The following is a 57,671-nucleotide window of genomic DNA, read 5'->3' as shown; positions in this document are numbered from 1 at the left end:
ACAAGACTAAGAAGATAGCCAGGCATTATGCTGAAAGCTATCCGTCGATTGTAAAGGCTGTAAATAAGGAGAATGGGGGGCATGGGGACGCGGTGAATTCCGGGTTGTCCCATGCCACAGGAAGATATTTCAAAGTGGTGGACAGCGACGACTGGGTAGATGAAGAAGCCCTGATGAAGATACTGGATGCCGTGAAAGGATTTGTTCAGGCTGAGAGTGAGGTGGACATGATTGTGTCCAACTATGTTTACGAGAAGGTGGGAATGGAGCACAAGAAAGTAATCCACTATCGCAATGTACTTCCACAGAATCAGATTTTCCACTGGGATGACATTGGACATTTCCGTCTGGATCAGTACATTCTGATGCATTCAGTCATTTACAGAACTGAAATGCTGAAATTGTGTCAGCTCAGGCTTCCGAAGCATACATTTTATGTGGACAACATTTACGTCTATTATCCCCTTCCCCATGTGAGGAACCTGTATTATCTGGATGTGGATTTTTACCGGTATTTTATAGGCCGTGAGGATCAGTCTGTAAATGAGAAGGTCATGATCAGCAGGATCGATCAGCAGATATTTGTAACACGGGCGATGATAGACATGTACGAGCTCAGAATGATACCCAGTAAAAAGCTTAAAAAATATATGGTGAATTATCTTGCCATTATGATGACGGTGTCCTCTATTCTGTGCATTCGCTCCAAGAAAAAGGAGAACCTTGAGAAAAAGACAGAGCTATGGAGATATCTGAAAAAGAGAGATTATGGTACCTACATGAGGATTCGCCATGGAATTCTTGGACAGACTACCAACCTGCCCGGAAAGTCAGGACAAAAAGTTTCCTCTATGGCCTACAGTGTGGCCAGAAGGCTGATCGGATTTAACTAGGCATTTGTAAAAATCCGCATGGCTGAACTGTTACAACAAGAAGAATAATTCAACGGCCAGGATACATATTAGTATAATAAAGAGTATATATATGGCTGATAATTTTACAGAAAGTAAAATAAAAAATCCGCCGGGAGCGTTAAATGAGTCAGAAAACTGAAAATATGCTGAGTCTTGCATTGGACGCTACAGAAGAGGAAAGGCAGAAATCGCGGGAACTGGATGTGGGATATAATCCTATTGACAGAGAGTGGGACTTGATTATTAAGTATTCCGGGTCTCTGGATGCTGTCCGTGATTTGGCCACGGCTGTGACACAACTGTCAAATGAATATGCAATTATTACAATTAGAGAGTCTGTAATTGAGGAACTGGCGGCCCTTCCTCAGATAGAGTACATTGAAAAACCAAAGATGTTATTCTTTCAGGTAATAAACGGAATACGAGTTTCCTGCGTCAATCAGGTGCGGCAAGCTCCTTTTTCATTATCTGGCAGGGGTGTTTTGGTTGCGGTTCTGGACAGCGGAATCGATTATACCCTTGCGGATTTCAGGAATGATGACGGGACAACGAGAATAAGAGCATTGTGGGACCAGGCCATACCGGGCGCACCTCCCGAGGGGTATTCTATTGGAACAGAATATACTATGGATCAGATTAATGAGGCGCTGAGCCAGGAAAATAGAGCGGCCAGAGAAGAAATCGTGCCAAGCAGGGACACGTCGGGGCACGGGACCTCGGTAGCCGGAATTGCAGCCGGAAACGGAGCAGGGAGTCCAAGCAGACAGAATGCGGGTGTGGCACCGCAAAGTGATCTTTTGATTGTCAAGCTGGGAAACCCGAGGGAGGATAGTTTCCCCAGAACAACAGAGCTGATGCAAGCCGTAGATTATGCTGTGAGGAAGGGAATAGAGTACCAGATGCCGGTATCAATAAATATCAGCTTCGGGAATACATATGGTCCTCATGACGGAACTTCTCTTCTGGAGAGATTTTTGGATGATATATCGAACTACGGAAGAACTACGATAAGTGTAGGCAGTGGAAATGAGGGAACCAGCAGCGGCCACACATCAGGTATTCTTGTACAGGGAACGGAAGAAATTGTCCGGCTGGGGGTACAGATGAATGAACCAACGGTCAGCGTACAGATATGGAAGTCCTATGTGGATGATGTGGACATTTCTATTGAAAGTCCTTCAGGGGTCAGGGTGGGGCCGATTCAGCAGATTCTCGGTCCCCAGCGTTTTGTACTGGGGCAGACAGAAATACTGTTGTATTATGGAGAACCGAGTCCCTATAGTGTGAAGCAGGAAATTTTTATAGATTTTCTTCCCAGGAACTCATATATAAACAGCGGAGAATGGCAGATTATACTGACACCAAGAAGGGTTGTCACGGGGGAATACCAAATGTGGCTGCCGAGCCAGGGAGTATTGAATCAGGGAACCGGGTTTTTATTCCCAAGAAGTGATGCAACTCTCACAATACCATCCACAGCTGTTCGGGTGATTACTGTAGGGGCGTATGATGCACTTACCTTCAGTTATGCAGACTTTTCGGGCCGGGGCATTTTCCCTACAGGAACATTTTCCACCACGGTGAAACCAGATCTGGTTGCCCCGGGAGTGCGGGTTACCACAGTTGTGCCCGGCGGTACATATACGGAAGTTACCGGCACATCCTTCTCGACACCTTTTGTGACAGGAGGGGCAGCGCTTTTGATGGAGTGGGGTATTATAAACGGAAATGATCCCTATTTGTATGGTGAAAAGGTAAAAGCCTATCTGCGCAGAGGGGCCCGGGAGCTTCCTGGATTTGATGCGTGGCCTAATAATCAAATGGGGTATGGAGCGCTCTGTGTGCGGGACAGCATTCCGGAATAACGAAAGATAAAAGGAAGAGGAGAAGTGATAAGGATGCTTAAGTTAAGTACATTGTGTTATATTGAAAAAAACGGCTGCTATCTGATGTTACATCGGACAGTTAAGAAAAATGACGTGAACAAGGATAAATGGATAGGTGTAGGGGGACACTTTGAAGAAAGGGAAAGCCCTGAAGAATGCCTGCTGCGCGAAGTAAAAGAAGAAACGGGGTATACATTGACTTCATATAAATACCGTGGAATTTTGACCTTTGTATATGGGAAAGATGTTGTGGAATATATATCCCTTTACACAGCAGATGATTTTACAGGTGATCTCATAGCCTGTGATGAGGGAGAGCTGGAATGGGTGGATAAAAAAAAGCTTTTTGAACTGAATATCTGGGAAGGTGACAAAATCTTTTTCCGCCTCATTGAGGAAGACAGAGAATTCTTTTCCCTGAAGCTGGTGTATGATAAAAGTGATATTCTGCAGTATGCTGCCCTGGACGGAAAAAAGATGGAAATCTAATTTGCTTTCCCAATAAAACTATAATATACTAATATGATACTAGGGTTCCAATGTCATGCGTTTCATGCTTGCATGAAAAAGCATGACATTGGAACCCGCAAAACATGAGAAAGTAGCCCGAATAGGGCGAATTTCGAATGTTTTTAGGATGGCGGGAGCACAGAGTGCGGAGCAATCCGCAGGTATCATAAAGTTCCAAGGTCATGCTTGCATGAAAAAGCATGACATTGGAACCCGCAAAACATGAGAAAGTAGCCCGAATAGGGCGAATTTCGAATGTTTTTAGGATTGCGGGAGCACAAAGTGCGGAGCAATCCGTACGTATCAAGGGGCAAAATATCTTTTGCCTCCACCTCGCTGATATATATTTAGGAGAAAAATCAGCTTAAGGCTGAGATAGGGGGACCAAGTGATGGTCGACACAGGGGTTATACATGGGAGGTTTCAAATCTTTCACTTAAAGCATATGGAGTATTTACTGGCAGCCAAAATGAGATGCAGGAAGTTATATATCGGGATTACACATTCGGATATTGTCGCCTTTGCCGCAACATCTGCATTGGATTTGCATGGAACAACAAAACGGGACAATCCCCTTACCTATTTTGAACGTCTTGAGATGATACAGGGTGCCCTGACTGATTTTGGCGTGAAAAGAGAAGAATATGAGATGATTCCATTTCCTGTGAGCCAGCCGGACTTAATCACTCAATATGCCCCAAGAGATGCAGTTTATTTTATGAGTATCTGCAGCGAATGGGATGAAGAACGCTGTCAGATCCTGCAGAGGCTAGGCTTAGAGACGGAGGTTCTCTGGAGAAAGATAGAGGAAGAAAGAGGGATTACAGGAACCGAAATAAGACAATTGATTGCGGAAGGTCTGGAATGGCAGCAGCACGTGCCCAAAACCGTGAGCGAATATATCATAGAACATGGAATAGATAAAAGAATACAGGCTTTAAACCATATGTTTGAATAATAGAAAGCAGGAGTAAATGACATCCATTCATTTACTCCTGCTTTCGTATGCATACACTAGTGCATTGTCTCATTGATATTTCGCAAAATAGCTTGTTTGCTGAAAATTAATGAGACAGTACACTAGGGCAGAACAAAAGAGTACATGAGAACAAAGTGGCATACGCTGCCGCCCATAACAAACAGGTGGAATATCTCGTGACTTCCGAAATTTTTATGCCTGTTATTGAAAATAGGCAGTTTCATTGCATAAATGATTCCGCCGATCGTATAAATAATACCACCGGCCAAAAGCCAAAGAAATGCGGTTCTGGACATATTATTTAAAATCTGGGTAAAGGCCAGTACACAGGCCCATCCCATTCCAATATATAATACGGAAGACACCCATTTGGGACAGTACACCCAGAAAGCTTTGATTAGAATACCCACAATTGCGATGGACCATACGATTCCAAGTAAAATTTTACCGGTCCGCCCCCGCAGTACCAAAAGACAGATGGGAGTGTAACTCCCCGCGATTAACACGAAAATCATCATATGATCAATTTTTTTCAAAACGGTATTTTTCTTTTCTGATAAATCAAAAGTATGGTAAGTGGTACTTGCTGCATATAATAAAATCATGCTGACAGCGTAGACAGACAGTGAAATCACGTATATTCTGCTTGGCTCGTGGGCTGCCTTTATCAATAGAGGAATCGCTGCGAATATAGCCATCAGCATTCCTATAAAATGTGTAATTGCACTGCCTGGATCTTTGAAAAAAGTTTTCTTGTTCATAAGTGATACACCTCCTGGAAATTAAAAACGTTACATGTAGTATTGAAAACTATGTTTAGTATATGCATATATTACACCTTGTATAACAAAATTGCAAGAATAAAATGAAGGGAAATTAGTGAAAATATATCGAACCAGACAGCGGGAAAACCGGAGGGTTTTCCTGCTATTGGCTCTCGCCAAATAGATATATTTAGGAATAGGCCTTAGAAAGCGAGCTTTCACGGCCTATTCCTAAATATATCTGCCTGGTTCTGAGGGGTTACAAATTGACATCTAATTGGAATTTTGTTATGATATCACCTGCGACTATTTGACAGCTACAGTTTGGCGCGGGCTTTTTAAGGGAATGTGCGGGAAAAAGTGAAGTGGGATCAATCTTATGGCAAACTGTAACGATAGACATTGAAGGAGATTTATGGAAGAAGTAAGATTTGAAGAAATGGGGCTCCTCCCCGAAATTGTAAAAGCAGTAAAGAATATGGGATTTGAGGAGGCTTCACCGATCCAGGCAAAAGCGATTCCTGTTATGAGGACAGGGAAGGACATGATAGGGCAGGCTCAGACCGGAACAGGAAAGACGGCGGCCTTCGGCATTCCCCTTTTGGAAAAAATAGAGCCAAAAGATAGAAAGCTTCAGGCGATTGTCCTGTGTCCAACGAGGGAACTGGCAATTCAGGTGGCGGAAGAAATCCGCAGCCTTGCAAAATATATGCACGGGATTAAAGTATTGCCAATCTATGGCGGTCAAGAAATTGTTACCCAGATTCGTTCTTTAAAAAGCGGAGCACAGCTGGTTATTGGCACACCAGGACGTGTGATGGACCACATGAGAAGAAAGACCATAAAAATGGAAGAAGTCCACACAGTTGTTCTGGATGAGGCAGATGAGATGCTCAATATGGGATTCCGTGAGGATATTGAGACAATTCTGGAAGGAGTTCCTGTGGAGCGCCAGACAGTTTTGTTTTCTGCAACAATGCCCCAGGCTATATTAGATATTACAAAGAAGTTTCAAAAAAAAGCTGAGCTTATCAAGGTGACGAAAAAAGAGCTGACGGTGCCGAATATCGAGCAATTTTATTATGAAGTAAAGCCTAAGAATAAGGAAGAAGTACTTTCCCGCCTGCTGGATATTTATACACCGAAGTTGTCAGTTGTTTTCTGCAATACGAAAAAACAGGTTGATATCCTGGTAAATGGACTTCTCGGCAGAGGATATTTTGCGGCCGGTCTGCATGGAGATATGAAACAGATACAGAGGGACCGGGTAATGCAGGGATTCCGTTCGGGAAAAACAGATATTCTTGTAGCTACGGATGTAGCGGCAAGAGGAATTGATGTGGAAGAGGTTGAGGCCGTATTTAATTATGACCTGCCCCAGGATGATGAATATTATGTACATCGAATAGGAAGAACCGGGAGAGCAGGACGGGAAGGAAGATCTTTTTCCTTTGTGTCCGGCAAGGAGGCATATAAATTAAAGGAAATCCAGCGTTACTGCAAAACAAAGATTTACGCGCAGAAGGTTCCCTCCTTAAATGATGTAGCAAGTACTAAAATGGAAAATATTCTGGATGAAATTGATCAGATCGTTGAAACAGAAGATTTGACAAGGTACCTTCAGGCTATTGAAAATAAAGTAAATGACTCCGATTATACAGCCATGGATATGGCAGCTGCTTTTCTGAAGCTTACCTCCGGACAAAATGAAATAAGTCCTGAGGAGGCAGAATTTGGAGATACCGGTGCGGAAGAGGCGGGAATGGTACGTCTTTTCATCAATATCGGCAAGAAAAACAAAGCAAAACCCGGCGACATTGTTGGTGCCATTGCAGGAGAAAGTGGTATCCCGGGAAAAGTAATCGGCTCCATCGATATGTATGATAAATACACGTTCGTAGAGGTGCCGAAGGAATATGCAAGAGAGGTATTAAATGCTATGACTCATACCAAGATAAAAGGAAAGTCCATAGCTGTAGAACCTGCCAACCAGAAATAATACGAAAAGGGGTCTGACCCTTTTGAGGCTCAATTTCTGAATTGTTTCAACAATTCAGAAATTGGCGTTCAAAAGGGTCAGACCCCTTTTATTATTCTATAATAGTTCCGGCTCTGCCCTTAATCCCATCCTTTACTTTATCAAAAGAGGTTATAAGAGCACTTCTGCCGTCACGTTGTTCTATGAATTCTACTGCAGCACGGAATTTAGGAAGCATATTATAAATGCCGAAATGTCCTTCTTCCATGTACTTCTTTGCCTGCTCTACAGTAATCTCTCCCAGTTTTTCTTCATCCGGATGCCCCAGGTTGATGCAGACCTGCTCTACGCTCGTCAGGATAATCAGTTTATCTGCATCAATTCCTTCTGCCAGTTTCCCGGCAGCTAAATCCTTTTCTATGACAGCACTGGCACCCTTAAGGTGATTGTCCTGTTCCAAAACGGGTATACCGCCGCCTCCGCATGCGATTACAAGCTGGTCTGCATCCAGAAGAGCCTTTACGGCATCCAATTCGACTATTTGTACTGGGTTGGGTGCAGCTACGACACGGCGGAAACCTTTGCCCGGTTCTTCTACTACATAATTTCCTTTCCTGCGTTCTTCCTCAGCTTCTTCAGCAGTCATGTAACGTCCTAGGACTTTTGTGGGAGTGTAGAATGCTTCATCATAAGGATCCACGATTACCTGGGTGAGAACGGTGCTGACCGTGCGGTAAATACCGCGGTTCAGAAGTTCTTCGCGGATTCCATTCTGCAAATCATATCCGATATACCCCTGACTCATTGCGGAGCATACGGACATGGGAGCGGAGGTGTAATTGTCATGGGTCTTGCCAAATTCGTTCATGGCAGTGTGTATCATGCCTACCTGTGGTGCATTGCTGTGGGTTATGGCGACCTGGTAGCCTTCCTCAATCAGATCTGCAATGGATTTTGCTGTTTTATTTACAGCCACCATCTGTTCGGGAAGGGTGGTTCCCAGTGCCCGGTGTCCCAGTGCAACGACGACTCTTTTTTTCATATGCGTGCCCTCTGTTTTTTCAAAGATTTACATTAGCAAGTATAGTATTTTCTAAATCAAAAATCAACGTTAAAGTGTGACAATAGTGTAGCGGTGGCCGGTATGTTTTAAAAATTTTTTCAGAATATCTTCGGTTTTTATTTTCAGGGTGGATGTGTTCATACAAGGATGGCAGCCTAGATATTCGCTTTCAAGTAATTCTTTATCAATCAGAAGGTCAACGTCCCAGTCCCTGTCATTCATAAGTCCCAGCACGCTGACAGAGCCCGGTGTGAGGTTCAGAAATTCTTCCATAAACTCAGGCTCTGCAAAGGAAAGCCTGGAAATATTCAACTGGCTGGATAAATCCTTTGTTAAAAACTTTTTGTCCCCCGGCATCAAAAGAAGAAAAAATGTGGTTTTCTGACGATTTCTCAGAAACAGATTTTTGCAGGGAAGAATTCCAAGTTCATCCTCTATAGCTCTGCACGCCTCAATTGTGGGGGCAACATCGTGATCTACACCTTCGTATGGAATATGCAGTTTGTCCAGCAGGTCATAAGTTTTTGCCTCCTTGTCTGTGCGGTTCGAGCAGTCCGGTTTACTTGTAAAATGTTCTTTGCTTACGTGTATCTCGTCCATGATAATATCCTTTCTTGGTTCATTTGAAAATTAATATAACGATACCAGGGTCAAAAGGTCATGCGTTTCATGCTTGCATGAAAAAGCATGACTTTGGGACCCGCAAAACATGAGAAAGTAGCCCGAGCAGGGCGGATTTCGAATGTTTTTAGGATTGCGGGAGCACAAAGTGCGTAGCAATCCGTAGGTATCAAGGGGCAAAATACCTTTTGACCCCAACATCATATAACTGTTCTAATTAGACTGATACCAGCCCCAGAGATAGAGAATGGGGAATATCAGATCAATCAGACTGAGCGCGGAAAATGACGCGATTGTAGCTGAATATATAATATTGAAAATATAATATACAGCCAGTAAAATCCCCATAATGAGTACGGATTGTTTGGATTTGTAGACTATCCCCATGATACCCGAAATTAAGAAAATAAAGGAGCCGACAAAAGACAGAATATAGCTAAAGGTAGTTGGTGCCGCTACTCCCAGAGAAGCATAAGTTTCCTCAGGGACCATTCTGCCGGCAGCGACCGCAATGATGCTGGAGATTAGGCTGAAAGCCCCCAGGACAATTAGGATAATCGATAATACTTTTAATAATGTGCTTCGTTTTTTCATGCAAAAACCCTCCTCGATGTTTTGATTTTTAAACTAAGTGTTATTTATAAATAATATCACATTCTACGCAATGCTTCAATCGGACTTAATTTTGCTGCCTTCCTGGCAGGATAGATTCCAAATACAATTCCGACGCTGCATGAGAAGATTGTGGCTACTAAAATAGCCGGGAATGAAAGCTGCGCTTTGATTCCGCCTACACCGAGAGCGGTAATGAGCGCTGTCAGTGCGGCCCCCAGTATGATACCTATAATTCCGCCCATCCCTGAAATGATTGCGGACTCACAGAGAAACTGAGCCACAATAGAACCGGTTTTAGCACCCAGTGCCTTGCGGATACCGATTTCCCGGGTGCGCTCGGTAACGGATACAAGCATAATGTTCATAACACCGATTCCCCCTACAACAAGAGAGATGCCTGCAACCAGAGCGACAAATGCGGTGACTCCGTCCATAATGGAGCCGAACATATCCGAGAAGTCCATGGGTTTCTGTTGTATAAATGGTGAGTCCCCCAGGTTCTGGTGCCTGGAATTTAATATTTGAACCGCATTTTTTGCAACGCTTGCTGCCTGCTCTTTATCATATGCAGTGATAGAAACAGCTGGAAATGCCTCAATAGGATTTCCAAAGGCATTGGAAACTGTGAAAGGCATTTCCAGGCTGATGCTTTTATCCATCCCCATGGCCTGATATTGCTTTTCGGCCTCCATCATTTCCTGTGAAGTTTTGCGAATACCTATAATATTTACATTCTGTATACTGCTGTCAACTTTAAGTTCAACACTCATGCCTATGACATCTGTATTTCCAAATAAATATAAGGCCGTCAGTTCATCAATTACGCACACCATATTTGCGTTAGCTACGTCGTTGTCTGTAAAGTACTTTCCTTTTACCAGGGGCTCAGTATACTGCGCATTTTCATAATCCGGTGTCGCCAGCCAGATATACGCATCAAAGCTCCCTTTGCGGGTGTCAATGGTCCCGGAGGTTTGCGTATAAGCAGATACACTCTGTACCGATTCATCCAGAGAAGTTCTTAAAAAAGCAATATCATCTCCGGTAATGCTGTTTGGATCGGAAACCACATCCGTATTTGCCTGTACGGTGACAGTATTGTTCTGCTCATTTGAAGCATCCACTACGTCCTTTTTCAGGCCGTTTCCGATGGAAACAATAGTGACAACAGAAGTGATGCCGATAATGATGCCCAGCATGGTCAAAAAGGAGCGGCCTTTATTGGAACGGATGTTGTCAAGAGCCATTTTTACATATTCTAAAAACTGTCCCATGTTATATCCTCTTTTCTCAATTTGTCACATTTACCGAAACGGGTGACTCCGTCTCCTTTTGTGCGGTGTCCGTGTTTTTCTTCTCCGAGGCAGTGGCCTTCATCCCGTCCTTAATGTCTACGTTTAGGTCATTTACAACCTGGTCGCCCTTTTTCAAGCCACTCTTCACCTCAATCTTAGTCGTAGATGCGGTTCCAAGCTCGACCGGTTTTTTCTTTACAATCCCATCCTTGATGACGTACACAAAGTCACCTTCGGAGGAGGTGTTGATTACTTCAGTCGGAACGAGAAGAACATCACTGGATTCAGCTACGGTCATGGAAATCTTTGCGGCAGCACCGATGCAGACATTCTCATCAGGATTGTCGATGTGTATTTCGGCGCCGATGACTGGATTGCCCTTTTCGTTGTTAAGTGCAATTTTGTTGACTTTGGTCAGCGTGCCTTGATATTTGTATTGCCCGATAGTAATTTCCGCTTTATTTCCAACTTTTATCTTATCATAATCATCGGGTGACACTTCAATTTTTACCCGCACCTTTTCCGTGCTGGCAACTGTAAACATAGCCATTCCCTGAGTTGCCGTATTGGTCTCCAAAAGACCTACGGAAGCAATAACCCCGTCCATGTCGGCGGCCATCCCCTCCTTACCCTTTGCTACTAGCTCAGCAGGAGACAGCGCTGTCAGCTCAGCCAGATTGTCACTGATGACCAGGCCTTCCAGTTCGGCGGAAGACATACCCGTATCCGCAGAGGGGGCAGATGCCGCATTGTAGGCAGCTTCCCATTGGGCGTAGACAGTCTCCAGCTGGGCATTGAGTTCATTGTAACCGGCATCGTCGACAGGGCCGTCTTTAATTTGGGGGGTGATCTTATTTATTATTTCATTAGCCTTTGCAATCTCAGTTTTGGCCTCGTGATATTGAATTATTGCCAGATCATCATTATTCTTTTCTTCATCGGGCTTTGCCAATGCAGCATCTAAATCCGGAAAGTTATTGCCATAACTATCGGTAATTTTCTGAATAACAGCATCGTTTATCTGTATTATATTCTGTTGTGCTACAATTTCTGCTTTCAATTTAGCCTGATCGGGGGCTGCCGCCTCCGCAGCGGCCAAATTTTCCTGATATTTTGCATATGCCGCATCCACCTGTGCTGCCAATTCATTTACCTTATCAGCCAGTTGATTTGCCTGCTCCGCAGCCTGTGTATTTGCTGCGTTTGCTGCATCGATGGCCTTTGCATTTTGCGCCTTTGCAACAAGGGAACTGTTCAGGCTGGACTTCAGTGTCAGCTGAGCCTGTTGGTTGTCGCGCTCCAGATTGGTTGTGTCAAATGAAACTAAAAGCTCTCCCGATTTCACGGCATTTCCCACGACAGCATTGCATTTTGCAATAGGAGCAGTAACGGGAGAATAATATGTTTTTGTATTTTCGCTTTCAATTTTACCGCTTGCGTTGTATATTTCGCGGACGTCCCCTGTGGTCACCTTTGAAACCTGAAGGGGAGTGCCTTTCCCGCTGTCGTTTCCCTTAGAAAGGAAGGAGACTGCAATAATGATAACAGCCAGGACTGCGATTACTGGAATAATAACCCAGCCGGGCAGCTTTTTTCTGGGTGGGTTGGCTGCTCCACTGTCTTCCAGCTCATAGGAATCTTCATCATGAACTGCATCCTCCTCCAGAGTCTCTGTGATAATGGTGTCTAAATCTTTATCTTGTTCCCTTTTCTTCTTGGAAAACATATTATGCATCCTCCCTTTCTTCATTTAGATAGTCGTTTTCTACGCGGCCGTCAACGATGCGGACAATCCGGTTGACTTGAGCAGCAATATCATCATCGTGTGTGATGATGATAACGGTGCGCCCTCCCCGGTGAAGTCCTTTTAGTATTTCCATAATTTCTTTTGTAGACTTTGTATCCAGGTTGCCTGTAGGCTCATCTGCCAATACGATTGGCGGCTGGGCAGCAATGGCACGTGCAACAGCAACTCTCTGCTGCTGCCCGCCGGACAGTTCATTGGGCTTGTGCTTAAGCCGGGTACCCAGGCCTACTTTTTTTAGAGCTTCCACAGCAATTCTGCGGCGCTTCTGCTTCCCGAGTCCGCGGTAAATGAGGGGGAGCTCTACATTCCCCACAGCATCCAGGTTTGCGACCAGATTGAAGCCTTGAAAAATAAAACCGATTTCTTCATTGCGGATTTCTGATAATTGATTGTCCGTCAATTGCGAAACATCGTGCCCTTTCAGGTAATATTTTCCTGAGGTTGGAACATCCAGGCAGCCCAGCATATTCATAAGCGTAGATTTTCCAGACCCGGAGTGTCCAATGATTGCTACGAATTCACCCTTTTGAATACTCAGGTCAATACCGTCCAATGCGCGGACTTCATTTTCACCGGGGTTATAGATTTTATGTATGTTCTCAATTTTGATGAGCGATTCCATGAAAGATACCTCCGTATTTAATAGTATATCTGTATTACTTAAATAATACAATATTATTTTGTGAATAAAAAGTCAATACTTTTATGATACCAGGATTGCGGGAGCACAAAGTGCGTAGCAATCCGCAGGTATCAGAGCATCAAGCAAGCTGTAACAGTTTAGCTATCAGCTGGAATCCGGCAGGACATTTACAGCAGAAGGATTGTCTGTTACAATTCTATTGTTAATGAAAGTGATATGGAGGAAAAAAATGTGAGGAAATTATTACATTTTCTGCGGGGATATGAAAAAGAAAGCGTTTTTGCACCACTGTTTAAAATGCTTGAAGCTACATTTGAATTGATTGTGCCGCTTGTAATGGCCCGGATTATAGATGTAGGGATAAAAAATCAGGATGTTTCTTATATATGGAAACTGGGAGGCATTCTGGTTATATTCGGCGTGCTGGGACTTGCATCATCCTTAACTGCACAATATTTTGCGGCAAAGGCGGCGGTAGGATTCGGAACAGCACTGCGCCATGCTATGTTTCACCATATTCAGCAACTGTCTTACGGGGAGATTGATAGGGCCGGAAGTTCCACTCTTGTGGTACGTATTACCAGTGATATCAATCAGGTGCAGACAGGGGTGAATATGGTGTTAAGATTATTTCTGAGATCACCATTTATTGTAGTGGGAGCTATGATTATGGCTTTTACCATAGATGTGAAGACTGCAGTTATATTTTTGATAGCGGTACCCCTGCTTGCCTTTGTCATTTATGGAATTATGATGCTGACAATTCCTCTGTATAAAAAGGTACAGAAGAGACTTGACCAGGTGCTGCTTTCCACAAGGGAAAATCTGGCGGGTATCCGTGTGATACGGGCTTTTCGGACACAAAATCAGGAAATGCAGGAGTACGAAGAGAAGAGCAGCAGCTTAATGCAGCTTCAATTGAAGGTCGGCAGGATATCGGCATTATTGAATCCTATCACTTATGTATTTGTAAATTTGGGGATTATTGCGGTTGTCTGGTACGGAGGGGGCGCGGTAAATGTAGGGAGAATTACACAGGGTGAGGTCATTGCCCTTGTGAATTATATGAGCCAGATTCTGCTGGCTTTGGTAATGATTGCAAATCTGATTATTTCTTTTACAAAGGCAATGGCATCTGCCGGCAGAATTAATGAAGTCTTTGATTTAAAACCAGGGATTAAGGACGGAACCGCTGAAGGAAGAGAAGAGGCCAGTGAAGAACAGCAGGAATCGGCCAGGGTAGAAATGCAAAATGTTACTTTTTACTACCAGAACAGCCAGGAGCCGGCTTTGTCAAATATCACTTTTCGGGCATATGCCGGAGAGACTATCGGCATTATAGGGGGAACAGGCAGCGGGAAAAGCACTCTTGTGAATCTGATTCCAAGATTTTACGACACATCAGAGGGCAGTGTACTTGTGAATGGTGTGAATGTAAAAGAATGGAGAATGGATATTTTAAGGGGCAAGGTAGGAATTGTTCCGCAAAAGGCGGTTCTGTTTCATGGAACAATCCGTCAGAATATGCAGATGGGAAAGGCTGACGCCACGGATGGCGAGATTTTTGCTGCATTGAAAACAGCGCAGGCACTTGAAATTGTGGAGTCCAGGCAGTCAGGTCTTGACACGATAATCAGCGAAGGTGGAAAAAACCTTTCCGGAGGGCAGCGGCAGCGTCTGACAATTGCAAGGGCACTGGTAAGGCAGCCACAGGTGTTGATCTTGGACGACAGTGCATCGGCACTGGATTTTGCTACGGACTATAGACTTCGGAAATCTCTTTCTGAGGACACCTCGGGAATGACTGTCTTTATCGTTTCCCAGCGGGCGGCGTCCATCCGGTATACAGACAGGATTATTGTGCTGGATGATGGGGAGATAGCCGGTTATGGAATTCATGAAGAACTTTTGGAGGACTGTCCGGTATATCGGGAAATCTGCTATTCACAGATGTCAAAGGAGGAGGTGCGCTGATATGTCAGGTAAAAAAGACGAAACGACAAAGAAGATTTTACTTTTAATTAAGCCCTATTTGCCCTATATGATACTTTCATTGGTGTTTGCTCTGATTTCAGTTACCCTTACATTGTATGCACCCATTCTTACAGGAGATGCGGTTGATTTTGTGATTGGAAAAGGCAGAGTAGATTTTGAAGCAATATTTTACATTTTAAAAGTGCTGGCTGTGGTGATATTTATTACGAGCCTTGCGCAGTGGCTGATGAATCTGTGCAACAACATTATAACCTACAGGGTAGTAAAGGACATAAGGATTCATGCATTTTCTAAATTGCAGATACTTCCGCTGTGTTATGTTGACAGCCATCAGTATGGTGAGGTAATCAGCCGTATCATTACGGATGTGGAGCAATTTTCAGATGGCCTGCTGATGGGCTTCACTCAACTGTTTACAGGAATAGTGACTATCTTGGGAACACTGATTTTCATGCTCTCCATAAATGTAAAAATTGCTCTGGTTGTCATTGTGATTACACCGCTGTCGCTATTTGTGGCAAGCTCTATTGCCAGGCGGACTTATGTAATGTTCAAGGCACAGTCGGAGACGAGGGCGGAAATGACATCTCTTGTGGATGAGATGGTGGGGAATCAGAAGGTGGTCCAGGCTTTTGGATACGGTGACAGGGCGATGGAACGATTTGACGAAGTGAATAGAAAATTACAGAAGGTGAGTCTGAAGGCAATTTTCTTTTCTTCCGTTACAAATCCTACCACCCGGTTTGTCAATAGTCTTGTTTATGCCGGGGTTGGCATTGTGGGAGCGTTTACCGCCATACACGGAGCAATTTCCGTAGGGCAGCTTTCAGCTTTTTTGAGCTATGCAAATCAGTACACAAAGCCATTCAACGAAATTTCCAGTGTAGTGACGGAGCTGCAGAATGCATTTGCTTGTGCCAGACGTGTTTTTGATTTTATAGAAGAGACTCCAGAGGTTCCGGATGCGGCTGGCGCGGCTGTTTTAAGGAAAGAAGATGGGAATCTTAGTCTAAAAGATGTTTCCTTTTCCTACAACAAGAACGTACCACTTTTGAAGCATCTGAATCTGGAAACTAAGCCGGGACAGAAAATAGCAATTGTGGGACCAACCGGCTGCGGTAAAACCACATTGATTAATCTGCTGATGCGCTTTTATGATGTGGATGCCGGACAGATTATCCTCAGCGGCCATGACATCAGAGAGGTAACCCGGGACAGTCTCCGCGGAAACTACGGCATGGTGCTGCAGGAAACGTGGCTGAAAGCAGGGACGGTAGCAGAAAATATTGCCTATGGACGGCTTCATACGCCCCGGGAGGAAATTGTGGCTGCGGCAAAAGCTGCACATGCTCATAGTTTTATTAGAAGAATGGAAGATGGCTATGATACATTTATTCAGGAGGATGGCGGAAACCTCTCTCAGGGACAGAAACAGCTTCTATGTATTGCAAGGGTTATGCTGAACCTTCCACCTATGCTGATTCTCGACGAAGCAACCTCTTCTATTGATACACGGACAGAAATCAAGATTCAGGAAGCTTTCCAGCATATGATGGAAGGGCGGACCAGCTTTATTGTGGCCCACCGGCTATCTACCATCCGTGAGGCGGATGTCATATTAGTCATGAAAGACGGGAACATCATCGAACAGGGCAGACATGAAGAATTACTGGCCCGGGGAGGGTTCTACAAAAAATTATATGAGAGTCAATTTGCACATTGATGTGGGCGGTCATTAAAGGGGTCAGACCCTTTTGCAGCCGGTTTTCAGAATATTCTGAAAACTGAACGCGAAAGGGGAAGGCTTTTTTCTTTATACCTTTCTAAAATGTAAAATACGCTTGACAAGAAATGTAAAGTAAACTATACTAAAAATGTAAAGTGAACTGTACGCTATAAACATTTTCGAGGAGGGATATTTTTGGAAAACTGTATTCAAGAACTGAGAAAGGAGCGTAAAATCACACAGAATGAACTGGCTGATGCAGTCGAAGTGACACGGCAGACGATTATTTCTCTGGAGAGCGGCAGATACAATGCATCGCTTATTTTGGCACATAAGATTGCGCAGTATTTTGATATGACAATTGAAGATATTTTTATATTTAACTTGGAGGAGGAAAATATATGCTAATACAAACATTGAGTCAGGGCGCAAAGACAGATGAGGAGTACAAGAATAAACTTATTTCTGGGATAAAGCGGGATAGAGTATTATGTATATTTGGTGTGGTTACAATTATAGTTGCCCTGCTCTGGATGATGACGGACAACGGGGTTCAGGGATCCTTTTTGAGCGGGGTGTTCACGGGGACAGGAGCAGTTATATTCTTTTTTGCACTTAAGCACATACTGAAGACGAAAAAAATGTTGAAAAATGAAAAGCTGCTGCATGCGGAACGCCTGAAAGAATCGGATGAAAGAAATCATATGATTGCAGAGAAAGCTATGTACTGGGCCGGGGTGATTATCATGGGAGTATGCTATGTGGTCATGCTGGTGTCTGGCTTTTTCAACATGGCAGTATTTTGGTCAGTGTGGGGAATGGTGATGACATATTGTATTTTGGCGGCAGTCCTTAAAAAATATTTTGAAAAAAAGTTGTAGAGTGGTCAGACTCTTTTACACCCATAATTTTCAGAATATTCTGAAAACCAGCCGCAAAAGGGTCTGACCCCTTTTCTAATTCAAAGCTTCATGTTCTTGTTTGAGTTCGGCAAAGCATTCCTGGGCAGTCCAGAACTGGTTGGTGGGGGTCAGGATTGCTTTGTAGGGAAATGAGCCGGCACCGCTCTTTCTTAGGGCGGCCAGTGCCTGATTCAGGCGGCTGTCGTTGAAGAAAGCAAAGACAATCATGGTGTTTGGAAGCTCTTCACCGGTGTAACTGCCTTCAGCGGGGACGGCATCTTTTATGCCGGCCAGCACGCCGAGGGGCTGGTGGTAATCTTCCTGCTTTATGTACTTTAGCCGCACATGGAGCGGAAACAGTGCCATTTCGATTTTCAGTCGTTTTTCTTTATCTGGAACATAGAATATTAATATGGTTTCTTTCAAAGCTTGGTCCTCCCTATTTTCTGTAAGTATGATACCTGCAGATTGCTCCGCACTTTGTGCTCCCACAATCCTGGTATCTTAGTATTGTAGTATATTTTGGAAAAGAAAAAAAGGGGTGGCTGTGATAAAAATCCTTATTGACAAATATATTTCAAAAAGATATATTTGTATTAACACAATAGTACAATGAGAGGAGGGGCATTATGATAGAGATTAAAAATCTGACTAAAATTTATAAATTAAACAAAAAACAAATGAAGGAATCCAAGACCACAGATACCTTAAAGACTGCTGTGGATAACTTAAGTCTTACTGCAAGGCCAGGGGAGATATATGGGCTTTTGGGACCTAACGGTGCCGGCAAGACCACTACTCTGCGCTGTATTTCCACAATTATCAAGCCTACAAGGGGGGAGATATTTGTGTCTGGGCATGAGGTGAAGAGAGAACCTGAGAAGGTGAGAGAGAAGATTGGCTTTCTGACAGGGGATATTAAGCTGGATCCTCAATTTTCAGTGGATTATATGTTTAACTTTTTTGGCAGGCTCCATCATATTCAGGAAGATAAACTTGCAGCCAGGAAGGAAGAATTGTTTACTTATTTTGGAATTAAGGATTTCTCCCATAAAAAGATAAAGGAACTGTCCACGGGGATGGCCCAGAAGGCCGCTATTGCAGTGTGCCTGGTGCATGATCCGGAAATTATCATTTTCGATGAACCTACGAATGGGCTGGATGTTATTACAGCCAGAAGTGTGACCGACTATTTAAAAAAACTTAAAGCTGAGGGAAAGCTGGTGATTATATCTACCCATGTTATGTCCGAGGCGGAGAAAATCTGCGACAGGATAGGAGTAATTATTGACGGGCAAAAAGTGGCGGAGGGGACACTTGGTCAGATACTTCATGATACAAATGCAGAGGACTTGGAAGATGCTTTCTTTGAACTTTACAGACACCAAAAAGGAGGAAAGTAAAATGAGCGGAATCAAACTTATATGTGGAAAAGAACTGGACAGAGTGTTCCGGGACAGAAAGATGATTTTCTCTGTTTTCTTTCTTCCGGTCATCATTATGGTTGGGATTATGTCACTGGTGGGAAATTTAAGCAACAATGCCCAGAAGGATGTAGAGGCTCACACCTCCATTGTTTATATTCAAAATTCCCCTGTCGGATTTCCTCAGTTTCTAAAAGCAGCAGACAAGGATTGTAAAATTTATGAGATGAGCGACTGGGAAAAAGCAACAGAAATGATTAAGAACGGAGATGCAGATTTACTGATTAAATTTCCGGAAAATTTTGTGGATATGGTATCTGGTTATAAGCAGGGAGATGTCATTCCCCAGATAAAGACATACTATAATCCTTCAGAGGACTATTCCCGCGCCGCATATGACACTATTTCAACAGGAGTACTAGAAGCATATCGCCAGAGTCTTTTGTCTCAAAGAGTAGATAATATGGAAGGACTGACGGTATTTACAGTAAATTCGGATAACCCGGATATGGTGATTCAGGATGAAGAAAAAGCCGGCGGCAAGATTCTGGGCATGATGCTCCCGTATTTCGTGACCATCCTATTATTTGCCGGGGCTATGGGGATCGGAACAGATATGGTAGCGGGAGAAAAAGAGCGGGGAACTATGGCAAGTCTTCTGGTTTCTCCAATAAAGAGAAGCTCCATTGTATTGGGAAAAGTAATTGCCCTGATGATTATTTCCGGTGTTTCCTCAGTTATTTATGTGGGAGCGTTGGTTGCGTTCATGCCGCAGATGATAGGGGGGGCGGATCTGGGGATGAATCTTACATTAAACCCGAAACAGATTGCCATGCTGGCCGTTTTGCTTGTTGCAATCGCCTTTTTGTATTCTGCAATCATTGTTCTGGTTTCCGTGTTTGCCAGGACAACGAAAGAAGCCAGTTCCTATGTAATGCCCGTTTATATGTTGATTCTTGTTCTGGGGATGACCACAATGTTTACAACAAAGACTCCCGGTGAGTGGGTGTATGCGGTGCCGATTTATAATACTTCCCTGGCTCTGCAGGGTATACTGACCCAGGAGGTTACAACGATGCAGTATGGAATAACCCTGGGGATGACACTTGTATTTGGTGCAGTTTTAATTGGAGTCATAGGAAAAGCATTTGAAAGTGAAAAAGTAATGTCAATTTAGGCACAGTTTATCACGTGCCGTGGAATGCCTGCATAGAGTAAAAGTGAGAGAGACTTTTGCTCTGTTGCGGGCATTTTTGGTGCAATAGGAAACCAGGTGAAAATATGAGACTATGTGAATTAAGAGAAAAAGAAGTAATTAATGTGTGCGACTGCAAGCGGCTTGGCTGTGTTGTAGATGTGGCAATAGACATTAAGGATGGCAGGATAGAAGCTATTATTATACCGGGTCCGGCAAAGATATGCGGTTTTCTGGGCACGGACAGCGAATATGTCATTCCCTGGGAATGTATAAAGAAGATCGGACCGGACATCATATTAGTAGAAATCCGGGAGGAAAAGTTTTTGCAAAAGTACTAGATATTGTGTATAATGGGGTGAAAGATTAGAAGAAAGGCGGAATATATTATGAAATGCCCTTATTGTGGACATCCTGATACCAAGGTAATTGATTCCAGGCCGGCGGAGGATAACAGTTCAATCCGCAGGAGGCGTTCTTGTGATGAGTGCGGAAAGCGTTTCACGACTTATGAAAAGATTGAAACTATTCCGCTGATTGTAATCAAGAAGGACAACAACAGGGAGCAGTATGACCGTTCTAAGATTGAATCAGGAATTCTAAGAGCCTGCTATAAGAGACCCGTTCCGGCAGACAAAATTCAGAAGACGATAGATGCGGTGGAACTGGAAATCTTTAACAGGGAAGAAAAAGAGATTCCCAGCAGCCTGATCGGCGAGATTGTCATGGACAAGCTAAAGGAGCTGGATCCGGTTGCTTATGTCAGATTTGCCTCTGTATACAGAGAATTTAAGGATGTGAATACATTTATGTCAGAGCTGAAGAAATTTCTGGCATAAAAAGCTTGTCAAAGAGCCACAAATCCTATAAAATAAAAGTCGACAATTTAATAATGAAGGTTATGTTTGAAGAAGGAGACAATTATGAGAAGAAGAGTAGCACAGACAATTCTGGTACTCACAGTAGCTGCAGCTATTGCACTGGGCGGGTGCTCAGGTGATAAGAAGGCGGCACCGTCAACTACTGAGAATAAGCTTTCAGGAAACCCGGTCGAAGGTGGAAGTATTAAGGTTGGTATTTCCCAGGATTTGGACAGTCTTGACCCACACAAAGCAGTTGCGGCAGGAACGAAAGAGGTTTTATTTAACATTTATGAAGGCTTAGTAAAGCCGGATAAGAGTGGTAATTTAGTCGAAGCCGTAGCGAGTAGTTATGAAATTTCTGATGATGCAAGGGTATATACGTTTACTTTGCGTGATGGAGTAAAGTTTCATAATGGGAATGGTGTGACGGTGGAAGATGTGAAATATTCAATAGACAGATGCGCTGATACGTCAAATGGGGATCCATTGGTATCAGCGTATTCTATTATTGACAGTGTGAATATCCTGGACGATAAAACAGTGGAGATACGTCTGAAAGAACCAAATACAGAGTTCCTCGCCTATATGACGACCGCGATTATCCCGAAAGATTATGATGCCCTTGAGACGGCACCTGTGGGGACTGGCCCCTTTAAGTTTGTCTCACGCAGTCCTCAGGAAAATGTTATTCTAGAAAAGAATGAGGACTATTGGGGAGAAAAGGCACATTTAGATAAGGTTGAATTTAAGATTGTGGCAGATGCGGATATGCTGGTAACTAATTTAAAGGGCGGTTCCATTGATATGGCAATGCGGCTGACATCCGGTCAGGCGGCAGAACTTAAAAGCGGGTTCCATATTGAAGAGGGAACCATGAACCTGGTTCAGGCCCTGTATCTGAACAATGCTGTAAAGCCACTGGATGACGAAAAGGTAAGAAAGGCGCTGAGCTATGCAATCAATCCGAATGAAATCATGGATATCGTGTCAGACGGAAAAGGCGTGCGCATTGGAACCAGTATGTATCCGGGACTTAAGAAGTACTATGATGATGAATACGCAAGTTATTATGAGCAGGACTATGACAAGGCAAAGAAGTTATTAAAGGAGGCGGGATACCCGGATGGCTTCGACTTGGAGATCACAGTGAGCTCAGCAGATCAGCCACATGTGGATACTGCCCAGGTAATTGCAGAAGAATTGAAAAATATCGGTGTTAATGTGAAAATTAAGCCGATTGAATGGGAATCTTGGCTGGAGGATGTTTATGCGAACCACCACTACCAGTCCACTGTAGTCGGTGTGGATGCTGCAAACTTATCCGCCCGGGCAATGCTTGAGAGGTTCACAACAGGTAATTCCGGAAACTTTATCAATTTCAGTGATGCAGAGTATGACAAGATATTTAAAGAGGCAATTTCTGCCACAGATGAAGCAAAGCAGACAGAACTTTATAAACAATTGGAAGAGATACTCATTGACAAGGCTGCTAATGTATATATTCAGGATCTTGCAAATTTGGTTGCAGTCAGCGATAAATATGACGGATATGTATTCTATCCCTTATATGTACAGGACATGTCCACAATATATATGATAGAGTAGAAAAAGGGGTCTGACCCTTTTGCCCGCCATTTTCCGAATTGTTGGAAACAATTCGAAAAACGGGCCTCAAAAGGGTCAGACCCCGTTTTAAAAGGAGGCAGGTATGAAATTTGTTATCAGAAAATTATCAGGTCTTATAATCACATTATTAATTGTCAGCATACTTGCCTTTCTTGCTTTTGAGGTGATTCCGGGAGATCCTGCCAGGAGTATTCTGGGCACAGAGGCTACGGAGAGCAAAGTCCAGGCTTTGCGGGAGGAGATGGGCTTAAACCGTCCCCTGCCGCAGCGCTATGGACGGTGGGTTAAAGATTTTGTTGGGGGAGATATGGGTATTTCTTACTCCTACCAAACTCCTGTGAGGGAGATGATTGGAGATAAGATTCCAATCACTCTTACACTGACGGCGATTGCATTTTTATTTATTCTTTTATTTTCTACACCAATCAGTATACTGTGTGTGAGGTATGAAAACAAATTTATAGACAAGCTATTTACGATTTTGAATCAGATTACTATGTCGGTTCCGCCGTTCTTTATAGGAATTATCTTCACGGTGCTGTTTGGACTGGTGTTCAGACTTTTTACTCCGGGCGGCTATGTGTCTTATGAAGAGAGTGTAAGCGGCTTTTTTAAGTATCTTATATTGCCCGGAATTGCAATTGCACTGCCCAAGGCGGCTATGACGATAAAATTATTTCGCAATTCCCTACTGGCAGAGATGAGACAGGACTATGTGCGTACGGCGCAGAGCAGGGGAAATAATCCTTGGCGGGTGCTGGTGCGGCATGTACTGCGCAACGGTATCTCTCCTGTAGTTACCTTCCTTGGGATGGCAATTGCGGATATGATTGCAAACAGTATCGTTATAGAGCAGGTGTTTGGCATACCGGGACTTGGCCGGACATTGATTTCTTCTATCTCAAAGAGAGACTACCCTGTGGTGGAAGCAATTATTGTTCTAATTGCCGCGGTGATTCTGGTAGTTAATGTGCTGGTAGACTTGCTGTATCAGAAATTGGACAGGCGTATTGAAGTGTAGGGGCATGAAATTGAAGCAGTTGAGAATAAGAAAAAGGAAATTGGGAAAAACTGGTTATAACTTTGTATTTGGTCTGGTCCTTACAGCTGTGATGGTGGGTCTTATTATACTGGGATTCTTCTGGTCCCCCTATGATCCAGAGGCCATGCAGGGGTCTCTCAAACTGAGTGGTCCCGCACTGGCCCATGTTTTTGGTACGGATCAGTTTGGACGGGATGTGTTCAGCCGGATACTGGTGGGTGCCGGCAACACATTGATTGTGGCGCTGGGAACCATTGTAATCGGCGGGGGAGTTGGAATTCTGGCAGGAGCAGTGACCGGATATTTCGGAGGATGGCTGGATGAGATATTGATGCGGGTAAATGACGCCCTGGCAGCATTTCCCAGTGTGCTTCTGGCGTTAGTGATCATCAGTGTATGGGGAACAGGAAAATACAAAGTCATGCTGGCACTGGGCATTGCATTTATCCCCAGCTTTGCCAGAATTGTACGGGGAGAGTTCTTACGCTGCCGGGAAGAGGATTATATAGTCAGCGCCAGGCTCATAGGCGTGTCTGCCCCCAGAATTTTGTTTGTTCATATCCTGCCGAATATTATGCCAGCGCTTTTATCCGCACTGGCTATCGGATTTAACAATGCTGTGGTACAGGAGGCCGGGATGAGCTATCTTGGAATCGGTGTACAGCCGCCGGATGCAAGCTTGGGATTGATGCTGTCGGAGTCCCAGACATATCTGGCAAGCGGGCCCTGGTGTGCAATTTTCCCGGGAATCTTTTTGATACTTTTGATACTTGGGGTAAATATGCTCGGGGAAGGTATTCTGGACAGGTTCGGGGGTGGAAGATAATGCTTAAAGTAGAGAATCTGTCCATTTATTTTGAGGACAACGGAAAAATACAGGAGGCTGTGAGGGACATCTCGTTTCAGATGCAGGACAGAGAAATCCTTGGAATTGTGGGGGAGTCCGGCTCCGGGAAAACGATGACGGCTTTGACTATAGCAGGTCTCACAAAGGAACATGAGATTTTGGAAAGAGGAAGTATTTTGCTGGACGATACTGATTTGCTGAAATTGCCCTCGGCGGAAATGAGGAAAATCCAGGGCAAGGATATCAGTATGATATTCCAGGAGCCTATGACCGCACTGAACCCGACGATGAAAATTGGAAAGCAAGTAGAGGAAGCTTTGATTCTTCACACGGTGCTTTCCAAAACGGAGCGCAGGAAAACAGTTATACGTGCTTTGGAGGATGCAGAGCTGGATCATCCGGATTTGCTGTACGGAAAATATCCACACGAGTTATCCGGCGGAATGCGTCAGAGGGTTATGATTGCGGCGGCGATTGTATGTAAGCCAAAGCTTTTAATTGCAGATGAGCCGACGACTGCGCTGGATGTAGGAACACAGGAGAGTATATTAAAATTGCTGAAAAAGCTGAATAGAAAGTATGACATGGGGATTCTGTTCATTTCACACAATCTGAGAGCTGTAAATGAGCTGTGCAGCCGTGTACTGGTGATGAAAGACGGTGTAATACTGGAGGAAGGTATAACCCGGGAAATATTTGAGAATCCCCGGACAGAGTATACAAAGGAACTGATTGCTGCAATTCCGGGGCACACCAGAAGTACTGCTTTTTATGAACTTTTATGTGCAGAGGCAGGTGAGTAAGATGGCGGAAAAGATTCTGGAAGTAAAGCATCTGAATGCATTTTATAGAGAAGGAAGACAAAGGAAACAAGTACTGGAAGATGTTTCTTTCACATTACATGAAGGAGAAGCTGTGGGTCTGGCAGGACAAAGCGGCAGCGGAAAAACCACTCTGTGTAAATGTGTCCTTGGTCTGCTAAAGGATTATGAAGGAGAAATTGTTCATTATACAAAACGTCCCCAGATGATATTTCAGGACCCCTTTAGGTCTTTAAATCCAAGAAAGACTATCGGATGGATTCTGGAAGAACCCTTGAGAATTCAGGGGGGATATTCAAAGGATGAACGCCGCAGGAAAGCGGAGGAAATGCTGAAACAGGTACATCTTCTGCCGGAAATCTATGCCCGATACCCAAGAGAATTAAGCGGGGGGCAAAGGCAGCGTGCAAGCATTGCGCTGTCACTTATGACGGGAACAAGGCTGATTTTAGCAGATGAGCCTTTGTCTGCACTGGATGTGACCGTACAGGCTCAGATTATTGAGCTCCTTCGCGAACTGCAGGAAAAGGAAAAAATATGTTACCTGTTTGTATCCCATGATTTGGATGTAGTGAGTATGCTGTGCAGCAGGGTACTCTTTTTAAAAGATGGAGAAGTGAAGGAATATGCGGACATATAAGTTGACTGTAGTGTATGACGGAACAAGGTATCAGGGCTGGCAGAGACAAAAGACAACAGAGATGACTATACAGGAGGTATTGGAAACGGCAATCACTCAGGTGGCAGGACGGGAAACAAAAATAGACGGCTCCGGCAGGACAGACGGGGGTGTACATGCAAAGGGCCAGACTGCAAGTGTGACTCTGCCGGGTAAGGTAGCAGAAAATGAATTTCGTCTGAAACTAAATGCGGTGCTGCCCGAGGATGTCAGGGTCAAAGAAATGCTGCTTATGAAAAATGGCTTTCACGCGCGGCAAAATGCCAAAGGCAAGCGATATGAATATTTTGTGGATACCCGGGAGAAACCGGATGTTTTCACAAGAAAATACTGCTATCATTATCCTTATAAATTAAACATTTCTGCCATGAAGGAAGCGGCGGGATATTTGACAGGCACACATGATTTTGCAGGATTTACAGATAAAAAAGATGAAATATCCACAATCCGGACAATTTATGATATAATCATTGAGAAACAGGGCGACAAGGTACGGATGGAATATTGTGGGACAGGCTTTATGTACCATATGGTCCGCATTTTGACAGGGACGCTGCTGGAGATCGGCATCGGTAAGAGAGCACCGAAAGAAGCCGCGAAGGCCCTGGAGGCCGGGCAGCGGGAATATGCCGGGTTTCTTGCGCCTGCCATGGGACTGTTTCTGAAAGAAGTCTATTATGAATAAAGTTGGTACGGCATGAAGTTCGCGTCGACTGACTGATATACTGGTGCACTGTCTCATTGAAGATATTTGGCAAAATGCCGACAAGACAGTGCACCGGGAGATAAGGAGGTAGGTATGAAACTTATATCATGGAATGTAAATGGAATCCGTGCATGTGTGCAGAAAGGCTTCATGGATTTCTTTCTTCAGGCGGATGCGGATATATTTTGCCTGCAGGAAACGAAGATGCAGGAAGGACAGCTGGAGCTGAACCTGGAGGGATATCACCAATATTGGAATTACGCGGTTAAGAAAGGATACTCAGGAACGGCTGTATTTACAAAAAAGGAGCCGCTGTCTGTGTTATATGGCATCGGAATTGAGGAACATGACCAGGAGGGGCGTGTCATTACCTTGGAATTTGAAGATTTTTTCTTTGTGACAGTATATACACCAAACTCCCAGAATGAGCTTGCAAGGCTGGACTACCGCATGAAATGGGAGGATGATTTCAGGGCATATCTTAAAAAGCTGGAAGAAAGCAAACCGGTTATAGTTACAGGAGATATGAATGTGGCCCACAAAGAAATTGATCTGAAAAATCCAAAGACAAACCGGAAGAATGCCGGGTTTACGGACGAGGAACGAGAAAAGTTCACAGAGCTTCTGGACTCCGGGTTCATCGACACTTTCCGGTATTTTTATCCTGACCAGGAGGGAATCTATTCATGGTGGTCTTATCGCTTCCGTGCAAGAGAGAAGAATGCAGGGTGGCGTATTGATTATTTCTGCGTTTCAGAAAGTTTAAAGGAGAGACTGGTTGATGCGAAGATACTGACAGAGGTTATGGGCTCAGACCATTGCCCCGTTGAACTTGATATACGATAAAAGCAAAAACAGGAGGCAGTTATTTTGACTAAAATTGATATTATTTCCGGATTTCTCGGAGCCGGAAAGACAACATTTATTAAGAAAATGTTGAAGGAAGCATTTAAGGGAGAGCAGGTAGTACTTATTGAAAATGAGTTTGGAGAAATCGGGATAGACGGTGGATTCCTCAAAGAATCAGGGATTGAAATCCGTGAGATGAATTCCGGGTGTATCTGTTGTTCTCTGGTGGGTGACTTCGGCGAATCTCTGAAGGAAGTGGTGGATACATACCATCCGGACAGAATCATAATTGAGCCATCGGGAGTGGGGAAGCTTTCAGATGTCATAAAGGCGGTTCAGGACGTACAGGGTGAGCTTGATGCGCAACTCAATAGCTTTACAACAATGGTGGATGCTACAAAATGCCGGATTTATAAGAATAACTTTGGAGAGTTTTTCAGCAATCAGGTGGAATATGCCGGAGCAATTATTTTGAGCCGAACAGATAAGGCAAAACCGGAAAAAATTGAGGAAAGTTATCAGATTCTCAGAGAGCTGAACCAAAAAGCTCCGATTATCACAACGCCGATTGAACAGCTGACAGGGGAAAAGCTTTTGGAAACCATGGAGGGAAGTAAGTCTCTTGAGGAAGAGCTGCTGGCTGAAATCATATGCCCCGAATGCGGAAAACATCACGAACACGGCGGTACATGCGGCTGCGGGCATGACCATGATCACCACTGTGAGGGGCACAGCCATGAGCACCATCATGAAGAACACGAGCATCATCACGGGGAACATGACCATCACCATGAAGAGTATCACCATGCAGATGAGGTCTTTTCAAGCTGGGGCCGTGAAACAATCCGGAAGTATACAAAGGATGAAATCGGGGACATCCTGACAACCCTGGAAAAGGATGAATCATTTGGGGTTATTCTTCGTGCCAAAGGCATAGTTGCAGGCGACGGAGAATGGATTTATTTTGATATGGTTCCGGGAGAACATGAGGTGCGCAGCGGTGCAGCTGAATATACAGGCAGAATCTGTGTAATCGGCTCTAAGTTAAATGAAGCAAAGCTGGCCGAATTATTTAAAGCAGAATAAGCTGACGGCCTGCCAGATCAAAAATCTGCAGGGAGAATTGGAGAGATGAAGAAATGACAGAACCTGATGTAATGGTATATCTGATGACGGGATTTCTGGACAGTGGGAAGACAGAGTTTTTGAACTTTACACTCAAGCAGGATTATTTCCAGATTGAGGGCACAACGCTTTTGATTCTATGCGAGGAAGGCGAAGGTGAGTACAGTCCCCAGGACATGTTAAAATATAACGTGAAGGTAGAATGCGTGAAGGAACAAGGTGATTTGACAGAAGACTGGCTTGAAAAGATGGATAAGAAGTATCATCCGGAGCGTGTTGTTGTAGAGTATAACGGCATGTGGAAGGTCAGCGATTTTGAAAAGCTTAAGCTGCCCAAAGGCTGGGGAATTGAGCAAAAAATAACTACGGTAGATGCCAGTACCTTTCAGATGTATCTGACAAATCTCAAGCCCCTGTTTGTAGAGATGGTTCGGGATTCGGAGATGGTTATTTTTAACCGCTGTGCGGACAGAAAGCCGCTGGCAGGCTACAGACGCAGTGTTAAGGTGGTAAGCCCCCAGGCCGAGGTAATATTTGAAGATGGAAATGGCGAAGTGGAAGACATTTTTGAGGGTGATGTTCCCTATGACTTGGATGCTCCGGTAATTGAGGTGCACCGAGAAGATTACGGAATCTGGTATGTGGATGTGATGGACAATCCAGACCGGTATAAAGGCAAGACCGTAGAATTTACGGCAAGAGTGGTAAAGCCCAAAGGCTTTCCCTCCAAGGTATTTTTCCCGGGACGTATGGCAATGACCTGCTGTGCGGACGACACTACATTTCTCGGTTATGTCTGTAAAAGCGCCTACACACCTAAATTGAATCCGGGACAGTGGGTAACTGTGCGGGCCAAGGTAGGTTTTAAGAGAGTATCTGTGTACCGCGGCATAGGACCGGTTCTGGAGGCAGAGCACATAGAAGCAGCAGAACCTATAGAGGAACTGGTGTATTTCAATTAAGTGTAACTGTTCAGAAACAAGCAGATATATTTGGAGAGAGCCAAACCGTGAGAAAACGATGGGTTTTCGAGCTTGGTTCTGAATAGTTACAATAATAAACAAAGGAGAGACGGTTATGGAAAAGAAGCTGGATGTAATCGCGCTGGGAGAGTTATTAATTGATTTTACAATGAATGGAGAGAGTGAGCAGGGCAATAATATGTTTGAGGCCTGCCCCGGCGGAGCGCCTTGCAATGTGCTCGCTATGCTGAATAAGATGGGAAAAAAAACGGCATTCCTCGGAAAAGTAGGAACAGATCAGTTTGGTGTCCTGCTAAAGGACACACTGGACGAGGCTGGAATCAACACCTCTAATCTTCAGATGGATACAAAAGTCAACACAACACTGGCTTTTGTTCATACATATCCCGATGGAGACCGTGAGTTTTCTTTTTACAGAAATCCGGGAGCAGACATGATGCTGACAGAAGAGGAGATTGATCCTGAATTTCTGAAACAGTCAAAAATCTTTCATTTCGGTACATTGTCAATGACCCATGAAGGAGTTCGAAAGGCGACGAAGAAGGCCTTGAATATCGCTAGGGAGAATGGTCTGTTGATTTCTTTTGACCCAAACTTACGTCCTCCTCTCTGGAGCTCACTGGATTTGGCGAAAGAGCAGATGGAGTATGGTTTCGGGTTTTGTGATGTCCTGAAAATTTCGGACAATGAGGTTCAGTTTGTTTCCGGCAAAGAGGATTACGATGAGGCGGTTCAGTATCTTCAGGAGGAGTATCATATTCCGTTGATTCTGCTCACCCTTGGAAAGGATGGAAGCCGGGCTTATTATAAAGATATGCGGGTGGAGAGAAAAGGTTATAAGGTGGACACGATTGAAACAACCGGCGCGGGGGATACTTTTTGCGGCAGTGCACTGAATTATGTGCTGGAGTATGGCCTTGACAACTTGACAGAGGAAAAACTTGGAGAGATGCTTACCTTTGCAAATGCAGCAGCAGCATTGATTACTACACGGAAAGGAGCGATACGTTCCATGCCGGAAAAAGAAGAGGTACTTCAGGTTATGTAACAGTTAGCCATCAGCTCGATTCCACCCCAAGGGTACCGTCCTTGTTAAACAACCACACTACGGTTGCTAACCAAGGACATGTGCTGCGCTTCATCTCGCTGTGGCAGAGCGCTATATGAATTTTCGGCAGCATATGCATACGAAAGCAAGCTTTCTCCTGCCTACGCTGTCGAAAATTCGCATGGCTGAACTGTTACCAGGTTATAAAATGATTAGAAAAGTCCTCTTTTTTTATTTCATGAAATGGTGTATAATCAATCCTGTTTTTAAAAAATAATTGCCGCGTACAGGCAGTTTTACTGAAAGCGGCAGACAATTATTTGCAGAAGGCAGGAGGATAAAGCTATGATGGGAGGAACATCGGCAGTAAATTCAGTAAGTCTGAGGTTTTTAACATTGGACGAAATCCAGGAATTTGCATGGTTGGTCAGGAATTATAAAGGGGACACGGACCTGATTCAGGGAAGGAGAACAGTAGATGCCAAATCTATTTTAGGAATCTACAGTCTGAATATACAGGAACAAATGGAACTTCTGGTACATAATGGTGATTTTGAGCAGCTTAGGATTCAAATCGGCAAATTTATAAGATAGTGCACGAAGATAGATTGACATTTCTCCGTCAAATAATTATAATAGTACAAAACAAGGGTGTTTTTCTCAGGAAAAGCATTCCTTTTTAAATTGTGGGAAAACTAAGAATTACAGAACTGGTTTTCAGAAAACTATAGGGCGGCAAAATGATACAGTACACTGGATTTTACGGTTAGGAGGTAATGCTATGCATAATTACACGAGAGAGGATATCCTGGAATTGGTGGAAGAAGAGGATGTGGGGTTCATTCGCCTTCAGTTTACGGATATTTACGGCACTATGAAAAATATGGCTGTTACGGCAAGCCAGCTGGAGAAGGTGCTGAACAATGAATGCATGTTTGACAGCTCTGCCATAAAGGGCTATCCAAATTCAGAATCACCGGATATGTACTTATATCCTGATTTGAATACATTTGAGATATTTCCGTGGAGGCCGCAGCAGGGCAAGGTGGCACGTTTTATTTGTGACGTGCACCGCGCGGACGGGACACCTTATGAGGGCGGCTCCAGGTATATTCTGAAAAAAGCTGTCCGTGAGGCGGCGGAGATGGGATATACCGTGAATGTGGGGCCGGAGTGTGAGTTTTTTCTGTTCCACACAGATGAGAATGGCATTCCCACAACAATCACCCATGAGCAGGGAGGATATTTTGATGTAGGGCCTCTTGATCTTGGTGAAAATGCAAGGAGAGACATGGTTCTGACTCTGGAACAGATGGGATTTGAAATAGAGACATCTCATCATGAAATTGCTCCCGCCCAGCATGAGATAGATTTCCGATATGATGAAGCTCTTATTGCAGCAGACAACATTATGACCTTTAAGTTGGTTGTCAGAACCATTGCAAAGCGCCATGGGCTTCATGCAACATTTATGCCGAAGCCCAAAAGCGAGGCTCACGGTTCAGGGATGCATATCAATCTGTCCCTGTCAAAAGAAGGCACCAATATATTTCAGGACAGCAGTGATAAAAATGGGCTGAGTCAGGAGGCATATTATTTTATAGGTGGTCTGTTCCGGCACATGAAGGCAATCACATGTATAGCAAATCCGACTGTGAATTCTTATAAGCGGTTTGTGCCCGGATATGAGGCTCCTGTATATATGTCATGGTCTGCAAAAACAAGGAGTCCTTTAATCAGGATTCCCTCTGTGGGAGGGGAAAAGACGAGAATCGAGCTTAGGAGTCCAGATCCGTCGGCCAATCCGTATCTGGTATTGGCAGTTTTGCTGGCAGCGGGTATGGATGGCATTAGGAATAAAATTGTGCCCCAGAACAGTGTGGATGAAGATATACAGGACATGTCGGCAGAGCAGCTGGAGCAACTGCATCTGGAGGCACTTCCGGGAAGCCTTCTGGAGGCGGTTCATGAGCTTGAGAAGGATACTTTTATCTGCAAAGTGCTGGGGGAGGATCTGGCAGCAAAAATGATTGCTGCGTATAAGAAGGAATACCGGGATTACAGCATGCAGGTCACAGAGTGGGAGATTGCCAACTATCTGTATAAGATGTAACATTTCCCACGCAGAGCTGGTGTGCTGTCCCATTGACATTTCGCTAAATAGCTTGCCTGGATTTTCAGCTGAAAGTCAACGGGACAGTACACTAGTGTAATGGAAACTTATATAATTTGAAGTGAGAGCGGGCAGGAGGTGTGAGCGGGTATGAGCAGCGTCATAGTTGTGTTTCCCAAAAAAGAGACAGCAGCAAATATTCGCAACATATTAGTACGGGGCGGTATTGATATATCGGATATCTGTACTACCGGTGCCCAGGCACTTCAGTCTGCAGACGATTTTGACTGTGGTATTATTATCTGTGGATATAAGATGCAGGATATGTTATATTCAGAATTAAGGGAGTGGCTTCCCGAGACATTTGAAATGTTGTTGATAGCCTCCCCGGATAAATGGGGCGAGGGCCTGATTGAAGGGGTTGTGGGTCTGCCCACTCCGGTAAAGGTATATGATCTTCTGAATACTGTAGAAATGATGCTTGAGGCCCTCCAAAAGAAACGGCGGCAACGGCGGGAGATGGCAAAAAAGCGAAATCCCGAGCAGAAGGCAATCATCGAGGAGGCGAAGGCCTTGTTGATGGTACGCAATCAAATGACGGAAGAGGAAGCTCACCGGTATCTTCAGAAAAGCAGCATGGACAGTGGAACTAATATACTGGAGACCGCCCAGATGATACTGACAATTATGTCAGAATAAAAGTTATATGAGGAGAAAGAAAAGTGAAATTTACGAAAATGCAGGGCTTGGGAAATGACTACGTTTATATAAATGGTTTCATAGAAAAGATAGGAAATCCGGCGGAACTTGCTGTGAAAATAAGTGACAGACACTTTGGAATCGGCTCAGATGGTTTGATATTGATTAATCCGTCCTCAGTGGCCGATTTTGAAATGGAGATGTATAATGCGGACGGCTCCCGGGGAGAGATGTGTGGAAATGGAATCCGCTGTGTAGCAAAATATGTCTATGATTACGGTCTGATTGATAAGACGCAGATATCCGTAGAAACTTTGAGCGGGATAAAATATCTGGTGCTGACTGTTGAAAACCAAAAGGTGGTGCAGGTTCGGGTAGATATGGGTAAACCTGAACTGAAGCCTGATAGGATTCCTATTTTGGCAGAAGGGGAAACTGTAATAAATGTTCCTATAGAAGTGGATGGGAGAGAATATAAAATGACAGGCGTGTCGATGGGAAATCCTCATGTGGTTATTTACATGGACGATATTCAACATTTGGACATTGAACGAATAGGTCCTAAATTTGAAAATCACGAGTGTTTTCCTAACCGTATCAATACGGAATTCGTAAAAGTACTAGACAGAAATACTGTAGAAATGAGAGTCTGGGAGCGGGGCTCAGGTGAAACCCTTGCTTGCGGAACCGGTGCCTGTGCGGTTGCAGTGGCCTGTGTGCTGGGTGGGCTTACGGAGGAGAAAATCACAGTCAGACTGCTGGGCGGCGATTTATTTATAGAGTGGGATTGGGAAAAAGACACCGTGTATATGACAGGCCCGGCCGAAGTTGTGTTTGACGGAGAATGGAAGGAAGAAAAAGATGTTTAAAATTAATGATAATTATCTGAAATTACCTGGGAGTTATTTATTCTCAACGATTGGAAAAAGGGTGAAAGCATATACAGAAGCTAACCCAGATAAATCTATAATCCGGCTCGGAATAGGTGATGTGACACAGCCCCTTGTACCGGCTATTATAGACTCTTTGCATAGTGCAGTAGATGAAATGGGAAATGCAGAGACTTTTCATGGCTATGCACCGGATTTGGGCTATGAATTTCTGAGAAATGCCATGGCCCAGAACGATTATAAAGCACGGGGCTGTGATATTTCACCCGATGAAGTGTTTATTTCAGACGGAGCCAAGTGTGATTCAGGAAATATCCAGGAAATATTCAGCACAGATAATAAAATTGCCGTGTGTGACCCGGTATATCCCGTATATGTGGATACAAATGTCATGGCCGGGAGAACAGGGACTTACAATCCCAAGACCGAGGTGTGGAGCGATGTCATATACATGCCCTGTACGGCTCAGACAAACTTTGCACCGGAGCTGCCAAAAGAGACACCAGATATTATCTATCTATGTTTCCCAAACAACCCGACCGGCTCCACCATCACAAAGTCTCAGCTTCAGGAGTGGGTGGACTATGCAAATAAAGTAGGGGCAGTTATTATCTACGATGCAGCTTATGAGGCGTATATTACCGAAGAAAACGTCCCTCACACAATTTATGAATGTGAAGGTGCGAGAACCTGTGCAATTGAGCTCAGAAGCTTCTCAAAAAACGCAGGCTTCACCGGGGTGCGCTTAGGGGCGGCTATCATACCGAAAGATTTAAAATCCGGTGATGTAACCCTCCATTCTCTCTGGGCAAGGCGTCACGGGACAAAGTACAACGGTGCCCCGTACATTGTGCAGAGAGCCGGAGAAGCGGCCTATTCCCCGGAGGGTAAAGAACAGCTGAAAAAACAGATAGCATACTATATGAATAATGCCAAAATTATCTATGAAGGACTAAAAGACGCCGGCTACACCGTATCCGGAGGAGTCAACGCACCCTATATCTGGCTGCAGACACCAAAAAAAATGACCTCATGGGAATTCTTTGACTACCTTCTGGAGAAAGCGAACGTAGTAGGAACCCCCGGCTCAGGATTCGGCCCCAGCGGAGAAGGTTACTTCCGCCTGACCGCATTCGGAAGCTACGAAAATACAACAGCAGCCATCGAAAGAATAAAAGGGGTCTGACCCTTTTGCTCTCCAAAGTCAGAATATTCTGTCAAATAGCCGCCACAGTTCAGCCATCAGATCAATTCCACTACTGAAAATTCGCATGGCTGAACTGTTCCAATTTCTCAAAAAAATTGAAAAAGTACTTGATTTTTTTGGAGACACTGGTTATAATAATCATGTTGCGTCTGACATGGACATATCATGACAATGCGGATTGGTGTAACGGCAGCACAGCAGACTCTGACTCTGTTAGTAGAGGTTCAAATCCTCTATCCGTAGCTTGGAGATTTACAAGGGTAAATTTTGAATATTTATTTAAGAAGAAAATGCATATCGGAGTGTGGCTCAGCTTGGTAGAGCGCTACGTTCGGGACGTAGAGGCCGCGTGTTCGAATCACGTCACTCCGATTACTGGGAAGCCAGTAAACACAAGGGTTTGCAAGCACATTGCAAGCCCTTTTACTTTGCTAATTTTGGTTTACCTAAGAATTTTACCTAAGAATTTTTTTCGAATTAAGGATAATTGACGATATACAGTTCAGACATTTTGAGTAAATCAATAATAAGAACTATACATTAGGTTTAAAATTATGTAGTATTAATAGAAATAGAATTTTAATTTACAACTGGTTGTTTGTTATAATACATCAGAACAGCCGTGTACAGGGTGGTAGCCTCCCAAACTTTTATAAAGAGGGGAGGTGGTGCAAATGGATATATCAGATGCAATATCGTTGATGTTGACCTTTGGTTTATTCTTAATTGCATTGCTTACCTACATAGATAGGAATAATAAGCGAAAATAAAAATGACCTATCCTGTCGGCCAACAGGATAGGTCGTTGCCTTAAGGCAATTTACTTAGACTAATGGTTACCACTCAGTGGTGATTGTTCTTTATGATTTTATTCTAACACACTTCAAATAACATTTTCAACTGTTTTCTATTATAATATCATTATCTTTTTTATGGGGACATAATACATAATTTAGAATACGATTCTTCTCTTTTCCTTCTCTATTGTTGGCTATTCTATGCTCAAAAGACCTAATCTCAGGCATTAATGTTTTTGAGTACTAGGGACATATTCCATGATTTTGTCTGGCTGACAATCAAATAAATTACAAATTAGGCATCTCAATTCTTTGCAAATTGTAAAACGAAAAAGAGAGCTTACGCTGCAAGAGGTTCAGAAACTATGTGAAATAGCAGAGAGTTCGGAAAGTAAGGAAGATTTGAAGGTAGGTGCATACCTATTGCTTTCGAATCAAGTTGCTGCCCAAGTTCATTTTAATAAGCTTACGGAAGAAGAACAAGAAAGCTTTAAGACATATCCAATATACTACTTTTGGACCGAAACCGCAGAGAGTAAAGAAACCACTTAGGGGTAAATGTTTTAAGTTACCTTTTTGTTTATAATAATAGGGTAAGAGTATCGGTGCGAGAGTAACTCTCAGATATACCGAATTTACTCGTTTACTCTTGGCAACCGAAACTTAATTTTTTTTAGTTAAAAACGGCTTGAGGAAATAAGTTCCTCTTGTCCTGGAACAAAATGAGATACAGTCCTGGCTAAATGATGATAAAAGTATGACCATGTTTTTGAAAAAGCATAGCAATGAAGCGAAGGAGTTTGGGCCGGGATTTGAAAAGTATTTCTACCTTCATTATGATGAGAAGAGCCATACATCTTTACTCCCGGAAGAAAAGGCCGGTATCATTGAACAGGAACTGAACTGAGTAAAGAATTAGAGGAAATAAAACAATAAATCAGGGGGAAAGTGAAAATGGCAAGAGTGAGAAAAAACAGCAAGAATGCAACTGCAAATCTGAAGCAGCTTTTGAACAAAAGAGATGCCATCAGAAAAGAGGAGTTGATTGCTGCTGTTGAGAAGAGCGGCCGTTCCTATGAAGAGATACTGGCATTCCTAAATACCGATTCTGCAAAAGCAGAATAAAAATAAATCCTGTCACTAGCATTAAGACTGGTGGCAGGATTTAGTTATTTAGGCGGAAAATTTCTGGAAGTTAACATATATGTATAAAAAAATCAAAAATAGATTAGAAAATAGTATAATTCATCCAAAGTATGAAATAAAATTTCATCATTATAAAAATGAATTGACAAAATTGTTTCGGGTGATAATATCTATCTATAATGTTACTCGAAGTGTGATGATTTGGAAGGAGGGAATGTATGGAAATCAGGCATTATGTTCAGGCAGATGAAGAAAAGATTGTTGATTTATGGAACCGCACCTGCACCTTTGACGCTATTGATGTCAGAAAGTTTCGCAGACAAGCAATATTGGATGAAAATTTCAACACGGATTTAAGTTGGGTTGCAGTAGATGAGGAAAAGGTCATTGGCTTCATTTATGGGACAAAGCGGAAATTCCCATATCTGGAGCGAGGGCTGGAGCCGGAGCGCGGGTGGGTGAATGTGCTGTTTGTAGATGAAAAGTATCAGTGCTGCGGTATTGGAGCTGAATTACTTACAAATTGTGAAAATGCTTTAAAAGAAGTCGGATGCACAAATATCACATTGGGGGCATATTCTCCCAATTATTTTTTCCCGGGTGTAGATTTCGAAAATTATCCATCGGCAATCCGTTTTTTTGAAAAAAGAGGATATGCATCACAGGAAAAGCATTATTCAATGGGAAAGAATCTTCATGGCTACCGGATACCGGGGGATACGCTTCAGAAGCAAAGAGAGGCTGAGAAAAAGGGCTATCAATTTGTGAAATTTGATTATAAGTATACTCTGGAATTGTTAGAATTTCTGCGTATAGAATTTGGAGGCGGTTGGAAGCGCAATGCACTGATTGCAATGCAAAATGAAACGGCGGAAGATGTGATTTTGCTTGTACTAAACAAAGAAGGAAACATCTGCGGATTTTGCATGAGAGCTATCGATGGAAACCCAATGAGATTTGGGCCTATTGGTGTGGCAGAGTCAGAAAGAAATGCTGGAATTGGAGGGATTCTTCTGGAGCTCCAATGTTATGAAATGTGTAAAAAAGGAATATACAGAATGTATTTTGTCACAACGGATGAACCGGGAAGAAGATATTATGAACGGCACGGCCTACAAACGTTCAGAACTTTTGTTTCCTATAAAAAAGAACTATAATTTTTGGAGTAAGAGACGCCAGACAACTTTTAAAGAGTACCAGTACGGGTGCGAGGAGGAAAGATTATGAATAATCGAGAGATGGCATTGGATATCATCAAAAAAATGGGAACAAAAGAAAATTTACTGTCTATTGAAAACTGTATGACACGTATACGTATCAATGTGAAAGATGTTGAAAAATGTGAAATAGAGCAGTTGAAAAAGGAAGAATATATTTTAGGAATCACGGTACAAGATAATAATGTACAGCTTGTTGTAGGCCCGGGGAAGAGCAGCAAGCTTGCAGCGGAAATGTCGGAGATTACAGGAATAAAAAGTAGTGAAATTGATGAAGCGGCAGTGCGGAAGGAAGAGAACAGGGAAAAAAATAACACTCCCTTTAAGAGGGTGTTAAAAAAGGTTGCAAATGTATTTATTCCTATTTTGCCGGCATTTATTGCCTGTGGATTGATGGTTGCCATTTACGAAGCCGGTTATGTGTTCTTTCCGGGATTAAAGGAATCGGACTTTGGAAAGATATTGTCGGCGATAGCATATTCTGTATTTACAATTTTGCCTATTATTGTAGGTTATAATACTGCAAAAGAATTTGGCGGCTCACCGATTTTGGGTGCAGTACTGGCATCCATTTTAAATGCGTCCGCTATTACCGGAGTTCATATTCTGGGAATTGAATGTGAGGCCGGCAGGGGCGGTGTAATTTCTGTCCTGATTGTTGCTGCAATAGGCGCAAAGCTCGAACGTGCAATCAGGAAAAAAATGCCGGAAATCCTGGACACTTTCCTTACGCCATTGTTTACCATCTTTATTATGACATTCCTTGGACTCATTGTATTTCAGCCCATTGCAGGATTTGTATCAGATGCTGTCGGAAATTTTGTTCAGTATATTATTTACAATGTTCCAGCGCTGGCCGGTTTGGCAACCTTGGTATATCTGCCTCTGGTTATGACAGGTATGCATCATGGATTAATTGCTGTTAATGCACAGCTGATCAGTGATTTTGGAGTGACATATCTGCTGCCGGTTACATGTATGGCAGGAGCAGGACAGGTAGGAGCAGCATTCTATGTATTTCTGAAGACAAAAAATAAGCGCCTTAAAAAGATATGTAAGAATGCACTCCCGGTTGGAATGCTGGGAATTGGAGAGCCGCTGATGTGGGGTGTGACGGTTCCCTTAGGCAAACCATTTCTTGCATCCTGTCTTGGAGGGGCTGTGGGAGGAAGCGCTATGGCAATGATGCACGTAGCAGCAAAGATTCCAGAATTATCGGGCCTGCAGCTCTCTTTGATTACAACCAGTCCGGTGAAGTATTTAATAGCGGTCGCAATATCATATGCAGCAGGTTTTTTGTTCTGTATGTTATTAGGATTTACTGATCCAGAGGAAGAATAAAGAGTATGAAAAGTGTACTTGTTAGATTTCAAGAATATGAAGAAAAGGCAAGCAGTGCAGAAAAGTTGATTGTCCGGTTTATTCTGGAGCATCCAAAAGAGGCATCCTCATATAGTATACATCAGTTGGCAGGAGCTGCCTTTTCCTCCTCTTCTACCATAGTAAGATTATGTAAGAAAACAGGGTTTTCAGGATATAAAGAGTTTCAAAAGGCATTGATTGCCGAAATGACTATTCGTGAACAGAGCGAAGATGCAAAAAGTGAAGAAATCCAGAGGGAAGATAAATTGGAGGATTTGATTGCGAAGATTACTTATAAGAACATTGTCTCTCTGGAAAAGACCAGCAAATTGCTGGATGAAGATGTACTGAAGCAGTGTGTGGATTTGTTGGAAGTGTGCCGGAATGTTTGTTTTTTCGGCATGGGATCTTCTCTTTTGGTAGCTCAGGACGCATATATGAAATTTTTAAGGATAGGTAAGGCCTGTTTTATTCATGAAGATTGGCATGTACAGCTTTTACAGGCAAAGAACATGACTTCAAAAGATGTGGCAATTGTAATTAGCTACTCAGGGCTTACGGAAGAAATGGTGAAATGTGCAAAAACAGCAAAAATGATGGGGGCATCTGTGATTGCAATCACCAGATTTGTGGATTCAAAATTAGCAGAAATAGCTGACTACAAGCTATATGTAGCGGCATCAGAATTTTTGATTCGAAGCGGAGCAATGTCCTCGCGCATTTCTCAGCTAAATGTTGTGGACATTTTATACACAGCATATTTGAATCGGCATTTTGATGAGGCTGCAGCAAAAATGAAGAAAACATATATACCAAAGGAGAAAGAGGACGGTATGTAGTTAGGAGAAGGGGTTAAAATGATAGAAGAACAGTGGGAACAGCTAAATACAGAGGTGCGCAATCCCAAATCAAAAGAGATGGATAACATGGGAACCCGCGAGTTACTGCTTTTAATGAATCAAGAAGATGAGAATGTGATAAAAGCAGTCAGAAAAGCCATCCCTGAAATTGAGCGGGCAGTAAAGCTGGTAATTCATGCATTGGAAAACGGCGGAAGATTGATTTACGCCGGTGCTGGTACGAGTGGGAGAATGGGAGTAATGGATGCGGTAGAGTGCTCTCCTACCTTCTCTACGACAGATGAGGTAATGGCAATTATGGCAGGGGGGGAGAGGGCTTTTGTCCATGCGCAGGAAGGCGCGGAGGACTCCGAGGAACTGGCGGCGAAGGATTTGAAAAGAATCGACCTAAGAAAACAAGATGTGGTTTTAGCTATTGCAGCATCAGGAAGAACTCCGTACTGTATCGGTGCACTGAGGACTGCCAAAGACAAAGGGGCAGCTTGTATCAGCCTTGCGTGTAATTACCATGCTATTATTTCTGATCTTGCAGATATTGCAATTGAGGTGGATGCAGGGCCGGAAGTATTGACGGGCTCTACAAGGCTGAAGGCGGGAACATGTCAAAAACTGATTTTGAATATGATATCGACTGCAGCAATGGTGGGGATCGGGAAAGTATATGGCAATTATATGGTAGACATGAGGGCCACAAATCATAAGCTGGAGGAGAGGGCAAAACGAATTGTTATGGAAAGTACACAGTGTTCAGAAAAGCAGGCAGTTTTGGCCCTGCGGGAGGCAGACCAGTCAATTAAGACGGCAATTGTTATGCTTCTGACAGGAGCGTCGAGGGAGGAAGCTGAAAAAAAACTTTACGAAGCGAAAGGCTTTGTGAGGAAATGTCTTTAGAGCGGAGGTTGTAAGGTGTTTAAATTCTTAAAAAAGGAAAAGGAACATTGGCTTGGTTCTCCTGTCAAAGGAAAGACGGTCTTGCTGCAGGAGGTGAAGGATCCCACGTTTAGTGAAGAGATGCTGGGAAAAGGAATTGGAGTGATTCCATCTGATAACGGGATTTATGCACCGGCGGATGGAGAAATCACAATGGTTTTTGATACATTGCATGCTGTAAGTATGATGACGGAATACGGGACGGAAATTTTGATTCATGTGGGGCTTGATACGGTAGAGATGAAAGGTGAAGGCTTTGTGGGGCATGTGAAAGCAGGAGACAAGGTAAAGAAGGGCAATCTTTTATTAAACGTGGATATAAATAAAGTAAGAGAGCGGGGATATGATCCAATTACTCTGATGGTGATTTGTAATACAGGAGATTACGCATTGGTAGAGGGAATATCCAAACAAAATGTTCTGGCAGGCGACGATGTACTTTTTATACAAGAAAAATAATGAATAAGATTTTTTACATCTCCAATCATCACTTTATGGTTGGGGATGTTCTTGTATTATTATCTTTTTATAAAGTGTAAAAAATTAATTGACAATAAGTGAATGTTCATTTATTATAAAGATACGAGGTGATGAATATGCGTAAGAAGGATGATGGAAAGGAAGAGAGCATAAAGAAAGCGGTCGTAAAGTTGATTCTGGAAGAAGGCTTTCACGGCACCTCTATCTCAAAAATTGCTAAGAGAGCCGGAGTTTCTCCTGCAACAGTTTATATTTATTTTGAAAATAAGGAGGTTATGCTCCAGGATATATACAATGAATACTCGGAAGATATTTTCAGTCATCTGCTTGACGGCATCAACCGCCAGATGCAAGGCCGGCAATTAATTGAAACTTTAATTACCAGTTATTATAATTACATCCGGGGAAATAAAGAAATATTCAGTTTTCTGGAGCAGTTTTCCAGTTGCCCCTCCCTTGCAAATCGCTGTGAGGAGAGGCAGGGCATGTGTAAGGTAAATGACCTGATTTTAAATATGAAGGCAGACCGGATGATTAAGGATTACAGTAATGACAATCTGGTGGCACTCATCTTTTCTCCGGTTAAATCAATTGCAGTGGATCATTGTAAAAGCGAGGAAGAAAAAGAAGAACTGTTAAAGGAATTTATTTACATTATTCAGGAAGCATTGTTGATGAGTTAGTTTGAGCGAGATTTGGGGTGAAAATTGTAGTTCACAGAGTCTCGCAATTGTTTTACAGTCCATTAAATGAACATTCACTTATGAATATATTATGGTAGAAAGGAACGTGATTTATATGATGAACTCAGAAAAAGCTATAAGAAGCGGAATTGTTATTCCAATATCCAATATAGTATTACTGCCGGGTGCGGTAACCAGGCTTAGTGTTAGCGACTTGAGTGAAAGCCAGATGAGGTATCTGGAAGATGAGACGATCGAAAATGTTGCTCTGCCCATGAGGCAGAACTTTAAGCGTGAGGACGTTTCAGCGGACGATTTTTATAAGCTTGGAGTTACATTTGAAATTGAAGAGGTACAGGAAATTGAGAAAGGGTATCAGCTCACTATGAAGGTGCTGGACAGAGTAGAAGTGAAGGAGCTGAGCATAGAGCACAGCTATATATATGCACAGTTTGAAACCAGTCCTGATGTTAAAGATATGGATGAAAAAAGTCAGAAAGATATGATGGGGTATATGCAGCAGCTTACAAGAGAAATCAGTGAAAAATTCCCAGATGGAAAACGCTATGTTGCTGTAGTTGAAAGTTTCGGTGATTTGAATTCACTTATTGTATATTTATCCCGGTTTATGCAGATTTCCAATGAGGAAATCTATGAACTGATTGCTGACCCGTCTATGAAGGAGAGAAGCCTGCGTTTTATGGATTATCTTCTGAAACAGAAAGAAGCAATCGGACTGCAGATCCAGATGGCGGAGAGATTTTCGAATAAAGCAAATAAGCATTACAGAGAGCAGGTTTTGAGGGAGCAGCTGAAGGCAATTCAGGAAGAACTCAATGAAGGCAAAGAAGGACATGGAAAGAAAGACGAGGAGTATGAAGACAAAATTGAGGCGGCCCAAATGCCAGAGGATATTAAGGAGGCAGCGCTGGACGAACTGGATAAGCTGCAGGCTCAGGGGCCTAATGGTGCAGAATATAATGTAATACGAAATTATCTGGATCTTCTTGTTTCACTTCCCTGGAAGAAGACGGAAGATAAGTCTATTGATCTTATAGAGGCGAGACATATTTTGGATGACCAGCACTATGGCCTGGAGAAGGTAAAGGACAGGATCATTCAGCATCTGGCGGTTATGCAGCTTAAGAAAGATAAGAAAGGCTCTATCCTCTTACTGATAGGTCCTCCGGGAACAGGGAAGACCAGTCTCGGCAAGAGCATTGCAGAGGCACTGGGAAGAAAATATATCCGTCTCAGCCTTGGCGGTATCAGAGATGAGGCAGAGATCCGCGGACACAGAAGAACTTATATCGGGGCAATGCCCGGAAGAATTCTTCAGAGTATCAAGAAGGCGGGCGTCACCAATCCGGTTATGGTGCTGGATGAGGTAGACAAACTGATGACAGGTGGATTCAGCGGAGATCCGGCAAGTGCTTTACTGGAGGTACTGGATCCGGAGCAGAATAATACATTTACAGACCACTACTTGGATCAGCCTTATGATCTTTCCGATGTATTCTTCATTGCCACAGCAAACTCAATGGATACAATACCGGAACCTTTGCTGGACCGTATGGAGGTCATACAGATTTCCAGTTATACTAGTGAGGAGAAGTTTCACATTGCAAAAGAACATCTTTATCCGCTGGTTCTTGAGGAACACGGGCTTACAAAAGAGCAGCTTGTGATTTCGGATGATGTAATAAGAAAGATAATCAGTGACTATACATTGGAGGCAGGAGTCAGAGGCCTGAAGAAGCAGCTGGCAGCCATTGCGAGAGTAGCTTCTGCAGAAATTGTATCCAAAGAGGCAGAACCTCCTTATCACGTAGAGGCAGATCAGCTGGAGGATATCCTCGGCCACAGAGTGTCACGGCATGATGTGGCACAGATGGATAACCCGCCGGGAGTAGTTACAGGGTTGGCATGGACACCGGTTGGCGGAGAAATCCTCTTCATAGAGGCAACCAGCATGCCGGGAAGCGGTCAAGTCCTACTGACCGGAAAGCTGGGCGACGTTATGAAAGAATCAGCAGAGATTTCCTTAAGTCTATTGAAATCCAGACTGCCGCTGAATGCTATTAATTTTAAGGAAAGAGATCTTCATATTCATGTTCCTTCAGGGGCAGTGCCAAAGGATGGACCATCTGCAGGGATTGCATTATTTACAGCCCTGGCATCACTGGTTACCGGTATCAAGGTAGATCCAAAACTGGCAATGACCGGAGAGATCACATTGCGAGGCGTAGTTATGCCAATCGGCGGGCTGAAAGAAAAGCTTCTGGCAGCCCAGAGGGCTGGAATTACCAGGGCATTAATCCCGAATGAAAACATAGAGGATTTAAGGGATGTGCCGGAAGAGGTAAAGGACCAAATAACGATTATACCGGTCGAGACTATTGAAGATGTGCTTAGAGAAACCCTGGGAATCTCAATGCCCAGACCTGAGCAGATGCTGCTGCAGAAAGAATATGGGAAATATCTTATAGAATCCAGAGTGTGATCACTGGATGCCGGATGTACCGTTTCCAGTCATTGTGGTCCGGGCACGTTAGGCATTTTGTTCATAGAAAGTTAGTGTACAGCTATAGAGTCCGTCATGCTAAGCAGGAATCTAGTACGTGGTGTCTTCCCTTTGGCAAAACAAAGGGGGACCCCGATACCGGGTCGCTGATGACGGAGCAGTTCATTCCATATACTTCTTTAATCAGTTCTTCATTAATCACCTCAGAAGGCGTTCCCTCTGAAACGAGACATCCTTCACGGAGTGCGAAGATATAGTCGGCATATCTGGCAGATAAATTGATATCATGCAGAACCATGACAATTGTGGTTCCTTTTTTCCTGTTTAAATCTGTTAATAGGTCAAGAATCTCAACCTGGTAGGTAATATCCAGATATGTAGTGGGCTCATCCAGCAGGAGAATGTCCGTATCCTGGGCAAGAGCCATTGCAATCCAGACCCTCTGTTTCTGCCCCCCGGAGAGTTCGTCAAGACGACGGTCGGCAAGATTGGTAATGCCCATAATCTCCAAGGCTTCCGCCACAGCTGCATGATCCTCTCTGCTTAATCCTTTCATTAACCCCTGATATGGAAATCTGCCCCTGCTTACCAGATCCGCAACCACTATTCCTTCCGGGACAACTGGAGATTGGGGGAGAAGTCCAAGCACCCGGGCTAGATGCTTCGAGGGAAAAGTCCAAATGCCCTTTCCATCCAGTGTGATTTTGCCCGACGAAGGCTTTAACAATCTGGCAATTGTTTTTAAGAGTGTAGATTTCCCACATGCATTGGCTCCCAGAATTACACTGATTTTATTAACGGGGATTGCCAGTTCAATGTCTTTTAAGATTGTTCTGCCATCATATCCGGCAGTAATATGTTCTACTTTTAATTGATGTTCATTATTCATGATGCACCTCCGGTTTTATTCATACGAATCAGTAAAAAAATCAGATAGGGGGCGCCCAGTATGCCCGTGATTACACCTACGGGAAATTTGGTGCTGAAGGCAAACTGGCCGATTAAGTCAGCCAGAAGTACCAGTACGGCACCTACGAGTCCGGCAGGAAGTTCGTTTTGTGTACCTGCCCCGACTAACTTAGATGATATAGGGCCCGATAAAAAGGATACAAAAGCGATGGGCCCGGTGGTGGCGGTAGCAAATGCAATAGATATTACAGCGCTTAAGATAAGTAAAATTCTGGTGCGGTCCGTATTAACTCCAAGTGTGACAGCAGAATTTTCACCCAATTCCAGAATGCGCAGATGCTTCCCCAACAGTATGGTGATGGGTGAAAAAATAATAATTATAATGGCAAGCATAGGGATGTCCGACAGCTGAACCCCGTTCAGACTTCCGCTCAACCAGCGGTAAGCTGCCGGGACATCGTGCTGGGGAGCCCTTAATAATAGGTAGGAGATAAATGCATTCAGCATTGCCTGAACTCCCAGACCTATAAGTATCAGTCTTCCTCCTTCAAATTTGCCCCCTCTTGAGAGAAGATAGATGAACGCGGAGGTTAAAACACCTCCAAGGACAGCCCCCAGGGACACTGCAGTTCCAGAGAGATTCATCATGATAAGAAGGAAGATAGCAGCAGCGTTGGAACCTGCGGTTACACCTATGATGTCAGGGCTTGCGAGAGGGTTGCGAAGCATTGTTTGAAAGGTGCTGCCGGCCATTCCAAAGGCAAAACCCGCAAGCAGACCGGAGAGCATCCGGGGAAGCCGCAAAGTTCGGACGGCAAATGTGGCTCCCTTAATATTTTCCCCTGTCAGGACCTTCCAGACAGCAGCTGGGGAATAAACAGTGTTTCCCAGTAACATTATGGCAGTACATAATGAGAGAACGGCTGCGGTGAGGATGAGAGTAACGGACATATAACGTCTTCTCCTTCTGTGAAAGCCGTCTGATACAATGTTTTTATTTTTCGGCGTCATAATGAACTCCCTTTTGATTTTACAGCTATTATTATCAGTACTGGAGCGCCAAGGAAGGCGGTGACAACTCCGGATTCAAGTTCGCCGGGATTGCCGAGTATCCGGCCTGCAATATCTGCCGCAGTCAATATTAAAGCCCCGCCCACGGCGGACATTGGCATGATGATTCGCTGGTCGGGTCCCAACAGAAGACGCATTACATGCGGAACCATGAGCCCAACGAAGCCGATTGGCCCGGCTACGGCCGTAATGGCACCACATAGCACTACTCCTGCCAGAGCACCGATTGCTCTCGCGATACCTGTGTGCACGCCCAGCACGGATGCCATCTCATCCCCCAGAGCCATGGCGTTTAGAACCGGCGCCAACAGGATGCTGATCAGAAAACCAATAATCAGGAGGGGAAGAACTGCACGGATGTTTGTCCAGTTTGCCCCACTGACGCTGCCTACCTGCCAGAAACGGAAATTGTCCATAACATTAGAGCGGGGTAGCATAATTGCACTCACAAATGAGGATAAAGCGGCGCTGGTAGCTGATCCGGCCAGGGCAAGTTTGATTGGTGTAGCTCCGCCTGCCCCCAGGGAACCAATACCATAGACGAATACGGCAGTGATTGCCGCGCCCAGAAGTGCAAGCACGATGTACTGGCCTGCTGTCTGGATATTTAAAAAGGCAATCCCCATTACTACGAACAGAGATGCCCCTGTGTTGACCCCCAGTACACTTGGGTCTGCAATAGGATTGCGGGTAATTGCCTGCATGAGAGCTCCCGAAATGCCAAGGGCCGCACCGGCTATCAGGCTGAATACGGTGCGGGGAATTCGTTCTCTTACAACAATCTGGCCAAAAGTCCCTGCCTTACCCAAAAACAGAGCATCTATAAGCTCACCCGGGGACACACTTCGTGAACCCAGGGCGAGAGAGCCTGCAATGCATAACAGGATGCAGATGAGGCTGATGATTAATGTGATAAAAACTTTTTCGGATTGTCTCATTTTACTTTATCGGCTGCCTCTCCCAGTAAGGACAAATATTCGTCGATGGTGGCAGGAATGGAAAGGGCGCTTGGCGTACTGGAAGCAGCAATAGGAGTATCATTTTCCAGGACTACCACAGATTCGTTTTGCACAGCAGGCAATGTGCCGAGACGCGGGTCATCCTGAAGTGTTTTAATCAAGGTTTCGTCACCGTAAGCGATGATAATGTCCAAATCCTGCAGCTTGTCTACATTTTCTGCACTGATTTCCACGGAAAACTCATCGGAATCGCCTTCCAGTTCTTCCAGATAATCAGGCAGAGTCAACCCTAAATCTGTCAGATAAGCTGCACGTGGGTCGGCTGTAAGGTAGACATAAAATTTACCAAGATCCGTTGGAGTGAAATACATAAATGCAGCGGTTTTGCCTTTCAACTGTGGATAGGAAGCTGTTTTTTCTGCTATTTCATTTTCCAGGCCGCCTACCAGCTTTTTTCCTTCTGATTCCATGCCAATTCCTTTAGAATCGAGAAGAATCTGTTCTCTCCAGGAGGTCACCCAAGGCTTTTCGGGATAGGCAACTACAGGAGCAATTTCGCTGAGAAGGTCATATTCTTCCTGTGTGATTCCAGAATAGCCTGCAAGAATAACGTCAGGCTGCACATCACTGATTGCTTCGTAATCCAGACCGCCTGTATCATGGAAGAGTACAGGTGAATCAATACCCAGTTCCTGGAATCCATCTAAAGTCCAGGGGAGAAGGCCACTGTCATCTGTCACACCATAATTGGCCTCGGAGACACCGACGGGAACTATGCCGAGAGCAAGGGGAACGTCTTGATTTCCCCAGAATATAGTTGCAATTTTTTCTGGCTTCTCTTCTATGACGGTTTTACCGAGAGCATGCTTGATGGTGATGGGGTATTCTGTATCTGAATTTGAATTCTCTGCAGAAGAAGTACTCTCAGCAGTATTCTTTTTATCTGTGGCTGCATCCTCGGTTGAGGATGAATTAGAGCAGCCGGCAAGAAAAGAGGCAGCAAGAATTACAATCATGGCTTTATTAAGACCAGGAATCTTTTTAAGGTTCATATTATTTTCTCCTTTAAAATTAAATAGTATGATACCAGGGTCAAAAGGCCATGCGTTTCATGCTTGCATGGAAAAGCATGACCTTGGGACCCATAAAACATGAGAAAGTAGCCCGAATAGGGCGGATTTCGAATGTTTTTAGGATTGCGGGAGCACAAAGTGCGGAGCAATCCGTAGGTATCAAGGGGCAAAATACCTTTTGACCCCTACATCATAGTATGTTAGTGTAAGTTAGTCATGACTAATTTAATTTATCAGAAATTAATGATGTTGTCAATAGCTCGGGAGATGGTACGTTAATCCATTTAATATGAGAAATGCTCCGTGTTAACTCCAAGAAAGAGTAAAAATGCATATTAATTGCTTGAAATAAATGTATTTTAAAACATTGAACTTGACGAAAAGGCAAATATGGAATAATTTTAAAGCGGACCGGTTACAGGATACCGAATAAACCGGTGATATCTGCATCTTCGATTATGCGGCTGCTGGGTTGTTTTGCATTTTCCAGCATCTGTTCGGTCTTGCTGCTGAGCGTTACATCAATAAACCGGTCAATATTGATTCCTCTCAGAGCAAAGAAAAGGAAGGGATTCTCATCTACCCGGACTCCTACGCCGTAAAGTGCTACCGCCACATGTTTACAGAGCAGCGCCCAGTCTGGGCAGCTGCACTGAAAACTGATTTCTCTGGGTGAGGGAAAGAGTCCGCCTTCACTGAGGAAAAGCTCCTTCAAATCATCGGGAAAGTTGCCGGAAACTAATGCCTCTAGGTTTTCTATCTTTTGGCTGCATTTGTGAATGATATTCTGGCATCTCTCTTCGGAAAGAGGACTGATGTGAATTTCTACTTTATAGGGGGTTTTTCGTGTACCCTGGACACGTGCGAGGATCTTGCCGCCCTGTATTTTCAAATCTACCAGTGCGCCGGAACGGATATATCGTTTTCCGCGCTCAAGGCGGGAACCGTAGTCGGCATACTGCTCAAGATTTTTGCACCAGGCGGTTCCCCACCAACTTTTTGTAATCTGCCGTCCGGAAACAATGACAGGAGCCATAGCTTGTCCCTTAGCTGCAGCCTTTTTCGTTGTTTCAGATGCCTTACGGCGCAGTTCGGTGACAGAAATCTGTGAATAGTTATCACTTGTATTCCAATATCTACTCATATATATTTTCCCTTTCTATTCCAGACGCATGAGTGAAAGCAGCTCCTCGTTGTTCAATTCGGTAATCCACTTTTCACCTCCGGAGCCGATGACATTTTCGGCCAGTTCCTTTTTGGAATTGATCAAAGCGTTAATTTTTTCTTCAATGGTACCTTCGCACACGAGTTTGTGAACCATGACATTTTTAGTCTGTCCAATTCGGTAGGCCCTGTCTGTCGCCTGATTTTCCACAGCAGGATTCCACCAGCGGTCAAAATGTATGACATGGTTGGCAGACGTTAGATTCAGACCGGTCCCCCCTGCTTTTACAGAAAGAATCATAAACGGCACATACTGTTCACCGTTGAAAGCATCGACCATCTCAGTTCTCTTTTTGATCCGGGTGCCGCCGTGAATGATATAGCCTTTGTTGTGGAAGATATCTTCTAAAAAGCCGGCGAGATATTTTGTGATCTCCTTAAACTGTGTAAACACAAGAACACGCTCTCGTTTTTCAAATATTGTTTCACAAATATCACGGAGCATTTGGAACTTTCCACTCTCTTCCGGCAGATAGGTCCCTCCGCCCAGATATTGATCCGGATGATTGCATATCTGCTTTAGCTTCACAATGGAAGAAAGAATCAGACCCCGGCGTTCCATCCCTTCCTCGGAATTTGAAAGCTTGTGCTCTAAATCAGAAATGAATTTTCGGTATAATACAATCTGCTTTTTTGACAGGCCAGAATAATCAATAGTTTCTAGTTTATCGGGAAGATCTGCTATAACTCTTTTATCCGTTTTCAGCCTGCGCAGAATGAAGGGCGAAACCATAGTTTTTAGCTTCTGATAGCCTTCAGGGTGGGTGTCCAGACTTTTTGAAAAATCCTTAAATTCAGTGGGAGTTCCCAGAAGTCCGTGATTTAAAAAATCAAATAAAGACCATAGATTGGACAGGTCATTTTCTATGGGAGTACCGGTCATGGCAATCCGCATGTCAGAATGTAGTTTCTTGATGTTTTTGGTCTGCTTTGTGGCAGGATTTTTAATTGCCTGCGCTTCGTCCAGAATGATACACTGCCAATTTGTTTCCGATAGAGTCTTTATGCGTGATGCCATACCATAGGTTGTTATATAAAGAAATGCGTTTTTTTCATCAAGCACTTTGGACAATGCAGGGGCAGACTTGCCGTGAAGAATGCAAAAAGACATATTAGGTACAAACCGTAAAGTTTCTTTTTCCCAATTTCCTAAAAGAGAAGCAGGAACAATCAGCAAAACATGTGAGGAAGGTGATTTTTGGCGTAATGATTCCAGGTAAGCCAGAACCTGAACGGTCTTGCCAAGCCCCATGTCGTCGGCCAGACAGGCCCCAAATCCCAGTGAACTCATGTAATTCAGCCAGGTATAGCCGGTTTTTTGATAGTGACGGAGCGAAGCGGTAAAACTTTTTGGAAGGGCAGGCGCTTTAATCCGGCCAGGAGAGCGCAGATTCTGTAAAAGACCCTTCAGCCATGCACCGTTTGTAACTTCGGGTGCAGAAAATATGTCTTTTTGATCCTGTGGACGGATATCCAGGCGCAGCGCATCCAACAAAGGAACTGCTTCCTGTAAATCTTCTATTTCTTTTAATAACTGCTCAAGGAGAGCATGATTCACTTCAATCCATTTTCCCTTTATAAAAGCAAGTCCATTTGTCTGATTCAGCAGAAGTTGAATGTCTTCGGCCGATAACTGTGTACCATCTATTGTAAGGCTTGGCTTTATGGATACCAGTGTATCAAAACCAAGCATTGAAGGCTTTTCATCTCCAAGGCTGACCGAAAGAGAAATAGATGAACTTTTCTTCTTCCACCAGTTCGGAATACGGCAAAGAATACCACTTTTTTCGATGTCGGGAATAGCCTTTAAAAAGGCATATGCTTCGGAGGCAGTCAGCCGGAGGGGATGGAAAAGCTCCCCACTCTCTACGAAACCGGAGATTAACTCACATACTTCAGCTGCTTTATTCAGGCAGGAGAGGAGAGCAAGCAGCTTTTCACGTTCATTCTTATATTCGGTCAGAGCATATTCTAAAGGCATATGCGAGATAGACCCCTGTGCGGTGCGTGTTGCATAAGTTGCCAGGAAGGCAAAGGGGTAATCTGAATTATGGCTTTCTACGAGATGAAAAAAAATACGTTCCGGAACCTGGAGATGCTGGCTCTTTTCAGCCAGATACATACTCACACTTCCCTTGTAGCCAGAAATTTCGGATGCAAAAACCCGCTGAAGGTGCCCGAAAACATTTTTCAGCCATTCTTCGGTAATATATTCGGCGCCGATAGAAAAGGGAACAGAATCTAATAATAGTTGTTTATTATCATCGGAAAATGGTACCTGTACAGTCTCCCTGGCCAGTTCCAGCTCAGGGAGACTTGTAAGCTCTTTGAAAAAGGTTTCTGAGACCAAATATAAGAAAGCGGCAGATGGACTGAAAGATGCTGATTTTGCCTCAAAGCTGAATTGAAACAAAGCGTTGTAGCAGTCTAAATCAAAAGCAGCTTTCCAGCGCCTGTCGGATTCGGAAAGAGAAAAAGTAGAAGTCTCTGCATAAAAACCTGTGTCTGTAAAGATAAATTGTAATTGAGCATTTGTACTTTGAAGTTCTTTTGTCATGGAGGCATATCCTCATTTCTGCAGTTCTTAATCAAAGTAAATATATCACAACCACAGGCAGCAATCAAATAAAAAGTATCTTTTGCCTAAAATGCAGTTTATAACAGATTGCTATGGTAAGAAAAGATATGTTATACTAATGTATTAAGACGTTGATGTTTTGCAAGGTTTAGATCCAAAGAAGTGTTAAATCAATTCACTAGTTAATAATCTAATTTAGGAGGCTGTATGATATGAAAAGAAAACAGCGGGTTTTGTGTTACGGGGATTCCAACACGTGGGGATATATGCCGGGAAATGGCACCCGCTATCCCGAAGACGTACGCTGGACGGGCAGGTTGGCTCAGTGTGAGAATCTGGAGATCATTGAAGAGGGGTTAAACGGACGAACAACGGTATTTTCGGACAACCTGGAGCCATTCAGGAATGGATTGGATTATGCGGCCCCCTGTCTTATGTCTCATTTTCCCCTTGATGTCATCATTGTTATGTTAGGAACAAACGACGCAAAATGTAGGTATCATGTGTCGGCTGCGGAGATACGATATGGTTTGGAAGAGCTTGTCGCCCGAATGCAGGAATTTTGCAGAAGAAAGGAAGAGTCACCTCGGTTTTTGATCATTTCCCCGGCTTATATACACATTCAGGAGGACGCAGAATTTGATCATTCCTCTGAATCGAAAATTAGGCAGCTGGAAGCCGAATATGAGCAGATGGCAGGGGAATTTCACTTCATGTATCTGAGAGCATCGGATTATGTAACGGACATTGGCGAAGACGGAATACATTTTACAGAAGAGGGACATAAGAATCTGGCGGATGCCGTCAGGAATGTGCTGACAGAGAGTTGCCTTTCCCTGTGAAGAAGCAACTGGATAATTCTAACGCTGCAGGAATTGTCCTGACGGCAGGAGAAAGGGATAATATGATGAATGAAATGCCGGTACTTTTTGTTGGACATGGTTCACCCATGAATGCTATTGAAGGCAATCGTTTTTCCGATTACTGGAAATTGCTTGGAGAAGAAATCCCGCGTCCGAAAGTAATCCTTTCAGTGTCTGCGCACTGGTACACATCCGGGCTGCGGGTTACAGATGCGCCTTCCCCAAAGATGGTTTATGACATGTATGGCTTTCCAGAGGAGCTGTACCAGATCGTCTATAATGCACCCGGGTCACCGGACTTTGCACATCTGACAGAGAAATTAATTGGCGGAGATATTAAGATTGATAATTCATGGGGACTGGATCACGGATCATGGTCTGTATTGTGCCACATGTACCCAAAGGCAGATATACCAGTGTTTCAGTTAAGTGTGGACAGGCTTGCACCGGCAGCGGAATGTTATGAGATCGGGAAGAGGCTTCGCAGTCTGCGGGAGCAGGGAGTGTTGATTTTTGGAAGCGGCAATGTTGTCCATAATCTTTACAGAACTGATTGGTCCATGGAAAAAGCCGGGTATCCATGGGCACACGAATTTGACGATTACATCAAAGAAAGTATATTAGACCACAAACTTGAGAGGGTGATTAACTATTCAGGTGCTGGGGCGTCATCAGCGCTTGCCTTTTCGACTATGGATCATTTTGCGCCGCTTCTCTATGTTCTGGGGGCATCAAATCAGGGGGACAGGATCAGAGTCTTTAATAACTCCTGTGTACTTGGCTCACTTTCAATGACAGGCTATCTGTTTGAGTAAATGTCGGTCTGAAGTGTGTTTGCAAATTCAGGCTCAAAACACTTATTCAGGCCTGGAAAAAGGAATCAGAAATTCCGGCAGTCCTGTGGAGTAAGGTGCAATATCATATTGCTGATAATAAATAACAATACCTTCCGGTTTTAGAAAATAATTTTCCGGGTGAAAGTTATCACGAAGCAGCTGTGCATAATTATCGAAGTAGGAGCCGGGAGTGGTTTTCAGCCGCTCTGCTATCTGCTGCTCTATGTTAATAAAAAGATATTCGGTAAAAGAAGCTCCATGGGGATAAAAATCTTTTAGTGCCATGCGGCTGCCGGTGGAAAAGTCCCATGTATCCGAGTTTCGAAATGTTGCGCCGTGTGCACCGCCCATAAAAGTATAACTGTCAAAATAAAGGCTGGTGACGCAATTCTGATTATAAGTGACTTGATAAACAGAATCAAAAGTGTAACTGTTAAAAGGCGGCTTTTTGTCTACAATGTATCTGGCGGTTTCCACAGCCTGAGGGTAGAGTACGGTCCGGCAGTGAGTTTCCGCCGCCAGAGCATTTTCAGTATAGTGCCGGTTAATACTTTCAGCGGCAGCGGCGCTGCATGTCGTTGTAAAGCAGGGGTAATATATTTTGTAGATGAACACAGGCATATCGTGGTAAGTCATAGCGTTTTCCAGGAGCTTTTGAAAAATAGTCTGCATGAGCACCTCTAAAAACAGGTTTGTTATAGTTTATTAAGAGAGAGAGCACTTTATGAGGAAACTGTCCTTCGGAAAACGAAATCCGAAGGGCAGTCTCCTTATGTGCAGAAAAGAAATTACCTGACTTACTCGACAGTGATTACGCTGACGGGACAATTGTCAGCTGCTTCTTTTGCCATATCTTCTGTGTCTGATGTAACATCGCCATAGACCTCTGCCAATCCATCGTCCGCCATGCGAAATACCTCTGGACATGTATCAGCGCAAAGACCGCATGCGATACATCCGTCCCTGTCAATAACTGCTTTCATGAAAAAATCCTCCTTTCGTATACAGGTTCTATACGGTTTATCGTATATGCATATAGTATAGCCCTGTAAAGATGAGAAATACAATAAAAAATACTACGTTTGAAGAGTTTTTTCATGATTGCTTAACTTTTTAAATTATGTTACTATTTTACCAACGAATTATCTAAAGTATTTTTTATTCCCGCGAGCAACGAGCCAAGCGGAAATGCTTGCATTTCCATTTGGCGACTGCCGCGAGGGTCAAATATCCCGCAGCTTGCTGCGGGGTCTTTGACTAGAGGAAATATTTATATAGCATTGATAGATGAGGAATGTTATGCATAATTAAGATAAAAAATGGAATAGGAGTATGTTTGTATGGAAGCTGACAAGGTATATTTACAATGGATGGATAAGTTGGAGGGGCACGAAGAATTGCTCCATGAACTGGAGGAAATAAGGGGAAATGCAGAAGAGATAGAGGATCGTTTTTGTAAAGAGCTTGAATTTGGAACGGCGGGTTTAAGAGGAAAGTTGGGCGCCGGGACAAACCGAATGAATGAGTTCACAGTTGGAAAGGCAACTCAGGGGATAGCGGAATTTATTTCTGAAAAAGGGGAGGAGTACAGGCAGAGAGGAGTCGTTATTGCTTACGACTGCCGTCACTTTTCTAAGGAGTTTGCTGTATTAGCTTCAGAAATATTGGCGGCAAACGGTGTTCATGTATTTATCTTTGAATCGCTGAGGCCTACACCGGAATTATCATACACAATTCGCCGGCTGAAGGCGGCGGCCGGGATTAATATTACTGCAAGCCATAACCCAAAGCAATATAACGGGTACAAGGTATATTGGGAGAGTGGGGCGCAGGTTCTGGATAATATTGCGGATGGGATGTATGAAAAAATACAGCAGGTCGATATGTTTGAGGGGGTTGCACGCTCAGATTTTGACAGGGCAGTGGGCAAAGGCATTGTCACGGTTCTCCCTGAAAAAACGGACCGGGATTACATGGATCTGGTGAAGTCTCTTGCAATCCGCGGCGGGGCAGAGCTGGAAAAGGCTCTCCCTATTGTCTACACTCCCCTCAATGGTGCGGGAAGTATACCTGTAAAAACAATTTTATCGGAGAGAGGGTTTACGGGTATTCATGTTGTGCCCGAACAGGAATTCCCGGATCCGGATTTTACAACAGTGGGGTATCCCAATCCGGAGGATACGAAAGCGTTTGCCCTGTCGGAAAAACTGGGTGCCGATGTGGGGGCGGAGGTACTGATTGCCACCGACCCCGATGCAGACAGAATGGCGGTTGAAGTGCGGGATGAAAGCGGAAATTATGTATCCCTGAATGGAAACCAGACAGGAGTAATTTTAATCCACTA

57 protein-coding genes and 2 tRNA genes (2 of these 59 cut by a window edge) are annotated in these 57,671 nt (G+C 43.8%); 43 read left to right on the top strand and 16 right to left on the bottom strand.

The features are described 5' to 3' along the window. From EDD59_RS03890 to EDD59_RS03875, 4 genes are all read left to right on the top strand, one after another. A protein-coding gene (locus EDD59_RS03890; protein WP_132379095.1) for a glycosyltransferase family 2 protein crosses the window boundary here: on the top strand, positions 1-893 show its 3' portion. It extends 124 nt beyond the left edge of the window; only the last 893 of its 1,017 coding nucleotides appear in the window; its start codon lies off the left edge, out of view; its stop codon occupies positions 891-893. A 143-nt stretch (positions 894-1,036) separates the two neighbouring features. After that, the gene (locus EDD59_RS03885; RefSeq protein ID WP_132379093.1) at positions 1,037-2,779 is read left to right on the top strand and encodes a S8 family peptidase; all 1,743 of its coding nucleotides are present in this window, start codon (positions 1,037-1,039) and stop codon (positions 2,777-2,779) included. A gap of 33 nt (positions 2,780-2,812) precedes the next feature. Continuing rightward, complete coding sequence (locus EDD59_RS03880) at positions 2,813-3,289, top strand: NUDIX hydrolase (protein WP_132379091.1); 477 nt, start codon at positions 2,813-2,815, stop codon at positions 3,287-3,289. Between the two features lie 412 nt (positions 3,290-3,701). Continuing rightward, positions 3,702-4,268, top strand: coding sequence for a nucleotidyl transferase family protein (locus tag EDD59_RS03875; RefSeq protein WP_132379089.1), 567 nt, complete (start codon positions 3,702-3,704; stop codon positions 4,266-4,268). Between the two features lie 122 nt (positions 4,269-4,390). On the opposite strand, the gene trhA is transcribed toward EDD59_RS03875, so the two are convergent. After that, positions 4,391-5,050, bottom strand: a complete 660-nt coding sequence (trhA, locus tag EDD59_RS03870) for a PAQR family membrane homeostasis protein TrhA (protein ID WP_132379087.1) — start codon at positions 5,048-5,050, stop codon at positions 4,391-4,393. A 418-nt stretch (positions 5,051-5,468) separates the two neighbouring features. Between trhA and EDD59_RS03865 the strand changes: the two genes are divergently transcribed. Beyond that, positions 5,469-7,052 (top strand): DEAD/DEAH box helicase, encoded by a 1,584-nt coding sequence (locus EDD59_RS03865; RefSeq protein ID WP_132379085.1) that lies wholly within the window; start codon positions 5,469-5,471, stop codon positions 7,050-7,052. A gap of 91 nt (positions 7,053-7,143) precedes the next feature. Here the strand turns inward: EDD59_RS03865 and arcC are convergent, their stop codons facing one another. From arcC to EDD59_RS03835, 6 genes are all read right to left on the bottom strand, one after another. Beyond that, complete coding sequence (gene arcC, locus EDD59_RS03860; protein WP_132379083.1) at positions 7,144-8,073, bottom strand: carbamate kinase; 930 nt, start codon at positions 8,071-8,073, stop codon at positions 7,144-7,146. A 69-nt stretch (positions 8,074-8,142) separates the two neighbouring features. Continuing rightward, positions 8,143-8,694 (bottom strand): prolyl-tRNA synthetase associated domain-containing protein, encoded by a 552-nt coding sequence (locus EDD59_RS03855; protein WP_132379081.1) that lies wholly within the window; start codon positions 8,692-8,694, stop codon positions 8,143-8,145. A 234-nt stretch (positions 8,695-8,928) separates the two neighbouring features. Then, the gene (locus EDD59_RS03850; protein WP_132379079.1) at positions 8,929-9,309 is read right to left on the bottom strand and encodes a hypothetical protein; all 381 of its coding nucleotides are present in this window, start codon (positions 9,307-9,309) and stop codon (positions 8,929-8,931) included. A 56-nt stretch (positions 9,310-9,365) separates the two neighbouring features. Then, entirely contained in the window at positions 9,366-10,604 is a 1,239-nt protein-coding gene (locus EDD59_RS03845) for an ABC transporter permease (RefSeq protein WP_132379077.1), read from the bottom strand. Positions 10,605-10,620: 16 nt separating this feature from the next. After that, positions 10,621-12,351: an efflux RND transporter periplasmic adaptor subunit gene (locus EDD59_RS03840; RefSeq protein ID WP_132379075.1), complete on the bottom strand. Its 1,731-nt coding sequence runs from the start codon at positions 12,349-12,351 to the stop codon at positions 10,621-10,623. A 1-nt stretch (position 12,352) separates the two neighbouring features. Next, the gene (locus EDD59_RS03835; protein ID WP_132379073.1) at positions 12,353-13,054 is read right to left on the bottom strand and encodes an ABC transporter ATP-binding protein; all 702 of its coding nucleotides are present in this window, start codon (positions 13,052-13,054) and stop codon (positions 12,353-12,355) included. A gap of 252 nt (positions 13,055-13,306) precedes the next feature. Here EDD59_RS03835 and EDD59_RS03830 point away from each other — a divergent pair, with 252 nt between their 5' ends. From EDD59_RS03830 to EDD59_RS03815, 4 genes are all read left to right on the top strand, one after another. After that, positions 13,307-15,049 (top strand): ABC transporter ATP-binding protein, encoded by a 1,743-nt coding sequence (locus tag EDD59_RS03830; RefSeq protein WP_132379071.1) that lies wholly within the window; start codon positions 13,307-13,309, stop codon positions 15,047-15,049. Position 15,050: 1 nt separating this feature from the next. Further along, positions 15,051-16,793, top strand: coding sequence for an ABC transporter ATP-binding protein (locus tag EDD59_RS03825; protein WP_132379069.1), 1,743 nt, complete (start codon positions 15,051-15,053; stop codon positions 16,791-16,793). A 198-nt stretch (positions 16,794-16,991) separates the two neighbouring features. Further along, positions 16,992-17,204 (top strand): helix-turn-helix transcriptional regulator, encoded by a 213-nt coding sequence (locus EDD59_RS03820; protein ID WP_132379067.1) that lies wholly within the window; start codon positions 16,992-16,994, stop codon positions 17,202-17,204. After that, entirely contained in the window at positions 17,198-17,677 is a 480-nt protein-coding gene (locus EDD59_RS03815; RefSeq protein ID WP_132379065.1) for a DUF2178 domain-containing protein, read from the top strand. Before EDD59_RS03820 ends, EDD59_RS03815 begins: the two co-directional genes overlap by 7 nt. Before the next feature lie 75 nt (positions 17,678-17,752). Here the strand turns inward: EDD59_RS03815 and EDD59_RS03810 are convergent, their stop codons facing one another. Continuing rightward, positions 17,753-18,124, bottom strand: a complete 372-nt coding sequence (locus EDD59_RS03810; RefSeq protein ID WP_132379063.1) for a DUF3783 domain-containing protein — start codon at positions 18,122-18,124, stop codon at positions 17,753-17,755. Positions 18,125-18,327: 203 nt separating this feature from the next. Here EDD59_RS03810 and EDD59_RS03805 point away from each other — a divergent pair, with 203 nt between their 5' ends. The 31 genes from EDD59_RS03805 to lon all read left to right on the top strand — a co-directional run bounded on the left by EDD59_RS03805 (position 18,328) and on the right by lon (position 45,793). Next, complete coding sequence (locus EDD59_RS03805) at positions 18,328-19,101, top strand: ABC transporter ATP-binding protein (protein WP_132379061.1); 774 nt, start codon at positions 18,328-18,330, stop codon at positions 19,099-19,101. A 1-nt stretch (position 19,102) separates the two neighbouring features. Continuing rightward, positions 19,103-20,299, top strand: coding sequence for an ABC transporter permease (locus EDD59_RS03800; RefSeq protein ID WP_132379059.1), 1,197 nt, complete (start codon positions 19,103-19,105; stop codon positions 20,297-20,299). 104 nt (positions 20,300-20,403) lie between these two features. Then, complete coding sequence (locus EDD59_RS03795; RefSeq protein WP_132379057.1) at positions 20,404-20,658, top strand: YlmC/YmxH family sporulation protein; 255 nt, start codon at positions 20,404-20,406, stop codon at positions 20,656-20,658. A gap of 48 nt (positions 20,659-20,706) precedes the next feature. Next, positions 20,707-21,156: a transcriptional regulator NrdR gene (gene nrdR / locus EDD59_RS03790; RefSeq protein ID WP_132379055.1), complete on the top strand. Its 450-nt coding sequence runs from the start codon at positions 20,707-20,709 to the stop codon at positions 21,154-21,156. Positions 21,157-21,240: 84 nt separating this feature from the next. Then, on the top strand, positions 21,241-22,785 hold the full coding sequence (locus tag EDD59_RS03785; RefSeq protein WP_132379053.1) for an ABC transporter substrate-binding protein: 1,545 nt from the start codon (positions 21,241-21,243) through the stop codon (positions 22,783-22,785). Positions 22,786-22,888: 103 nt separating this feature from the next. Then, positions 22,889-23,827, top strand: a complete 939-nt coding sequence (locus tag EDD59_RS03780; protein WP_132379051.1) for an ABC transporter permease — start codon at positions 22,889-22,891, stop codon at positions 23,825-23,827. A gap of 4 nt (positions 23,828-23,831) precedes the next feature. Then, positions 23,832-24,674 carry an ABC transporter permease gene (locus EDD59_RS03775; RefSeq protein ID WP_132379049.1) on the top strand — a complete coding sequence of 281 codons (843 nt, stop codon included), beginning with the start codon at positions 23,832-23,834 and terminating at the stop codon, positions 24,672-24,674. Then, the gene (locus tag EDD59_RS03770; RefSeq protein ID WP_132379047.1) at positions 24,674-25,498 is read left to right on the top strand and encodes an ABC transporter ATP-binding protein; all 825 of its coding nucleotides are present in this window, start codon (positions 24,674-24,676) and stop codon (positions 25,496-25,498) included. The genes EDD59_RS03775 and EDD59_RS03770 overlap by 1 nt, the downstream gene beginning before the upstream one ends. Position 25,499: 1 nt before the next feature. Continuing rightward, positions 25,500-26,156 carry an ABC transporter ATP-binding protein gene (locus EDD59_RS03765; RefSeq protein WP_132379045.1) on the top strand — a complete coding sequence of 219 codons (657 nt, stop codon included), beginning with the start codon at positions 25,500-25,502 and terminating at the stop codon, positions 26,154-26,156. Beyond that, positions 26,143-26,880, top strand: a complete 738-nt coding sequence (truA, locus tag EDD59_RS03760; protein WP_132379043.1) for a tRNA pseudouridine(38-40) synthase TruA — start codon at positions 26,143-26,145, stop codon at positions 26,878-26,880. Before EDD59_RS03765 ends, truA begins: the two co-directional genes overlap by 14 nt. Positions 26,881-26,994: 114 nt before the next feature. Beyond that, on the top strand, positions 26,995-27,747 hold the full coding sequence (locus EDD59_RS03755; RefSeq protein ID WP_132379041.1) for an exodeoxyribonuclease III: 753 nt from the start codon (positions 26,995-26,997) through the stop codon (positions 27,745-27,747). A gap of 24 nt (positions 27,748-27,771) precedes the next feature. After that, a complete protein-coding gene (locus tag EDD59_RS03750; RefSeq protein WP_132379039.1) occupies positions 27,772-28,836 on the top strand; it encodes a CobW family GTP-binding protein in 1,065 nt (354 codons plus the stop codon). A gap of 53 nt (positions 28,837-28,889) precedes the next feature. After that, positions 28,890-29,837 carry a TIGR03943 family putative permease subunit gene (locus EDD59_RS03745; protein ID WP_132379037.1) on the top strand — a complete coding sequence of 316 codons (948 nt, stop codon included), beginning with the start codon at positions 28,890-28,892 and terminating at the stop codon, positions 29,835-29,837. A 115-nt stretch (positions 29,838-29,952) separates the two neighbouring features. After that, entirely contained in the window at positions 29,953-30,906 is a 954-nt protein-coding gene (locus tag EDD59_RS03740) for a carbohydrate kinase family protein (RefSeq protein WP_132379035.1), read from the top strand. A gap of 345 nt (positions 30,907-31,251) precedes the next feature. Then, positions 31,252-31,500 carry an HPr family phosphocarrier protein gene (locus EDD59_RS03735; RefSeq protein ID WP_132379033.1) on the top strand — a complete coding sequence of 83 codons (249 nt, stop codon included), beginning with the start codon at positions 31,252-31,254 and terminating at the stop codon, positions 31,498-31,500. 187 nt (positions 31,501-31,687) lie between these two features. After that, a complete protein-coding gene (gene glnA, locus EDD59_RS03730) occupies positions 31,688-33,019 on the top strand; it encodes a type I glutamate--ammonia ligase (RefSeq protein WP_132379031.1) in 1,332 nt (443 codons plus the stop codon). A 150-nt stretch (positions 33,020-33,169) separates the two neighbouring features. After that, positions 33,170-33,718, top strand: a complete 549-nt coding sequence (locus tag EDD59_RS03725; RefSeq protein ID WP_132379029.1) for an ANTAR domain-containing response regulator — start codon at positions 33,170-33,172, stop codon at positions 33,716-33,718. 23 nt (positions 33,719-33,741) lie between these two features. Next, entirely contained in the window at positions 33,742-34,587 is an 846-nt protein-coding gene (gene dapF, locus EDD59_RS03720) for a diaminopimelate epimerase (RefSeq protein ID WP_132379027.1), read from the top strand. Further along, complete coding sequence (locus EDD59_RS03715) at positions 34,580-35,794, top strand: LL-diaminopimelate aminotransferase (RefSeq protein WP_132379025.1); 1,215 nt, start codon at positions 34,580-34,582, stop codon at positions 35,792-35,794. Before dapF ends, EDD59_RS03715 begins: the two co-directional genes overlap by 8 nt. 193 nt (positions 35,795-35,987) lie before the next feature. Continuing rightward, positions 35,988-36,058: transfer RNA gene (locus EDD59_RS03710), tRNA-Gln, on the top strand. Positions 36,059-36,113: 55 nt separating this feature from the next. Continuing rightward, positions 36,114-36,187: transfer RNA gene (locus EDD59_RS03705), tRNA-Pro, on the top strand. Positions 36,188-36,489: 302 nt separating this feature from the next. Beyond that, positions 36,490-36,585, top strand: coding sequence for a putative holin-like toxin (locus EDD59_RS18045; RefSeq protein ID WP_132379023.1), 96 nt, complete (start codon positions 36,490-36,492; stop codon positions 36,583-36,585). A 784-nt stretch (positions 36,586-37,369) separates the two neighbouring features. After that, positions 37,370-37,519 carry a hypothetical protein gene (locus EDD59_RS17690; RefSeq protein WP_165920852.1) on the top strand — a complete coding sequence of 50 codons (150 nt, stop codon included), beginning with the start codon at positions 37,370-37,372 and terminating at the stop codon, positions 37,517-37,519. A gap of 47 nt (positions 37,520-37,566) precedes the next feature. Then, the gene (locus EDD59_RS17685; RefSeq protein ID WP_165920849.1) at positions 37,567-37,737 is read left to right on the top strand and encodes a hypothetical protein; all 171 of its coding nucleotides are present in this window, start codon (positions 37,567-37,569) and stop codon (positions 37,735-37,737) included. 239 nt (positions 37,738-37,976) lie between these two features. Further along, positions 37,977-38,915: a GNAT family N-acetyltransferase gene (locus tag EDD59_RS03690; RefSeq protein WP_132379021.1), complete on the top strand. Its 939-nt coding sequence runs from the start codon at positions 37,977-37,979 to the stop codon at positions 38,913-38,915. A gap of 66 nt (positions 38,916-38,981) precedes the next feature. Continuing rightward, positions 38,982-40,316, top strand: a complete 1,335-nt coding sequence (locus EDD59_RS03685; protein WP_132379019.1) for a PTS transporter subunit EIIC — start codon at positions 38,982-38,984, stop codon at positions 40,314-40,316. Between the two features lie 5 nt (positions 40,317-40,321). Continuing rightward, positions 40,322-41,176, top strand: coding sequence for a MurR/RpiR family transcriptional regulator (locus EDD59_RS03680; RefSeq protein WP_132379017.1), 855 nt, complete (start codon positions 40,322-40,324; stop codon positions 41,174-41,176). Between the two features lie 18 nt (positions 41,177-41,194). Further along, the gene (murQ, locus tag EDD59_RS03675) at positions 41,195-42,088 is read left to right on the top strand and encodes an N-acetylmuramic acid 6-phosphate etherase (protein WP_132379015.1); all 894 of its coding nucleotides are present in this window, start codon (positions 41,195-41,197) and stop codon (positions 42,086-42,088) included. Between the two features lie 15 nt (positions 42,089-42,103). After that, positions 42,104-42,586, top strand: a complete 483-nt coding sequence (locus EDD59_RS03670) for a PTS sugar transporter subunit IIA (RefSeq protein ID WP_132379013.1) — start codon at positions 42,104-42,106, stop codon at positions 42,584-42,586. Positions 42,587-42,723: 137 nt separating this feature from the next. After that, entirely contained in the window at positions 42,724-43,290 is a 567-nt protein-coding gene (locus EDD59_RS03665; RefSeq protein ID WP_132379011.1) for a TetR/AcrR family transcriptional regulator, read from the top strand. 115 nt (positions 43,291-43,405) lie between these two features. After that, the gene (gene lon, locus EDD59_RS03660) at positions 43,406-45,793 is read left to right on the top strand and encodes an endopeptidase La (RefSeq protein WP_132379009.1); all 2,388 of its coding nucleotides are present in this window, start codon (positions 43,406-43,408) and stop codon (positions 45,791-45,793) included. 94 nt (positions 45,794-45,887) lie between these two features. On the opposite strand, the gene EDD59_RS03655 is transcribed toward lon, so the two are convergent. From EDD59_RS03655 to EDD59_RS03630, 6 genes are all read right to left on the bottom strand, one after another. Next, positions 45,888-46,703, bottom strand: coding sequence for an ABC transporter ATP-binding protein (locus tag EDD59_RS03655; RefSeq protein WP_132379007.1), 816 nt, complete (start codon positions 46,701-46,703; stop codon positions 45,888-45,890). After that, a complete protein-coding gene (locus EDD59_RS03650; RefSeq protein WP_132379005.1) occupies positions 46,700-47,734 on the bottom strand; it encodes a FecCD family ABC transporter permease in 1,035 nt (344 codons plus the stop codon). The genes EDD59_RS03655 and EDD59_RS03650 overlap by 4 nt, the downstream gene beginning before the upstream one ends. Continuing rightward, complete coding sequence (locus EDD59_RS03645; RefSeq protein WP_132379003.1) at positions 47,731-48,732, bottom strand: FecCD family ABC transporter permease; 1,002 nt, start codon at positions 48,730-48,732, stop codon at positions 47,731-47,733. Before EDD59_RS03645 ends, EDD59_RS03650 begins: the two co-directional genes overlap by 4 nt. Further along, positions 48,729-49,805, bottom strand: a complete 1,077-nt coding sequence (locus EDD59_RS03640; RefSeq protein WP_132379001.1) for an iron-siderophore ABC transporter substrate-binding protein — start codon at positions 49,803-49,805, stop codon at positions 48,729-48,731. The genes EDD59_RS03645 and EDD59_RS03640 overlap by 4 nt, the downstream gene beginning before the upstream one ends. Before the next feature lie 436 nt (positions 49,806-50,241). After that, a complete protein-coding gene (locus EDD59_RS03635) occupies positions 50,242-50,970 on the bottom strand; it encodes an SWIM zinc finger family protein (protein ID WP_132378999.1) in 729 nt (242 codons plus the stop codon). 15 nt (positions 50,971-50,985) lie between these two features. Beyond that, positions 50,986-53,607, bottom strand: coding sequence for a DEAD/DEAH box helicase (locus EDD59_RS03630; protein WP_132378997.1), 2,622 nt, complete (start codon positions 53,605-53,607; stop codon positions 50,986-50,988). Between the two features lie 233 nt (positions 53,608-53,840). Between EDD59_RS03630 and EDD59_RS03625 the strand changes: the two genes are divergently transcribed. Next, on the top strand, positions 53,841-54,470 hold the full coding sequence (locus EDD59_RS03625) for a GDSL-type esterase/lipase family protein (RefSeq protein WP_132378995.1): 630 nt from the start codon (positions 53,841-53,843) through the stop codon (positions 54,468-54,470). Beyond that, positions 54,467-55,306, top strand: a complete 840-nt coding sequence (gene ygiD, locus EDD59_RS03620; protein WP_330571872.1) for a 4,5-DOPA-extradiol-dioxygenase — start codon at positions 54,467-54,469, stop codon at positions 55,304-55,306. The genes EDD59_RS03625 and ygiD overlap by 4 nt, the downstream gene beginning before the upstream one ends. A 42-nt stretch (positions 55,307-55,348) precedes the next feature. Here ygiD and EDD59_RS03615 read toward each other — a convergent pair whose 3' ends face one another. Further along, on the bottom strand, positions 55,349-55,999 hold the full coding sequence (locus tag EDD59_RS03615) for a DUF3298 and DUF4163 domain-containing protein (protein ID WP_132378993.1): 651 nt from the start codon (positions 55,997-55,999) through the stop codon (positions 55,349-55,351). Between the two features lie 125 nt (positions 56,000-56,124). Continuing rightward, complete coding sequence (locus EDD59_RS03610; protein ID WP_132378991.1) at positions 56,125-56,310, bottom strand: ferredoxin; 186 nt, start codon at positions 56,308-56,310, stop codon at positions 56,125-56,127. A gap of 357 nt (positions 56,311-56,667) precedes the next feature. On the opposite strand from EDD59_RS03610, the gene EDD59_RS03600 reads away from it, so the two are divergent. After that, positions 56,668-57,671, top strand: partial view of a phospho-sugar mutase gene (locus EDD59_RS03600; RefSeq protein WP_132378989.1) — the 5' portion only. It continues 691 nt past the right edge of the window; only the first 1,004 of its 1,695 coding nucleotides appear in the window; its start codon is at positions 56,668-56,670; the stop codon falls past the right edge of the window.

The sequence above is a fragment of the Muricomes intestini genome (assembly GCF_004346165.1).
GTDB classification, from domain to species: domain Bacteria; phylum Bacillota; class Clostridia; order Lachnospirales; family Lachnospiraceae; genus Muricomes; species Muricomes intestini.
The sequence above is the reverse complement of the archived record's forward strand: the minus strand, read 5'-3'. Positions and strand labels throughout refer to the sequence as shown.

Excerpts from the sequence above, each read along its gene's own strand:
- EDD59_RS18045 (WP_132379023.1), top strand. The coding sequence starts at position 36,490 with ATGGATATATCAGATGCAATATCGTTGATGTTGACCTTTGGTTTATTC.
- trhA (WP_132379087.1), bottom strand. The coding sequence starts at position 5,050 with ATGAACAAGAAAACTTTTTTCAAAGATCCAGGCAGTGCAATTACACAT.
- EDD59_RS03795 (WP_132379057.1), top strand. The coding sequence starts at position 20,404 with ATGAGACTATGTGAATTAAGAGAAAAAGAAGTAATTAATGTGTGCGAC.
- EDD59_RS03655 (WP_132379007.1), bottom strand. The coding sequence starts at position 46,703 with ATGAATAATGAACATCAATTAAAAGTAGAACATATTACTGCCGGATAT.
- EDD59_RS03880 (WP_132379091.1), top strand. The coding sequence starts at position 2,813 with ATGCTTAAGTTAAGTACATTGTGTTATATTGAAAAAAACGGCTGCTAT.
- EDD59_RS03875 (WP_132379089.1), top strand. The coding sequence starts at position 3,702 with ATGGTCGACACAGGGGTTATACATGGGAGGTTTCAAATCTTTCACTTA.
- nrdR (WP_132379055.1), top strand. The coding sequence starts at position 20,707 with ATGAAATGCCCTTATTGTGGACATCCTGATACCAAGGTAATTGATTCC.
- EDD59_RS03840 (WP_132379075.1), bottom strand. The coding sequence starts at position 12,351 with ATGTTTTCCAAGAAGAAAAGGGAACAAGATAAAGATTTAGACACCATT.
- EDD59_RS03740 (WP_132379035.1), top strand. The coding sequence starts at position 29,953 with ATGGAAAAGAAGCTGGATGTAATCGCGCTGGGAGAGTTATTAATTGAT.
- EDD59_RS03665 (WP_132379011.1), top strand. The coding sequence starts at position 42,724 with ATGCGTAAGAAGGATGATGGAAAGGAAGAGAGCATAAAGAAAGCGGTC.
- EDD59_RS03630 (WP_132378997.1), bottom strand. The coding sequence starts at position 53,607 with ATGACAAAAGAACTTCAAAGTACAAATGCTCAATTACAATTTATCTTT.
- EDD59_RS03775 (WP_132379049.1), top strand. The coding sequence starts at position 23,832 with ATGAAATTGAAGCAGTTGAGAATAAGAAAAAGGAAATTGGGAAAAACT.
- glnA (WP_132379031.1), top strand. The coding sequence starts at position 31,688 with ATGCATAATTACACGAGAGAGGATATCCTGGAATTGGTGGAAGAAGAG.
- EDD59_RS03825 (WP_132379069.1), top strand. The coding sequence starts at position 15,051 with ATGTCAGGTAAAAAAGACGAAACGACAAAGAAGATTTTACTTTTAATT.
- EDD59_RS03785 (WP_132379053.1), top strand. The coding sequence starts at position 21,241 with ATGAGAAGAAGAGTAGCACAGACAATTCTGGTACTCACAGTAGCTGCA.
- EDD59_RS03615 (WP_132378993.1), bottom strand. The coding sequence starts at position 55,999 with ATGCAGACTATTTTTCAAAAGCTCCTGGAAAACGCTATGACTTACCAC.
- EDD59_RS03815 (WP_132379065.1), top strand. The coding sequence starts at position 17,198 with ATGCTAATACAAACATTGAGTCAGGGCGCAAAGACAGATGAGGAGTAC.
- EDD59_RS03735 (WP_132379033.1), top strand. The coding sequence starts at position 31,252 with ATGATGGGAGGAACATCGGCAGTAAATTCAGTAAGTCTGAGGTTTTTA.
- EDD59_RS03755 (WP_132379041.1), top strand. The coding sequence starts at position 26,995 with ATGAAACTTATATCATGGAATGTAAATGGAATCCGTGCATGTGTGCAG.
- EDD59_RS03765 (WP_132379045.1), top strand. The coding sequence starts at position 25,500 with ATGGCGGAAAAGATTCTGGAAGTAAAGCATCTGAATGCATTTTATAGA.
- EDD59_RS03625 (WP_132378995.1), top strand. The coding sequence starts at position 53,841 with ATGAAAAGAAAACAGCGGGTTTTGTGTTACGGGGATTCCAACACGTGG.
- EDD59_RS03770 (WP_132379047.1), top strand. The coding sequence starts at position 24,674 with ATGCTTAAAGTAGAGAATCTGTCCATTTATTTTGAGGACAACGGAAAA.
- EDD59_RS03715 (WP_132379025.1), top strand. The coding sequence starts at position 34,580 with ATGTTTAAAATTAATGATAATTATCTGAAATTACCTGGGAGTTATTTA.
- EDD59_RS03690 (WP_132379021.1), top strand. The coding sequence starts at position 37,977 with ATGGAAATCAGGCATTATGTTCAGGCAGATGAAGAAAAGATTGTTGAT.
- EDD59_RS03745 (WP_132379037.1), top strand. The coding sequence starts at position 28,890 with ATGACAGAACCTGATGTAATGGTATATCTGATGACGGGATTTCTGGAC.
- EDD59_RS03865 (WP_132379085.1), top strand. The coding sequence starts at position 5,469 with ATGGAAGAAGTAAGATTTGAAGAAATGGGGCTCCTCCCCGAAATTGTA.
- EDD59_RS03635 (WP_132378999.1), bottom strand. The coding sequence starts at position 50,970 with ATGAGTAGATATTGGAATACAAGTGATAACTATTCACAGATTTCTGTC.
- murQ (WP_132379015.1), top strand. The coding sequence starts at position 41,195 with ATGATAGAAGAACAGTGGGAACAGCTAAATACAGAGGTGCGCAATCCC.
- EDD59_RS03680 (WP_132379017.1), top strand. The coding sequence starts at position 40,322 with ATGAAAAGTGTACTTGTTAGATTTCAAGAATATGAAGAAAAGGCAAGC.
- EDD59_RS03805 (WP_132379061.1), top strand. The coding sequence starts at position 18,328 with ATGATAGAGATTAAAAATCTGACTAAAATTTATAAATTAAACAAAAAA.
- EDD59_RS03640 (WP_132379001.1), bottom strand. The coding sequence starts at position 49,805 with ATGAACCTTAAAAAGATTCCTGGTCTTAATAAAGCCATGATTGTAATT.
- EDD59_RS03725 (WP_132379029.1), top strand. The coding sequence starts at position 33,170 with ATGAGCAGCGTCATAGTTGTGTTTCCCAAAAAAGAGACAGCAGCAAAT.
- EDD59_RS03835 (WP_132379073.1), bottom strand. The coding sequence starts at position 13,054 with ATGGAATCGCTCATCAAAATTGAGAACATACATAAAATCTATAACCCC.
- truA (WP_132379043.1), top strand. The coding sequence starts at position 26,143 with ATGCGGACATATAAGTTGACTGTAGTGTATGACGGAACAAGGTATCAG.
- EDD59_RS03800 (WP_132379059.1), top strand. The coding sequence starts at position 19,103 with ATGAGCGGAATCAAACTTATATGTGGAAAAGAACTGGACAGAGTGTTC.
- EDD59_RS03850 (WP_132379079.1), bottom strand. The coding sequence starts at position 9,309 with ATGAAAAAACGAAGCACATTATTAAAAGTATTATCGATTATCCTAATT.
- EDD59_RS03845 (WP_132379077.1), bottom strand. The coding sequence starts at position 10,604 with ATGGGACAGTTTTTAGAATATGTAAAAATGGCTCTTGACAACATCCGT.
- EDD59_RS03610 (WP_132378991.1), bottom strand. The coding sequence starts at position 56,310 with ATGAAAGCAGTTATTGACAGGGACGGATGTATCGCATGCGGTCTTTGC.
- EDD59_RS03780 (WP_132379051.1), top strand. The coding sequence starts at position 22,889 with ATGAAATTTGTTATCAGAAAATTATCAGGTCTTATAATCACATTATTA.
- EDD59_RS03650 (WP_132379005.1), bottom strand. The coding sequence starts at position 47,734 with ATGACGCCGAAAAATAAAAACATTGTATCAGACGGCTTTCACAGAAGG.
- EDD59_RS03885 (WP_132379093.1), top strand. The coding sequence starts at position 1,037 with ATGAGTCAGAAAACTGAAAATATGCTGAGTCTTGCATTGGACGCTACA.
- EDD59_RS03855 (WP_132379081.1), bottom strand. The coding sequence starts at position 8,694 with ATGGACGAGATACACGTAAGCAAAGAACATTTTACAAGTAAACCGGAC.
- lon (WP_132379009.1), top strand. The coding sequence starts at position 43,406 with ATGATGAACTCAGAAAAAGCTATAAGAAGCGGAATTGTTATTCCAATA.
- EDD59_RS17690 (WP_165920852.1), top strand. The coding sequence starts at position 37,370 with ATGACCATGTTTTTGAAAAAGCATAGCAATGAAGCGAAGGAGTTTGGG.
- EDD59_RS03645 (WP_132379003.1), bottom strand. The coding sequence starts at position 48,732 with ATGAGACAATCCGAAAAAGTTTTTATCACATTAATCATCAGCCTCATC.
- EDD59_RS17685 (WP_165920849.1), top strand. The coding sequence starts at position 37,567 with ATGGCAAGAGTGAGAAAAAACAGCAAGAATGCAACTGCAAATCTGAAG.
- arcC (WP_132379083.1), bottom strand. The coding sequence starts at position 8,073 with ATGAAAAAAAGAGTCGTCGTTGCACTGGGACACCGGGCACTGGGAACC.
- EDD59_RS03685 (WP_132379019.1), top strand. The coding sequence starts at position 38,982 with ATGAATAATCGAGAGATGGCATTGGATATCATCAAAAAAATGGGAACA.